General features: G+C 37.4%; 50 protein-coding genes, 2 tRNA genes and 1 pseudogene. 29 read left to right on the plus strand and 24 right to left on the minus strand.

Annotated features, from left to right (window positions below; translation table 11 throughout):
* Positions 1–170 precede the first annotated feature (170 nt).
* The 7 genes from Q0X66_RS08575 to Q0X66_RS08605 form a co-directional block, all read right to left on the minus strand.
* Positions 171–3,209, minus strand: a complete 3,039-nt coding sequence (locus Q0X66_RS08575; RefSeq protein ID WP_297705351.1) for a TonB-dependent receptor — start codon at positions 3,207–3,209, stop codon at positions 171–173.
* A gap of 237 nt (positions 3,210–3,446) precedes the next feature.
* Positions 3,447–6,248, minus strand: a complete 2,802-nt coding sequence (locus Q0X66_RS08580; protein WP_297705354.1) for a triple tyrosine motif-containing protein — start codon at positions 6,246–6,248, stop codon at positions 3,447–3,449.
* A gap of 83 nt (positions 6,249–6,331) precedes the next feature.
* Positions 6,332–6,607, minus strand: coding sequence for an ATP-dependent Clp protease adaptor ClpS (locus tag Q0X66_RS08585; RefSeq protein WP_297705356.1), 276 nt, complete (start codon positions 6,605–6,607; stop codon positions 6,332–6,334).
* A 21-nt stretch (positions 6,608–6,628) separates the two neighbouring features.
* Positions 6,629–7,462 carry a 50S ribosomal protein L11 methyltransferase gene (prmA, locus tag Q0X66_RS08590; protein WP_297705358.1) on the minus strand — a complete coding sequence of 278 codons (834 nt, stop codon included), beginning with the start codon at positions 7,460–7,462 and terminating at the stop codon, positions 6,629–6,631.
* Between the two features lie 6 nt (positions 7,463–7,468).
* Positions 7,469–8,218, minus strand: a complete 750-nt coding sequence (tpiA, locus tag Q0X66_RS08595) for a triose-phosphate isomerase (RefSeq protein ID WP_297705360.1) — start codon at positions 8,216–8,218, stop codon at positions 7,469–7,471.
* An 85-nt stretch (positions 8,219–8,303) separates the two neighbouring features.
* A complete protein-coding gene (locus tag Q0X66_RS08600; protein ID WP_297705362.1) occupies positions 8,304–9,401 on the minus strand; it encodes a BT_3928 family protein in 1,098 nt (365 codons plus the stop codon).
* Between the two features lie 16 nt (positions 9,402–9,417).
* The gene (locus Q0X66_RS08605; protein WP_297705364.1) at positions 9,418–9,963 is read right to left on the minus strand and encodes a DUF1599 domain-containing protein; all 546 of its coding nucleotides are present in this window, start codon (positions 9,961–9,963) and stop codon (positions 9,418–9,420) included.
* Positions 9,964–10,059: 96 nt separating this feature from the next.
* On the opposite strand from Q0X66_RS08605, the gene folP reads away from it, so the two are divergent.
* Positions 10,060–10,842: a dihydropteroate synthase gene (gene folP, locus Q0X66_RS08610; RefSeq protein WP_297705366.1), complete on the plus strand. Its 783-nt coding sequence runs from the start codon at positions 10,060–10,062 to the stop codon at positions 10,840–10,842.
* A gap of 45 nt (positions 10,843–10,887) precedes the next feature.
* The gene (locus Q0X66_RS08615) at positions 10,888–11,673 is read left to right on the plus strand and encodes a diadenylate cyclase (RefSeq protein ID WP_297705368.1); all 786 of its coding nucleotides are present in this window, start codon (positions 10,888–10,890) and stop codon (positions 11,671–11,673) included.
* 157 nt (positions 11,674–11,830) lie between these two features.
* Here the strand turns inward: Q0X66_RS08615 and Q0X66_RS08620 are convergent, their stop codons facing one another.
* Entirely contained in the window at positions 11,831–13,597 is a 1,767-nt protein-coding gene (locus tag Q0X66_RS08620) for an ABC transporter ATP-binding protein (RefSeq protein WP_297705371.1), read from the minus strand.
* On the minus strand, positions 13,590–14,342 hold the full coding sequence (gene truA, locus Q0X66_RS08625) for a tRNA pseudouridine(38-40) synthase TruA (RefSeq protein WP_297705373.1): 753 nt from the start codon (positions 14,340–14,342) through the stop codon (positions 13,590–13,592). The genes Q0X66_RS08620 and truA overlap by 8 nt, the downstream gene beginning before the upstream one ends.
* A gap of 152 nt (positions 14,343–14,494) precedes the next feature.
* On the opposite strand from truA, the gene Q0X66_RS08630 reads away from it, so the two are divergent.
* The gene (locus Q0X66_RS08630; protein WP_297705375.1) at positions 14,495–14,995 is read left to right on the plus strand and encodes a metallophosphoesterase family protein; all 501 of its coding nucleotides are present in this window, start codon (positions 14,495–14,497) and stop codon (positions 14,993–14,995) included.
* A gap of 203 nt (positions 14,996–15,198) precedes the next feature.
* Here Q0X66_RS08630 and Q0X66_RS08635 read toward each other — a convergent pair whose 3' ends face one another.
* Positions 15,199–15,609 (minus strand): DUF4293 domain-containing protein, encoded by a 411-nt coding sequence (locus Q0X66_RS08635; RefSeq protein WP_297705377.1) that lies wholly within the window; start codon positions 15,607–15,609, stop codon positions 15,199–15,201.
* Positions 15,610–15,939: 330 nt separating this feature from the next.
* On the opposite strand from Q0X66_RS08635, the gene rho reads away from it, so the two are divergent.
* The 5 genes from rho (at position 15,940) to Q0X66_RS08660 (ending at position 20,575) form a co-directional block, all read left to right on the plus strand.
* Positions 15,940–17,529 (plus strand): transcription termination factor Rho, encoded by a 1,590-nt coding sequence (gene rho / locus Q0X66_RS08640; RefSeq protein ID WP_297705379.1) that lies wholly within the window; start codon positions 15,940–15,942, stop codon positions 17,527–17,529.
* 182 nt (positions 17,530–17,711) lie between these two features.
* Positions 17,712–18,431, plus strand: coding sequence for a hypothetical protein (locus Q0X66_RS08645; protein ID WP_297705381.1), 720 nt, complete (start codon positions 17,712–17,714; stop codon positions 18,429–18,431).
* A 35-nt stretch (positions 18,432–18,466) separates the two neighbouring features.
* A complete protein-coding gene (locus Q0X66_RS08650; protein ID WP_297705383.1) occupies positions 18,467–19,150 on the plus strand; it encodes a hypothetical protein in 684 nt (227 codons plus the stop codon).
* Positions 19,151–19,157: 7 nt separating this feature from the next.
* Positions 19,158–19,760, plus strand: coding sequence for a short chain dehydrogenase (locus Q0X66_RS08655; RefSeq protein ID WP_297705385.1), 603 nt, complete (start codon positions 19,158–19,160; stop codon positions 19,758–19,760).
* Between the two features lie 53 nt (positions 19,761–19,813).
* Entirely contained in the window at positions 19,814–20,575 is a 762-nt protein-coding gene (locus tag Q0X66_RS08660) for a HEAT repeat domain-containing protein (RefSeq protein WP_297705387.1), read from the plus strand.
* A 48-nt stretch (positions 20,576–20,623) separates the two neighbouring features.
* On the opposite strand, the gene rpsT is transcribed toward Q0X66_RS08660, so the two are convergent.
* From rpsT to proS, 4 genes are all read right to left on the minus strand, one after another.
* Positions 20,624–20,875: a 30S ribosomal protein S20 gene (gene rpsT / locus Q0X66_RS08665; RefSeq protein ID WP_297705389.1), complete on the minus strand. Its 252-nt coding sequence runs from the start codon at positions 20,873–20,875 to the stop codon at positions 20,624–20,626.
* Positions 20,876–20,916: 41 nt separating this feature from the next.
* A tRNA-Glu gene (locus Q0X66_RS08670) sits at positions 20,917–20,988 on the minus strand.
* A gap of 93 nt (positions 20,989–21,081) precedes the next feature.
* Positions 21,082–21,153: transfer RNA gene (locus tag Q0X66_RS08675), tRNA-Glu, on the minus strand.
* A gap of 80 nt (positions 21,154–21,233) precedes the next feature.
* A complete protein-coding gene (gene proS / locus Q0X66_RS08680; protein ID WP_297705391.1) occupies positions 21,234–22,709 on the minus strand; it encodes a proline--tRNA ligase in 1,476 nt (491 codons plus the stop codon).
* A gap of 96 nt (positions 22,710–22,805) precedes the next feature.
* Between proS and Q0X66_RS08685 the strand changes: the two genes are divergently transcribed.
* Positions 22,806–24,200 (plus strand): hypothetical protein, encoded by a 1,395-nt coding sequence (locus tag Q0X66_RS08685; RefSeq protein WP_297705393.1) that lies wholly within the window; start codon positions 22,806–22,808, stop codon positions 24,198–24,200.
* 33 nt (positions 24,201–24,233) lie between these two features.
* Positions 24,234–25,748, plus strand: coding sequence for an outer membrane protein transport protein (locus tag Q0X66_RS08690; protein ID WP_297705395.1), 1,515 nt, complete (start codon positions 24,234–24,236; stop codon positions 25,746–25,748).
* Positions 25,749–25,796: 48 nt separating this feature from the next.
* On the opposite strand, the gene Q0X66_RS08695 is transcribed toward Q0X66_RS08690, so the two are convergent.
* Together Q0X66_RS08695 and Q0X66_RS08700 are read right to left on the minus strand one after the other, a co-directional pair.
* Positions 25,797–27,224, minus strand: coding sequence for a T9SS type B sorting domain-containing protein (locus Q0X66_RS08695; protein ID WP_297705397.1), 1,428 nt, complete (start codon positions 27,222–27,224; stop codon positions 25,797–25,799).
* A gap of 125 nt (positions 27,225–27,349) precedes the next feature.
* Positions 27,350–29,155, minus strand: a complete 1,806-nt coding sequence (locus tag Q0X66_RS08700) for a T9SS type B sorting domain-containing protein (RefSeq protein WP_297705400.1) — start codon at positions 29,153–29,155, stop codon at positions 27,350–27,352.
* A gap of 137 nt (positions 29,156–29,292) precedes the next feature.
* Between Q0X66_RS08700 and folE the strand changes: the two genes are divergently transcribed.
* From folE to Q0X66_RS08730, 6 genes are all read left to right on the plus strand, one after another.
* Positions 29,293–29,973: a GTP cyclohydrolase I FolE gene (gene folE / locus Q0X66_RS08705; protein ID WP_297705402.1), complete on the plus strand. Its 681-nt coding sequence runs from the start codon at positions 29,293–29,295 to the stop codon at positions 29,971–29,973.
* Positions 29,974–29,988: 15 nt separating this feature from the next.
* Positions 29,989–31,473 (plus strand): cysteine--tRNA ligase, encoded by a 1,485-nt coding sequence (gene cysS / locus Q0X66_RS08710; protein WP_297705405.1) that lies wholly within the window; start codon positions 29,989–29,991, stop codon positions 31,471–31,473.
* A gap of 96 nt (positions 31,474–31,569) precedes the next feature.
* Positions 31,570–31,791 (plus strand): membrane protein insertion efficiency factor YidD, encoded by a 222-nt coding sequence (gene yidD, locus Q0X66_RS08715; RefSeq protein ID WP_297705407.1) that lies wholly within the window; start codon positions 31,570–31,572, stop codon positions 31,789–31,791.
* Between the two features lie 140 nt (positions 31,792–31,931).
* Positions 31,932–32,897 (plus strand): prolipoprotein diacylglyceryl transferase, encoded by a 966-nt coding sequence (gene lgt, locus Q0X66_RS08720; protein WP_297705409.1) that lies wholly within the window; start codon positions 31,932–31,934, stop codon positions 32,895–32,897.
* 23 nt (positions 32,898–32,920) lie between these two features.
* Positions 32,921–33,412, plus strand: a complete 492-nt coding sequence (locus Q0X66_RS08725; RefSeq protein WP_297705411.1) for a DUF192 domain-containing protein — start codon at positions 32,921–32,923, stop codon at positions 33,410–33,412.
* A gap of 10 nt (positions 33,413–33,422) precedes the next feature.
* On the plus strand, positions 33,423–33,941 hold the full coding sequence (locus Q0X66_RS08730) for a GNAT family N-acetyltransferase (RefSeq protein ID WP_297705413.1): 519 nt from the start codon (positions 33,423–33,425) through the stop codon (positions 33,939–33,941).
* A gap of 80 nt (positions 33,942–34,021) precedes the next feature.
* On the opposite strand, the gene Q0X66_RS08735 is transcribed toward Q0X66_RS08730, so the two are convergent.
* The 4 genes from Q0X66_RS08735 to Q0X66_RS08750 all read right to left on the minus strand — a co-directional run bounded on the left by Q0X66_RS08735 (position 34,022) and on the right by Q0X66_RS08750 (position 37,108).
* Positions 34,022–34,237: a DUF2892 domain-containing protein gene (locus tag Q0X66_RS08735; protein WP_297705415.1), complete on the minus strand. Its 216-nt coding sequence runs from the start codon at positions 34,235–34,237 to the stop codon at positions 34,022–34,024.
* Between the two features lie 166 nt (positions 34,238–34,403).
* Positions 34,404–35,018 carry a Crp/Fnr family transcriptional regulator gene (locus tag Q0X66_RS08740; protein ID WP_297705417.1) on the minus strand — a complete coding sequence of 205 codons (615 nt, stop codon included), beginning with the start codon at positions 35,016–35,018 and terminating at the stop codon, positions 34,404–34,406.
* Positions 35,019–35,163: 145 nt separating this feature from the next.
* The gene (locus Q0X66_RS08745) at positions 35,164–35,658 is read right to left on the minus strand and encodes a hypothetical protein (RefSeq protein ID WP_297705419.1); all 495 of its coding nucleotides are present in this window, start codon (positions 35,656–35,658) and stop codon (positions 35,164–35,166) included.
* Positions 35,659–35,674: 16 nt separating this feature from the next.
* Complete coding sequence (locus Q0X66_RS08750; RefSeq protein ID WP_297705421.1) at positions 35,675–37,108, minus strand: hypothetical protein; 1,434 nt, start codon at positions 37,106–37,108, stop codon at positions 35,675–35,677.
* Positions 37,109–37,224: 116 nt separating this feature from the next.
* Here Q0X66_RS08750 and Q0X66_RS08755 point away from each other — a divergent pair, with 116 nt between their 5' ends.
* From Q0X66_RS08755 to Q0X66_RS08765, 3 genes are read left to right on the plus strand one after another with little or no spacing between them, the layout of a single operon-like run.
* Positions 37,225–37,746: a sigma-70 family RNA polymerase sigma factor gene (locus Q0X66_RS08755; RefSeq protein WP_297705423.1), complete on the plus strand. Its 522-nt coding sequence runs from the start codon at positions 37,225–37,227 to the stop codon at positions 37,744–37,746.
* 50 nt (positions 37,747–37,796) lie between these two features.
* The gene (locus tag Q0X66_RS08760; RefSeq protein ID WP_297705425.1) at positions 37,797–38,708 is read left to right on the plus strand and encodes a FecR family protein; all 912 of its coding nucleotides are present in this window, start codon (positions 37,797–37,799) and stop codon (positions 38,706–38,708) included.
* Positions 38,668–41,199, plus strand: coding sequence for a TonB-dependent receptor plug domain-containing protein (locus Q0X66_RS08765; protein WP_297705427.1), 2,532 nt, complete (start codon positions 38,668–38,670; stop codon positions 41,197–41,199). The genes Q0X66_RS08760 and Q0X66_RS08765 overlap by 41 nt, the downstream gene beginning before the upstream one ends.
* Positions 41,200–41,230: 31 nt before the next feature.
* Here the strand turns inward: Q0X66_RS08765 and Q0X66_RS08770 are convergent, their stop codons facing one another.
* Positions 41,231–42,358, minus strand: a complete 1,128-nt coding sequence (locus Q0X66_RS08770) for a LytTR family transcriptional regulator DNA-binding domain-containing protein (protein ID WP_297705429.1) — start codon at positions 42,356–42,358, stop codon at positions 41,231–41,233.
* A gap of 126 nt (positions 42,359–42,484) precedes the next feature.
* Here Q0X66_RS08770 and Q0X66_RS08775 point away from each other — a divergent pair, with 126 nt between their 5' ends.
* The 7 genes from Q0X66_RS08775 (at position 42,485) to Q0X66_RS08805 (ending at position 47,042) form a co-directional block, all read left to right on the plus strand.
* A complete protein-coding gene (locus Q0X66_RS08775; protein ID WP_297705431.1) occupies positions 42,485–43,366 on the plus strand; it encodes a hypothetical protein in 882 nt (293 codons plus the stop codon).
* Between the two features lie 30 nt (positions 43,367–43,396).
* Positions 43,397–43,744 carry a cytochrome c gene (locus Q0X66_RS08780; protein WP_297705433.1) on the plus strand — a complete coding sequence of 116 codons (348 nt, stop codon included), beginning with the start codon at positions 43,397–43,399 and terminating at the stop codon, positions 43,742–43,744.
* Between the two features lie 12 nt (positions 43,745–43,756).
* On the plus strand, positions 43,757–44,179 hold the full coding sequence (locus Q0X66_RS08785; RefSeq protein ID WP_297705435.1) for a hypothetical protein: 423 nt from the start codon (positions 43,757–43,759) through the stop codon (positions 44,177–44,179).
* Positions 44,180–44,183: 4 nt separating this feature from the next.
* Positions 44,184–44,726 (plus strand): YceI family protein, encoded by a 543-nt coding sequence (locus Q0X66_RS08790; RefSeq protein ID WP_297705437.1) that lies wholly within the window; start codon positions 44,184–44,186, stop codon positions 44,724–44,726.
* A gap of 4 nt (positions 44,727–44,730) precedes the next feature.
* A complete protein-coding gene (locus Q0X66_RS08795; protein ID WP_297705439.1) occupies positions 44,731–45,615 on the plus strand; it encodes a DUF5777 family beta-barrel protein in 885 nt (294 codons plus the stop codon).
* 453 nt (positions 45,616–46,068) lie between these two features.
* Complete coding sequence (locus Q0X66_RS08800; RefSeq protein WP_297705441.1) at positions 46,069–46,242, plus strand: hypothetical protein; 174 nt, start codon at positions 46,069–46,071, stop codon at positions 46,240–46,242.
* Positions 46,239–47,042, plus strand: a complete 804-nt coding sequence (locus Q0X66_RS08805; protein ID WP_297705443.1) for a hypothetical protein — start codon at positions 46,239–46,241, stop codon at positions 47,040–47,042. The genes Q0X66_RS08800 and Q0X66_RS08805 overlap by 4 nt, the downstream gene beginning before the upstream one ends.
* A gap of 10 nt (positions 47,043–47,052) precedes the next feature.
* On the opposite strand, the gene ccsA is transcribed toward Q0X66_RS08805, so the two are convergent.
* Together ccsA and Q0X66_RS08815 are read right to left on the minus strand one after the other, a co-directional pair.
* The gene (gene ccsA / locus Q0X66_RS08810) at positions 47,053–50,184 is read right to left on the minus strand and encodes a cytochrome c biogenesis protein CcsA (RefSeq protein ID WP_297705445.1); all 3,132 of its coding nucleotides are present in this window, start codon (positions 50,182–50,184) and stop codon (positions 47,053–47,055) included.
* Between the two features lie 232 nt (positions 50,185–50,416).
* Positions 50,417–50,623, minus strand: coding sequence for a DUF2892 domain-containing protein (locus Q0X66_RS08815; protein WP_297705447.1), 207 nt, complete (start codon positions 50,621–50,623; stop codon positions 50,417–50,419).
* A gap of 256 nt (positions 50,624–50,879) precedes the next feature.
* Here Q0X66_RS08815 and Q0X66_RS08820 point away from each other — a divergent pair, with 256 nt between their 5' ends.
* From Q0X66_RS08820 to Q0X66_RS08830, 3 genes and pseudogenes are all read left to right on the plus strand, one after another.
* Complete coding sequence (locus Q0X66_RS08820; protein ID WP_297705449.1) at positions 50,880–52,124, plus strand: ATP-binding cassette domain-containing protein; 1,245 nt, start codon at positions 50,880–50,882, stop codon at positions 52,122–52,124.
* Positions 52,125–52,206: 82 nt separating this feature from the next.
* Positions 52,207–54,213: a serine hydrolase gene (locus Q0X66_RS08825; RefSeq protein ID WP_297705451.1), complete on the plus strand. Its 2,007-nt coding sequence runs from the start codon at positions 52,207–52,209 to the stop codon at positions 54,211–54,213.
* Positions 54,214–54,302: 89 nt separating this feature from the next.
* Positions 54,303–54,493 (plus strand): annotated as a pseudogene (locus Q0X66_RS08830) (cold-shock protein).
* Positions 54,494–54,625: 132 nt separating this feature from the next.
* On the opposite strand, the gene secDF reads toward Q0X66_RS08830, so the two are convergent.
* Positions 54,626–57,586, minus strand: coding sequence for a protein translocase subunit SecDF (gene secDF / locus Q0X66_RS08835; RefSeq protein ID WP_297705453.1), 2,961 nt, complete (start codon positions 57,584–57,586; stop codon positions 54,626–54,628).
* Positions 57,587–57,671 lie beyond the last annotated feature (85 nt).

Consider the following 57,671-nt stretch of genomic DNA (forward strand, 5'->3'; position numbering starts at 1 on the left):
AGCACCAATAAGCGCATCTTCATAATCTTGTTGCGAGTTAAAGAAATTTTCAGAGTCCTCATTAAATGAATCTACGTCAACAAAACTGTCACTACAAGAGAAAGTAATAAAAGCAGAAATAAAGGCGATCAATGAATATTTTGTTATTTTATTTTTCATCTTTATTACTTTTAAAATTTAAAATTTAGTCCTAATAAAAAGGTTCGGGGCACTGGATAAAATCCCTGGTCTATGCCGGCCCCTATTGGGTCTCCGGAAGAGGCACTTGGGTCATATCCTTTGTACTTGGTTAAGGTAAACAGGTTGTTTACCGAAATATAAAAACGAAGCTTATCTATCCCCGCTTTTTCAATTACATCGGCAGGTAGAGAATACCCTAATTGTACATTTTGCAATCTTACAAATGAGCCATCTTCCACATAGAAATCTGAAAATAATGTATTAAGTGTTGCGCCCGTTGTTACTCTTGGAAAGGAATTTGTAGATCCTTCTCCGGTCCATCTATTCAAGGTATATATCGATTTGTTTACCAATGGCTGATTTCGTTCATAATTTCTTACAATGTCATTTCCTAGAGATGCAAATGCATAAGCTGTAAAATCGAAGTTCTTGTATTTGGAAGAAAAATTTAGTCCCATGGTTGCATTGGGTATTGGATTTCCAATATCTGTTCTGTCATCTGAATCTATCTCGCCATCTCCATTTATATCCACAAATCTTAAGTCTCCGGGAGCGGCATCAACCTGAGTGGCATGAGCATCAACTTCTGCCTGATTCTGAAAAATACCATCGGTTTGTAGCCCATAGTAATATCCAATTGGTTTTCCTCCTTCCATTCTTGATGGTGGTTCCTGGCCTACACCAAAAGATCCCGCAGCAATAAAACCGACTCCATTATTCACTGAAATTACCTCGTTATTTAAAAAAGTAACATTATAATTTATTCCAAAAGTGAAGTCATTAGAAGAGTTGTTACTGTATCCGATAGCAAATTCAAATCCACTGTTTTCAACGAGACCTGCATTTACAACAGGGGGTTGTGACCCGGGAGCAGCAGCCCCCAATATTCCTGAAACCGGAGGTTGTAGTAAGAGTCCGTCTGTTCGTTTATTAAAGTAATCTGCTGTGATATCAATCCTATTGTCAATTAACCTTATATCTACACCAACATCCAATGTTTTTTGTTCTTCCCATTGAATTTCCGGATTTGAAAGTACCCCAACCGCTTTACCAAAAACAAGTTGATTGGATAAAACATAAGTAGCTTCGCCGGATAAAACCGATCTAAAGGCATTACTTGGAATTCTGTCATTCCCAACAATACCGTAACTTCCCCTTAATTTCAAGAAGTTAATTACATTACTATCTTCTAAAAAGTTTTCATCAGAAGCTATCCATCCTACAGATCCTGAAGGAAAATAACCAAACTTATTATTGGGTCCAAACTTTGAAGATCCGTCCCGTCTGATTATCCCCGAAATCAAGTATTTGCCTTTATAGTTATACTGGGCTCTAAGGAAGTAAGATAATAGCCTATCCTTAAACTTGCCACTTAATCCACTATCCTGCAATCCATTTCTTTGATCAACAGTATCTTCTATTTCGGCATTTGCAAAGTCTACATCCTCCGTTTCAAAAAATCCTTGTGTAGTTCCGGAGAATACCCCGCTGGTTTCAAATATAGACGTTCCCAGAGTACCTTTAATATTATGATCTTCACCCAGTGATTTATCATAGTTTATATAGGCGTCAAAGGTATAGTCCCTGAATATATCCTTATTTACGAAAAGCGTTGGCCTGCCCGTATTATTAAAGACTTTTCCCGATCCATAAAATACAGTTGGGTTAAAGCTTTTTCCTTTGACTTCTGCATAGTTAAACTGAAAGCTGGCTTCTGCAGTAAAATCGTTCAGGAAAAGATAGCTGACTCCTAATTTTCCGCTTATCTTATCTACATTAGTTTGATTAAAGGTATTTGCAACCTGAGCCAGAGGATTAATTACTTCATTACCCAGGCCTTCAGCAAGGGTAAATTCACCATTTCTATCTTTTACTGCAAAAGTAGGTGCATTGTTAAGTGCATTAAACAGTACTGATCCTAAAGCGTTTTCCGGAAGTGTTTTTCGATTCGTACCGGTATATAGGAGGTTGGCCACCACATTGAAATCCTTAAAGATTTCTGAATTTAAATTAACTCTGGTAGTATATCTTCTAAAATTAGCCTTAGGACCTCCTACAATCCCATCCTGAGTTAAATAAGACGATGCAGCAGAAAATGTTGTTTTTTCACCACCTCCGCTTACAGTAATATTCTGATTAATTATAGGTGCAGTTTGGAATACTTCATCTTGCCAGTCCGTGCCTCGACCTAAAGAAGAAACATCGGGATAAGGGGAGCTTCCGCCACCAGCTGCAAAAGCTTCGTTAACGATAATAGCATATTCCGTAGCATCCAAAACCGGAATTTGTCTGGAAGTTTGTTGAAATCCCCCCCAGGCATCATAATTAAATTTTAATTCCGTATTACGTTTACCTGTTTTGGTAGTTATAAGAATTACACCATTTGCAGCCCTAACCCCATAAATACCGGCTGTGGCATCCTTAAGTATATTGATACTTTCTATATCACTTGGACTAATTACGCTTAAATCCTCTATAACATTTCCGTCAACTAAAATCAGAGGTCGGTTATCCCCATTAGTGGAAATACCCCTTATACGGATATTTGATCCACTACCCGGTGATCCGGATTCCGCAGTAACCTGTACCCCGGCGACCTGGCCCTGCAGGGCTTGCTCAATTCGGGTTGGGGCCAATTCTTCAATACTTTCTGCTCCTACAACAGAAACGGCTCCGGTAATTTCTTTTTTAGTTGATGTACCATAACCAACTACAATCACCTCATCTAATGCACTGACATCTTCCTGCATTACAATTGTAAGCGGATTGGAATTTTGAATTGTTATTTCTTGGGTAATATAGCCCAGATACGAGAATTCAAGGATATCTCCTACACTTATATCATCAATAATAAAATTTCCGTCAAAATCTGTAGTCGTGCCTCTTGTTTCGTTCTTAACTATAACATTAACACCTGGTAGGGGCTGATCAAGTGCTGCATCCTTAACAATTCCGCTTATGGTCAGATCCTGACTCCATAGTCCGGACGTGCAACAGAGGAGCGTAAGAAATAAAACAAAGTACTTCATGTGTAGTAATTTTTGAAGTAGCAATATATTTGTTTATTCGGGGAAATCAGTAAAGTTTACCACTACAAAAAACATACATACTAAATAAATTGTAGGGATTTTGTCAAATAGTCAAAAAAACCTATAAAATATTATGGGTTTCACATTTTATGGATAACGAAATAAATTAACAAAGCCTTATGATTTTAAGCTTTGTATGGTTAATGTTGTGGTAAATAATATGATTGTTATAACTTGTTATAAGCCTAAAATGTAGTCCGTTAGGCCTTCTTCGTGTAATAGGTTGATTTTTTTACGCAGACGATATCTTTTCACCTCTACACTGCGGACGGATATATTTAACAGAGGAGCTATTTCCTTTGATGAAAGGTTAAGTCTTAGGTAAGCACTTAAACGCAGGTCATTCGGCGTTAATTCGGGGTGTAGTTTTTTGATTTTCTTTAAGAATCCTTTATCCGCATTATTGAAGGCTTCTTCGAAAAATTTCCAATCATCCGTATTATTAATATTCCGGTCTATAGTATTGATTACATTGCGTACCTGAAGATTAGATTCACTATCTTTTAACTGGTCCTTAATGGTATTTAGAAATTCATTTTTCCGTATTATGCTCATGGTGGAGATGGCAAGTTCCCTATTCTTACTTTCTATCTCATTTTGTAGCTGTTCATTTCTAATTTGAATAATTTCCTTTTCAGTCTTTAATTTTTTCCGCTTAAGCTTCCTTTTGTTCTCACTTAAAAGTCTTTTTTGTTGATCTCTATAATATCCCCGATATATTTTATGTGTTAGCACAGCGAGTAATATAGCGACTAAGACATATGCGATAATTGCCCAAAAAGACGCATACCAGGGGCGAAGGATAACAAACTCATTAGTTGCCGTGTTTTTTGTTAAGGTATTACCTACACGTGCTCTAACATTAAATTTATACTCTCCATAGGGCAAATTCTTAAAGGATATTTCCGGAATTGAAGACCATCTACTCCAATTGTCATGAACTCCATCCAACCTGTACTGATAATTTACCTCTGCGTATTTTTCATACTCGGCAACCCCAAATGTAAAATTCAGGCTATTGTCTTTAAAATCAAGTTCACTTACACCATTAAAAGAGATTCTGTCATCTGGTGCATCATAAAATTCCTTCGAAATTCCATTAATACTGATTATATATTCTTTGGACTTCAATTTTTCTAAATCTAATGTTATATAACCATTGGAAATTCCTATTAAGTATAGTTGTTTACTCAAGGGCGTAATGGACTCAAATCCGGGCACAGCCAGAATTCTCCTAAAATATGATGGAACCGGTATTCTAAACGCTTGTGGCTCATTACTAAATCTACCAGGAGATACATGTACAATATTAGATTCTGTGAAGCCCCAAAGCCTATTTGCATTATTATCTACATTCAATACTCCTATTATACCTTCATCTTCATTAAATAATTTACCAGTTAATAACGAATCTAAGGTAAATTTCTTCTGGTCCAGGTCATATTTAAAAACTCCTTTATTAGTAGTGTACAAGGGATTGTTATTATAGGAAATCAGGCTGGAACCAATACCTTTTGATGTTTCTTCTTCAATATTCAGTACTTGTTTAAAATCCTGATCAACAGAAATATTAAAAATTCCTTTGTTTTCATGATTCACTAAAATTTGATTCTCCTCTATTAGTTCTATAAAACGACTGGAAATGTCAAATCCTTCTATTTTGTTTCTAAATCGCCATTCATCATTTAATTTCTCAATAACACTCAAACCGGAGTAATTACCTTGCAGGATTAGATTAGGATTATCGGAAAAGGCCTTTAAATCCCAGGTCCCTGGAAATTCTGATATTTGTTTTGCCAAGTTATCCTCAACAACAAAAGTTCCTGCATTATGCCCACAGAATAATGTATTGTCAATAGATCTCAAGCACCAGACCTGGCCTTTAGTTTTTTTAACAAACTCAAAATCTCCTTCCTCATTCAGTCTTTTGTAAAATAAACCTTGATTTGTTCCCAGGTAAAGAATATTATCAAAAATAATTGAGGCATAAACGGCACCTAATCTTCCTATTTTATCAATATATTCATTAAATGGAGAATTTAAATTTATGATGCTTATCCCGTTATCCAGTCCCAGCCAAAGATTGTTTTCAACATCCTCAAATATTGAAAGCACTGTATTATTATTTAATCCTTTAATCTGGTTAATTTTTCTAATTATTCGCCCATTGGTATCCAGATGATAAATACCCTTTGAAATTGTGCCCAAAATAAAACCACCGTCCTCCAGGCGTAAACTGCTATAAACATTAACTGAGGATAATTCCTTGATTGCTTCTATATTCCATATTTCAAGACCTTCCGGAGTAAGGAAATAAAACTCACTACGTTCTGTAAGTATTAATAAGCGGTTATTTTTAGAAAATACGCCAATAACAATATTGTCCTTAATTACCTCATCATTGGAAACCAAGACCGATTTGCCATTTTCTATTTTAAAAATACCCTCATTTACTTTTTGAAAATAGATGGTATTATCAACATTAAAAATTTCTGCCCTGACACTTTTGGCTTCCAGGATATCAAAAGTTTTATCGGTTGTATCATAAATATAAATGCGATCTAATGACTGAAACAACAGCCATTTTTCAAATTCCAGGATATTCCAGAATTGTTCATCTTCAACTAAATCTTCCTCAAGCTGATTAATCAGGGAATAATAATCCAAAATTCCATATTCATTTCTCTTCCAATACCCAAACTCCATGTAGCATCCGGTGTAAATTAAATCACCAACTACATTAACAGATCTTATATAAGTACCATTTGGAGAAGGATACAATTTCCATTGAGCTCCATTAAATTCAAGCAGGCCTGCATTATTGGCTACATAAATAAACTTTTCGCCGGACTGGGAAATGGCCCAGTTTTGTGTTCCTGCCCCGTAATCAACAGGAGCATAATTTTGAATAGGAGGTACTTCCTGGGCATAAGCCAAGAAATTGCAAAATAATAAAAGAAGAATAAAGACTATTCTCAAACCAGGCGTATAAAGAGGAACTATTCTTTTAAAGGTAAGAAAAGAATAACATATCACTTATTAATCTCTCGGAACATGAACAATCAAACAATCTCGGCACTCAAGCCTGCCTGCAATAATTTACTGCAACGGGGTTCTAATTCCTTATATGCCCCGGTTTTGACCGTGCATTTGCCTTTGTAATGAACTATTAATGAACATTGTTCTGCCTGTTCTGCAGTATGTTCACAAACATTAATTAAGGTGTGAATAACATGTTCAAAGGTATTTACTTCATCATTGAACAATACTATTTCATTTTGTTTCAGCGTCTCCTCATCCAGAAGTAGTTCTTCGGAGACTTTTTCCTTAGTACTCATAGAGTTAGCTTTTTGTATTAACTAAAATACATATTTTGACGCAACCCAGTTATTTTTTTCCAGATTTTCTTGAAATGAAAGTCCGTGGGCCAAACATTCCTTTGAAATAAGGCCAATATCTTCTTTGTAAAATCCACTTAAAAGCAATACTCCTTCCTTTTTCAGGTGCTTTTTATAAACGGTAATATCTGAAAGCAAAATATTGCGATTTATATTCGCTAAGATGATATCGTAATTTTGATCTGTCAATAAATTCGCATCACCTTCAAACACCTTAATCTGTTCACATTTATTAGCAGACACATTTTCCGTTGCATTCAGAAAACTCCAGTTATCTATATCTATGGCATCTACAGACCGGGCTCCTTTCATAGCAGCCAAAATAGCCAGAACACCGGTTCCGCAGCCCATATCCAATACAGACTTATCTTTGAAATCCAGTGCCAAAATCAATTGAAGCATCATATGCGTAGTTTCATGATGTCCGGTGCCAAAACTCATTTTAGGAGTTATAACTATATCAAAGTCGACATCCGGTTTGTCATGAAAATGGGCTCTTACAACACATTGATTATCTACATTTATGGGTTCAAAATTCTTTTCCCATTGTTCATTCCAGTTTAGCTGTTCTATTTCAGATATTTCATAATCAATACTAAAATCTTCATTGGCAAGAATGTGGACGTTTCGTAAGTCCATAGGGTTCCATAACTCCTTTTTGACATAAGCCAACAAACCATCCTTTGTTTCCAAAAAACTGTCAAAACCCAGTGCGGCCAGCTCGGCTATTAAAATGTCCACAGCAGGTTGTAAGGGATTTATCGAAAATCGATATTCCAGAAAGAGTTCTTGCATAAAAGTTCAGCTGGCCCTAATAATGTCAATAAAGTCATCCGCTACTAAGGCAGCTCCACCTATTAATCCTCCATCCACATCGGGTTTTGAGAAAATCTCCCGGGCATTCGAAGGTTTTACACTACCTCCATATAAAATAGATACTTCATCAGCGATTGAAGCATCATAAGCCTCTGTTATGGTTTTCCTGATAAAGGCATGCATTTCCTGAGCCTGTTCCGGAGAGGCAGTTTCGCCCGTGCCAATGGCCCAAACTGGTTCATATGCGAGAACCAGATGTTGCCACGCCTCAGCAGGTAAATCAAAAAGACCGTTTTTTAGCTGGGATTCCACCACCTTGAAATGATTGCCAGCCTTTCGCTCTTCCAATTCTTCTCCAAAGCAAAATATCACCCGCATGTTATTTGCCAATGCAGCCTTCACTTTCTTAGACAGAAATTCATCTGTTTCTCCAAAGTAAGCCCTGCGTTCTGAATGACCAATAATTACAAGTTCCACATTGATATTTAGTAGCATATCTGCCGATATTTCTCCGGTATATGCGCCACTCTCTGCAAAATGCATATTCTGGGCAGCGACTTTTATTTTGGAAGATTTAAGCATACGTGCGGTATCTGCGAGATTAACAAAAGTGGGCGCCACTATAACTTCTGCTTCCGTACTAGGTAGTTTTTCAGATAATTCTTCCAATAAAACCTGGGTTTCACTTAAGTTCTTGTTCATCTTCCAGTTTCCGGCAACTATTTTACTTCTCATGTTTTAGATTTTTTATGTTTGCAATTAATGTTGTTCGTCAGTTATTTGGTTGAACAGAAAGCATTAAATTAAGTCTGCCACAGATTTATTCAATCTCCAAATCTTCAATATCGTTATAGTGTACCTTTTGAGTAATTGTCCCGCTTTCTAGGGTTAATACCCCTGGATTAGACCTAACAATTGTCTTTAAGGTAGTTTCATCGGTAAAATAAAATTCAAAGGGCAATTGGTATTCTTCAATAACCTTGTTGGTCCATTCTTCATTGGAGGCCGACATTCCTATAACTTTATAACCTTTCTCGAGCGCTTTATCTGCAACCTTCCTGATTCCTTCATAGGCATCATACTCACTTTTGGCCATGTCATAAGCAACCACAATAAGTAGTTTAGCTTCCTGCATTAACACGTCAGTAAAATCCTCCCCTGCTTGCTCAATAGTAAAATCATGGATAGGAGGTTCATATCCCTTCTGTATTTCTTTAGTCTCCACACCAATAAATTCACCATCTACATCAGGGTATTCCCCATTGGTTACGATTATTTTTTCTTCTCCCTTACTATTAAATTTCCAAGAATATTCATAAATGGGTTTCGGCGCATCTTCGGGATATTCCATCCCGTCTTTTATATTGGCCCCAATCTTGTAAGGCCTGAAGTCAATAACAGGTAAATGATTAAGTACATAGTTTCCATATATAATACAAATAACTACAGATCCCAAAGCAATAATTTGCCTAACCCTCTGGTTAAAAAGTGGTTTAATATATCGCCTGCCAAAGTATAAAATTAAGATTAGTACCAGAAGGATTACATCTTTTGTAAAGGATTCCCAAGGCGTTAATTTAATGGCGTCTCCAAAACATCCGCAATCTGTTACTTTATTAAAATAAGCTGAATAGAAGGTAAGAAAAGTAAAAAACAGGATCATAAGTAACAGGCTCCATATGGTAAAATTCTTACGATAGCCTATCAAGAGGAATACCCCCAAAACCACTTCAAAAATGACTACAAAGATTGATATCGCAAGAGCATACGGCATTAAAAATGGCAAATCGAGAACTCCCTGACTAAAGTATTCTTCCAATTTGAACGAAAAGCCTACAGGATCATTAAGCTTTATAAAACCACTGATAATAAATAGTATTCCAACAAATACCCTAGAAAAGCCAACTAAATGTTTCATACTGTTTATTGAATATTTATTGGGTGGATTCATTCATATGAATCAGGGCAAAAACCGAATAATTTATGATATCCTGATAATTTGCATCAATGCCCTCGCTTACCAAAGTTTCTCCTTTGTTATCCTCTATTTGCTTAACCCTCAATAATTTTTGAATTATCAGATCTGTTAATGAACTTACCCGCATATCTCTCCAGGCTTCCCCATAGTCATGATTCTTATTTTCCATTAACGATTTTGTAATACTAACATGCTTGTCGTATAAGCTAATGGCTTCTGCCGGGGGCAGATCGGGTTCCTGGGCAATACCTTTTTCCAGCTGTATGAGCGCCATAATAGCATAATTGATAATCCCAATAAATTCAGATTTTTCACCTTCGTCTACTTTACGGACCTCGTTTTCCTGTAAACTTCTGATGCGCTGGGCCTTAATATAAATTTGATCTGTTAAGGAAGGGAGTCTTAAAATTCGCCAGGCACTTCCGTAATCTTTCATTTTTTTTGAAAATAAGTCCCTACAAATAGTTATGATGCCATCGTATTGTTCCGAGGTTTGCTGCATGTAAATTGTTCTAATTTGCGTAAATTTCGCTCAAAATAATGGAAACATCAAAGTTCGGACAAAGGCACATTGATTGATTTAAAAAAGCCTAAAGCTATGGGGGTTTTAAATATTACTCCTGACTCTTTTTATGATGGAGGAAAATATAAGGATGAAGCCTCTATTTTGAAACAAGCAGAAAAATTACTAGACGAAGGAGCTACTTTTGTGGACCTGGGTGCCTATAGTTCAAGGCCGGGTGCGACTGATGTTTCGGAAAAAGAAGAATTGAAAAGGATTTTGCCCGTTGTAGATCTGTTAATTAGTAATTTTCCCGATATCTATTTGTCTATAGATACCTTCAGAAGTGGGGTTGCCCGGCGCTGTCTTGAAAATGGTGCAGCAATGATCAATGATATATCTGCCGGAAATATGGATCCTAACATGATGCAAACCATATCGGACTTTAAAGTGCCATATATAATGATGCACATGAAAGGAAATCCGCAGAACATGTCAAAACAAACTAATTACAGTAAGCTGTTAGAAGATGTCCTCTATTATTTTTCGGAAAAAGTTGCTCTTGCCAAATCATTTGGTATTAATGACATAATCCTTGATCCTGGTTTTGGGTTTGCCAAGACTCCTTCACAAAGTTTTTCTTTGTTACATCATCTGAATCTCTTTAAAACTTTTGGACTACCAATTCTTGTTGGTCTAAGCAGAAAGTCCATGATCTATAAGACCTTAGGTATTAATCCAAGTCAGGCGCTGAATGGAACCACTGCCCTAAACTCCTTTGCATTATCCAAAGGCGCCAATATTTTAAGGGTGCACGACGTTAAAGAAGCAGTGGAATGCATTGAATTAATACAAGCGGTAAACCAAATTGAAGATTAATTTTTTGTTCATCTATTTTTTCTAATTTTACAAAAACGACAAGGATTGGACTTTTTTAACTTTCTGGATTTTAAAATCACGGACATCATAGACATCCTCCTTGTCGCCATACTGCTTTATTACATCTACAAACTGGTACGAGGTACTGTAGCTATTAATATTTTTATTGGAATTGTTATTGTATGGGGGTTTTGGAAATTAACCCAATTACTGGATATGAAAATGATCAGTAGTATGGTTGGTGGTTTTATGTCGGTTGGTTTAATTGCTTTAATTGTTGTTTTTCAACAGGAAATACGAAAATTCCTTCTTATGATTGGTTCCACCAACTTGTCCAACAAACGGAATTTTGTAAAACGATTTAAATTTTTAAGACAGGAAGGTATTGCTTCTAATCTGGATGTTGATGCAATTCTCAGAGCTTGCGACAAAATGAGTAAAAGCAGGACGGGTGCCATTTTGGTTATAAAGCGAAGTAATTCTCTTGATTTTGTAAAATCTTCCGGAGATCCTATGAATGTGGAAGTTAATCAACCTATCCTGGAAAGTATCTTTTATAAGAATAGTCCATTACATGATGGGGCAGCCATTATAGAGAATAATAATATTACGGCTACCAGAGTCATATTACCTTTATCCAATGAGCGTAATATTCCTTTGCGTTTTGGTTTGAGACACCGGGCGGCTGTTGGAATTACGGAGCGTACAGACGCGCTTGCCCTTGTTCTTAGTGAAGAAACCGGATTGATCTCTTATATAAACAATGGCGAATTTGTAGCGTATAAGGACTTATCTGAATTGGCTAACAGGATTAAATTAGATTTACTCTAAACATGGAGTGCAAAAATTGCCTTCCATTCTAAAAAAAGATTTTAGCCTTAATTGGGTATTTTGGCTTAATTATGGCTTTCTATGTTATACTTTTTGTAACAGGAACAATCACTTTGGAAGATCTTAAACCAGTCAGGAATTAAGAGGATTTAATTACCTAAGCTGCTTCCTCAGCCATAAACTGGGCCTCATAGAGCTTATTGTAATAGCCTCCTTTTTTGAGTAACTCCTTGTGTGTGCCACTCTCAAGAATTTTACCGGCATCCATGACTAGAATTTTATCGGCCTTTTTTACGGTGGCAAGGCGATGAGCAATAATTATAGAAGTCCTGCCTGTAGTGATTTTTTCGGTAGCTTTTTGGATCAGTTGCTCAGAATAGGTGTCCACGGAGGAAGTAGCTTCATCCAGAACCAATATGCTGGGATTACTCACATAGGCCCGTAAAAACGCAATTAGCTGCCGTTGACCGCTGGAAAGCATGGCTCCTCTTTCTTTTACATTGTATTGGTATCCACCGGGTAAACTCGTGATAAACTCATGAACACCTATTTGTTTTGCAGCTTTCTCAATACTCTCCAAAGAAATCGTTTTATCCCTGAGGGAAATATTGTTGGCTATGGTATCTGCAAAAAGAAAGACATCCTGCAATACAACTGCTATGTTCCTGCGCAGGGAAGCCAATTTGTAGTTGGTAATATTGATCCCATCTACCAGGATTTCACCTGAATTAATCTCATAAAAACGATTTAAAAGATTTATAATAGTTGATTTCCCAGCGCCCGTTGCTCCCACTATTGCCACGGTCTGGCCAACTTTTACATCAAAGGAGATCCCATGCAATATTTCCTCATCTTTAAGGTAGCCGAAACGAACACCTGAAAATTTTATATTTCCGAGTACGTGATCTTTTTCCACAGTCCCAATATCCTCAATATGACTATCTGTATCCAAAATTTTAAAAACCCTGTTTGCTGCCACCATCCCCATTTGAAGCGTATTAAATTTATCAGCTATCTGTCTGAGTGGCTGAAACAACATGCCTGACAACAGAATAAAGGCAAAAATTGTCCCGTATTCGTCCACTTCAATATTAGTTACATTCTGCAGACCTCCGTACCAAACTATTAATCCAATAGTGATAGATGAAACGATATCGGCTATAGGGAAGAAGAAAGAATTGTACCAAACCGTTTTAAGCCAGGCATTCATATGCTTTTTATTTATTTCCCGAAACTTTTCACTTTCTATTTTTTCTCTTGTAAACAGCTGCACGATCTTCATTCCTGTTATACGTTCCTGAACAAAGGAATTCAGGTTGGAAACTTCAGCCCTTACATCTATAAAAGCTTTCTTCATTGCCCGTTGGAATATTCGGGTAGCATATAAAATTACAGGTAGAACCGCCATCACGATAAGTGCCAATTTCCAATTAATTATCAACATGACTACGCCCACAACGATCATTTTAAGAAGATCGGATACGATAACAAAAAATCCCTGACTAAAAATCTCGCCTATACGCTGCAAATCAGATACAGTGCGGGTAACGAGCAAACCGATTGAAGAATCATCGAAATACTTCATTTTAAACCCTATCATTTTTTTGAAAAGGTTGATCCGGATATCTCTGATTACCGATTCTCCCAACCAATTGGCATAATAACTAAAACACAACTGGCTGATCACCTGCCCCAAAAGTACTCCTGCCATTGCGAGGATAAGAAATAAAAGTCTTTGAGAATCACCTTGTCTTACGGCACCATCAATTATTTCGCCGACTATAAGTGGAGTTAAAACTGCAAAACCCGAAATAAAAATGGCAGCCAGGGCCACTCCATAAAATGTAAGTTTATAGGGTTTAGTATAAGCTAAAACTCGTTTGAAGAGTCTAAAATCAAATGCTTTTCCGGTGTCTTTATCCATTAAATTCCAGAATGGTTGAAGGGTATAAAACTTTGGTCAAATATAAGCCTTTTGCCGGGACGGAAGCACCGGCAGCACTTCTATCCTTACTTTTTATAATAGTCTTAACATCTTCAGAAGAACTTTTTCCAAGACCGACATCCAGTAAGGTTCCCACTATAGCGCGCACCATATTCCTCAGAAAACGGTCTGCTGTAATTGTAAAAACAAGCTTGTCTCCAATTAAACTCCAGGTCGCAGATTTAATTTTGCACAGATTAGTTTTAACATCCGTATTTGATTTAGAAAAGCATTCAAAGTCATGATGTTCCAACAAAATGCCGGCTGCTTTATTCATTGCAGGAATATCCAATCTGTGTTTTATAAAATGTGCAGTATCCTTATAAAATGGGTTCTTTTCAAGCGCTATCCAATATTCATAGGTGCGTTCCACGGCATCAAAACGAGCATGTGCATCCTCCGGGACCACATTAATCTTTTGGATAGCAATATCCTCCGGCAAAAAGCCATTTAACCTATAAGTAAGGTCTGTTAAACTATTGATTTCATGAAAATCAAAATGCGCATACATCTTTTTTGCATGGACTCCGGCATCTGTTCTGCCAGCACCAACAAGGCTTATAGGCGATTTTAGTAGTGTACTTAATGATTCTTCCATTAACTGTTGGACAGTAGAAGCGTTTGGCTGTCGCTGCCATCCGTGGTAGGCCTGTCCGAAGTATGAAAAAGCGACAAAATATCTCAAGCTATTATTCTATTTTTGTGAAAGGCAAAGATAACGAAGTTAGCCGTTAGAAATAAAGACCTTCTGGTTTGTATAAATCTGAATACTATTTTTGTACAGCTGCAACGGACCTATTAGACATTTGTGTGCTATAATAAATTCTCACTGATATAATGACCCACATCTTACTTCTATCCGATACCCATGGTTATATAGATGATACTATCCTCAAGTATGCCAAACAGGCCGATGAAATATGGCATGCGGGAGATATTGGTTCTTTTGATGTTACCGATGCTCTGGCTGCATTAAAACCGATTCGCGCTGTATATGGCAATATTGATAACCATAAATTACAAAAGGAATTTCCGTTAGACAACCGTTTTAAATGTGAGAATGTAGCCATTTGGATGACCCACATTGGAGGCTATCCCAATAGATATGATAAGAGAATCAGGGAAGAAATCAAAATGAATCCGCCTAAACTATTTATTTCAGGGCATTCCCATATTCTTAAGGTAATGTGGGACAAAAAACTAAACTTGTTGCATATGAATCCCGGTAGTTGTGGAAAGAACGGTTTTCATCAAATCAGGACAATGCTCCGGTTTGATATAGACGGGGAAGAAATAAAAAACCTGGAGGTTATAGAATTGGGAAAGCGCCAGGGATAGCAGCGGCATCCTTTTTTGCTATTATCCTGAGCACAGTTGAAAGAAAAGCAAAAAAGATATAGCGAATAGCCCGGTCCTCCGGAGCCCGAATTTAATGAGGGCGCAGGAGGAAGCGCCAAAAAACGTTTATTTATAACGTAAAACCCTGAAGTAGAGATAAACTTACTTCAGGGTTACGCACTAATACTACTAAGATGTTAGGTTTAACGCAAGCGATCAACAGATTTTACAAGATCTTCATCCTTTTTTATGGCCCTGTTGGCCAGAACTAAAAAAACGATAGAAAATACAGGAATGAGCATCCCAATACCCTTCTCTGAGACCGAGGTCTCTCCGGATAAGTTTAGCGATCGGTAAACGAAAAATCCCAGTAAAAAAAGATTTAATATTATATTCAACCTGTTAAAAACAAATTGATTTTTTCGATTCTTAAATATAAAAATAGTGATAAGCGCCAGGACGGAAGAAGCTGCAAAAATAACCGCAACCCAAGTAATATCCATCGCAAAAACGGTATCTCCTTCAATTCCAGTCCAAAGGCTTAAATAAAAAGGTAATACTCCGGTAAAGAGAGCCACCAAAACTAAATAAACGGTTTGTATGCGTTGAATCATAGTTTATCTGAAAACAGAAGTGCAAAAGTACATGTCTTTTAAAACAATCCCATAAAATTTAATATAAAAAATAGCACTTCCGTAATGTAAGTTCGTGGTATCAGCAATGACTAAGCGGGTTAGAACCAATCTATTTGCGCAAATCATATGTCGATACGAAAAGGGTAAGAAATAAATTAATAAGTAATAAGAGATGATTTGTTTAAAATAATTTGTAATATTGTGTCGTTATACATAATAACACTTACCTATTGGGGTCTCAATCCCATGTAATACCCAAAAAAAGTAATATACTCCAATTTTTATATACTATAATTTATTTTATACTCAATGTTTGAGATTTCAGATTTAAAAGCAAAAAAGCTGCCTGAGCTTCAGGATATAGCCAAAAATTTAAGCGTCCCCAAATACAAGACCTTAAAAAAACTGGATTTGGTTTACCAAATTCTTGATCTACAGGCCAGTAATCCCAAAGCCGTGCAAGCAACAACAGTGGCAACGGTGGTAAAGGAAAAAGCACCGGAAAAACCACGCAGACCACTTGTTCCTAAGGAAAGTTTTAAGACTGCTCCTCAGAAAAACCGCACTTCTATAGAGAAGGTGGCTAAACAAGAACCAAAAAAAGAAGGTTCACAACAAAAAAGCCCTTCATATCAGGGCAATAAAGAACAACCTAAAAATAACCCTCAACACAATAAGGGCCAGCATAGCAAAAAGATTCAGCATCATAAGAACGGGCAGGATAGCAAGACTAGTAATTTTGATAAGGACCTGAAAAATAAATACAAGCAACCTGAATACGAATTTGACAGTATTATTGAAAGCGAAGGCGTTCTTGATATTATGCAGGATGGTTATGGATTTCTAAGATCTTCAGATTACAATTACCTTTCTTCTCCTGATGATATTTATGTATCCCAATCGCAAATAAGGCTATTTGGTCTCAAAACCGGCGATACTGTTCTGGGTAATGTACGTCCACCTAAAGAAGGAGAAAAATATTTCCCCTTAATTAAGGTGAATAAAATAAATGGAATGGACCCTCAGGTAGTAAGAGACAGAGTTTCTTTTGAACACCTGACTCCTTTGTTCCCACAAGAAAAATTTAATTTGGCAGAACGCCAAAGTAACCTGTCTACTAGAATAATTGACTTGTTTTCCCCTATTGGCAAAGGACAACGTGGAATGATCGTTTCCCAGCCAAAAACAGGGAAAACTATGCTTTTGAAAGATATCGCAAATGCCATTGCAGCCAATCATCCTGAAGTATATCAGATTGTTCTTCTGATAGATGAACGTCCGGAAGAAGTAACGGATATGCAGCGTAATGTAAGTGGTGAAGTGGTTGCCTCCACTTTTGACAAGGAAGCTACTGAACATGTTCGTGTGGCTAACATAGTACTGGAAAAGGCAAAAAGACTGGTAGAATGCGGGCATGATGTGGTTATACTATTAGATTCCATTACACGTCTTGCAAGAGCTTACAATACAGTTCAACCTCCTTCCGGTAAAGTGCTTAGTGGTGGTGTGGATGCGAATGCTCTGCATAAACCCAAACGCTTTTTTGGAGCAGCACGTAATATTGAAAACGGTGGTTCTTTATCTATAATTGCTACGGCACTTACGGAAACCGGATCTAAGATGGATGAGGTTATTTTTGAAGAATTCAAAGGTACCGGTAATATGGAATTACAATTAGACAGACGAATAAGTAACCGTAGAATATTCCCTGCCATAGACCTTATATCTTCTTCAACAAGAAGAGATGATCTTCTATTGGATGAAAATACAATTAAACGTATGTGGATAATGCGCAAGTATCTTGCAGATATGAATCCGGTTGAGGCCATGGAATTTATGGAACAGCGAATAAAACAGACAAAAAATAATGAGGAGTTTTTATTGACCATGAGTCAGTAAAAATTATCCCTCACTTAAGAAAATCCCAATGATAAGTAATCATTGGGATTTTTTTATTTATGATAAGTAGTACATCGATTTCATAAGGTTAATTTGATGTTTTATTAGAATATGTACTACATTTAGAGGTAGAAAAGTAGTTCCCTAAAAGTCTAATTTACATATCCATAAAACTTAGAAGCATGAAAATTATTCGTAAAAATGCACCGTTTACGCTATTCCTATCATTTACAGCATTACTTACTCTGGTTAGTTGTGGTGAGCAGAAAGCAAAAGATGAAGTACCTGAAGTCAAACAGGAAGAAATTAAAGCTCCGGAACAAATTGTCTCTGTAGATCAGGCCAGGAGCATGTACAAGAGCTATTCGGAAAGAAGGGCACCCCTTATTCAGAATTACGAAGATGCTTATGATAAACGGGATTCTAAAATGAAAGATTCTTTTGATGTTGCCCGTTATGTTTATTACGATTATAAAACCATCAAAGATTATCTGACTTATATAGAAAAGGTAGCTGCAAAAGCGAATGTTGAGATCTCAACATTGCGCTTTTATTTTTCGAATTATCCAAATCAGGCTAAATTTGAAGACGGGAGTCCTGTGATTCATCCAAGGCAAAATTCAGTATTTATCCTGCCAGCTTCAATTGTGGATAATGCGCAATATGGTTTCTATCTTGAAGAGCAGGAAGACGGTACCCTGGTTCCCGCTTATCTATCCTGGGATTTAGCACCATATATTCCTGAAGGGATGGGAATGATTCAAGAGGATGGAAATTCATATGCTGGAATGGGGCCAAATTTGGACAATTCCAATTCTTCATCATTGAGTCCTATGCCTTTTATAGCCAATGTAAGCACTATTTTAAATGAAGGTGGCTCAGCACCGCCTCCAAAAAAGTAATTTTAACTAATCTAACGCTCTAAAAACCAATGGATTTGAGTTTTCTCAATTCACTTTTGGATAATACGTTTATACCTCTATATGCGATAGTAGTACTATTATCTTTATGGCGATATCCCAGGTATTATGATACCCCTTTGCGGTTTTTACCCATTTTAATAATGTATACTTTCCTGAATGAACTTTTTGCGGTTCTTATTCGCGATAATGATGAGATTAGTCTGATCCTAAAAGAAATTTATTACAACAACAATTGGGTTATTTTCAACATATATAATATTGTGTTTTTTGTGTATTTCTATTTTGTTTACTACTTCTATATCTCTGGTAAAAGGCAAAGGGATTTTATAAAAGTTGGAGCACTTGCCTTTTTATTTATCTCAGTAGCCAACATGTTTTTCCAATCTTTCGCTACTCAGCCTCAGCTTACCGCCTATATTACAGGGGCAATTGTTTTATTATACTGCATCTTTTTTTATTGGAAACATTTAAAAGAGCAGTATGGGGATTGGTTTTTAACAAGAGATTTGTTGTCGTGGTTAAGTTTAGGGATGGTAATTTTCTTTCTTGGTTATGTACCTATTAAAATTGCAAGATATTATATGGAAACAGAGATTCCCTGGGTAAGAAGTGTTCATCTTATATTAATAATCCTAATGTATGGCTGTTTTGCTTTCGGATTTATTCGAATGCGAAGGCGAAAACTACAAGTAGAATAAATCAGTTATGAAAATTCTAATTATCGGAGGAAATGGAACAATTGGGAGAACAGTCAGCAGGTATTTCTCAAAAAAACACGAAGTTGTAATTGCCGGAAGAAACACTGGTGAAGAGGTTGTAGATATTTCAAGTAGTGAAACAATTGAAGCTCTTTTTAAAAAAATTGGCATTCAGGATGCTATAATTTGTACTGCCGGTGAAGCCAAATGGGCTCCTTTCAATGATCTTTCTGAAGATGATTTTTATATTGGGATCCGCAGTAAGTTAATGGGACAGGTAAATCTGGTGCGAATTGGTAAAAAATATCTAAATCCAAACGGTTCTATAACCTTAACCACAGGTATTCTTGCAGACGATCCTGTATTAATGACTACAAGTGCCGCAATGGTTAACGGAGCGATCCATAGTTTTGTCAAGGCAGTTGTCCTTGAACTTGATAATGGAATTCGAGTGAATGCGGTTTCCTCCGGCGTCGTTGAAGACGCCTTAGATAAATACGAGGATTATTTCCCTGGCCATAACCCAATACCTATGGATAAAATGTTAAGGGGATATATTCGAAGTGTGGAAGGGAAAGCTAATGGTGAGATAATTCGCATTTATGATTAAGCCGGTAATTTTCGGTGAAGCATGTAGTTAGAAGCTTTTTATAATTTTACCAGATGGGATTCTACGATTTATCCAAGATTGAAAGGGAAAGACTGGTAGCCGACATCCGGAACGCCATAATTGATGATCTACACCATAGCAGCGTTGTTGCGATAAAAAGATACTTCTCTGATGAGGATACTTACGTTCGCAAGGCAGCCTATACGGTAACAGGAAAGTTGTTCAATACCGAAAGTTCCTTAAAATTGAAAATATTGGAAACTATCAAAGCTATGCTAAGTTCTGCAAATGAAAAAGAGCGACAAACTGCAATGAATGCGGCAGGTGAAATTGGTAAAACAGATTTTGAGAGCGTTTGTGAATTTTTTGATTTTGCTCTGTTTGATAAGCACCATATCGTACGGAATGCCGTGATTGGTTCCCTTAAAAAAGTGGGGGCTAAAAATCCGGAACCCGCTTTGGAATGGGCCAAAAAATATCTTCATCATCCCAATAAGGAAGTGCGGCGTGAAATTTGTCACGGGATAGAATTAAGGGGAAGAACTCATCCTCAGGATATACTCCCACTTCTAAAGGAACTACAATTTGATAAAACTTCAAGAGTGCGCAATACCCTGATTCATGTCCTTGGCCAAATTGCTTATAAAAAAGGTTGTTTAGCTACCGTGGTCTCAGCGTTGAGTAATTGGGAAAATCGTGAACTTGTTGAAAAAGCAATGGATGAAATAGTAGATGTACACTCGAGATATAAAAGCTTTGCAGCTATGACTCAATCGGAGGCCATCCAGTATATTGATCGACACTATATGCCATAAAAAAAGCCCTAACCGTTAGGCAAGGGCTTTAATAGATTTTTCCAATACTTATATTGCAGCAATATGCTTTGTAAGTTTACTTTTTAAATTAGCCGCCTTATTTGCATGTATAATATTGCGTTTAGCAAGCTTATCTATCATACTCACCACAGTTGGCAAAAGGGATTCCGCCGCTTTTTTGTCGGTTTCACTCCTCAATTTTTTAATTGCGTTTCTTGTGGTTTTGTGCTGATATCTGTTGCGTAATCGCACAACTTCGTTTCTTCTGATTCTCTTTAATGCCGACTTGTGATTTGCCATCTTTTTTTAAATTTTGTTTATTCGGGCTTTATATTTTTTTGTAGCCCGTAGGGGAATCGAACCCCTGTTACCAGGATGAAAACCTGGCGTCCTAACCCCTAGACGAACGGGCCATTAACTTTTTTTTTAATGCTCATGTAATAAATGAGACCTATGATTATTAAACAGTCCTCATTAACCACATTTCAATATTTCAGTATTCTTTGTAGCCCGTAGGGGAATCGAACCCCTGTTACCAGGATGAAAACCTGGCGTCCTAACCCCTAGACGAACGGGCCATTAGCGCGCATAAATGCGGATGCAAAAATACAATTATTTTTTACTATACCAACTCCATTATATATTTTTTTGACTACACTTAATATGCCTTGGCAAAGAGCACCCTTTTTGAAGAAGGTTTTCCGGTAACAATGCAGCTACCAGCCTCCTCAGGGGCGTCTAATGGAATACATCTAATTGTTGCTTTTGTTTCTTCTTTTATCCTATCTTCTGTAGCCGAAGTACCATCCCAATGTGCTGAAATAAAGCCACCTTTCTGATCTAAAACCCTTTTAAATTCTTCATAGTCATCAACTTCGGTAATGTGTTCTTCTCTGTAATTTCGAGCTTTTTCAAATATATTTCGCTGTATATCCTCGAGTAAAAACTCAATTTTTGCAACCACCTCATCAGCCTCCACAATTTGTTTTTCCAGGGTATCCCGGCGCGCCAATTCATAGGTCCCATTCTCCATATCACGCTGGCCAATAGCTATTCTTACGGGAACTCCCTTTAATTCATATTCATTAAATTTAAAACCGGGTTTATGGGTATCGCGCTTGTCATACTTTACTGATATCCCTTTATTTTGCAATTCTTTTACCAAAGGGTTTATCCTTTCAGAGATTGCATCTAATTGTTCCAGACCTTTGTATATAGGGACTATAACCACCTGTATAGGGGCCAGTTTAGGCGGTAAAACAAGACCATTATCATCACTATGTGTCATAATAAGAGCACCCATCAGGCGTGTAGAAACGCCCCAGGAGGTGGCCCATACGTATTCCTGTTTACCTTCCCTTGTTGCAAACTTCACATCAAAAGCTTTGGCAAAATTCTGACCTAAAAAATGTGATGTTCCGGCTTGTAATGCCTTTCCATCCTGCATCAGGGCTTCTATGCAATAGGTTTCTATGGCTCCGGCAAAGCGTTCACTTTCCGTTTTTGTTCCCTTTATTACCGGGACGGCCATATGATTTTCAGCAAAATCTGCATATATATTCAGAATCAATTCAGATTCCTCTATCGCCTCCTGTTTAGTCTCATGAGCCGTATGACCTTCCTGCCAGAGGAATTCAGTCGTGCGCAGGAACAAACGTGTTCTCATTTCCCATCGTACCACGTTGGCCCATTGGTTAATTAAGAGCGGAAGATCTCTGTAAGACTGAATCCACTTTCTATAAGTGTCCCAGATAATAGTCTCAGAAGTTGGCCTTACAATAAGTTCTTCTTCCAGTTTAGCGTCTTCGTCTACTACAAGACCACTGCCGTCCTCGGCATTTTTCAGCCTGTAATGGGTGACTACGGCGCATTCCTTTGCAAAGCCTTCAACGTGACTGGCTTCTTTATTCAGATATGATTTTGGAATAAACAACGGGAAATAGGCATTCTGATGCCCGGTATCCTTGAACATCTTGTCCAGGCCCGCCTGTATTTTTTCCCAAATAGCAAAACCGTAAGGTTTTATCACCATACAACCCCTAACACCTGAATTTTCGGCCATATCAGCCTTGATCACGAGTTCATTATACCATTTGGAATAATCCTCGCTTCTTTTAGTTAAATTTTTTCCCATCAAATATACTTTGGCACAAATCTTGTGATCTTATTACCGAAATTGTTTGGTAAAACTAACTATTTTTAGAATGTTCAACAATATAAATTTAAAGCGATGATACAATCTCTACCCCTCTCTAAATTAATAAGGACTGCAACGCTTCTTGTTGCAGGCATATTAGTGGTTTCCTGTGGTTCCTATCAGGAGGCTTCCTATTATGATAATGATGGTATCTATACTGAAGGGACCGAAATGGTCTATACAAAGAAAAAGAAACAGCCTAAACAACAGCAGGGTGATGGTATTTATGGTGATTACTTTGGTCAGAAAGCCGATCAAATTGATGAATTCATGGAAGACGAAGTCTTTACTGATGTTGATGACTATTACGGAGGAGATGTACAAAATGATAGTCTTCAAGTTGTACCGGAAGGAAATTATTATGAGGGCTATAATGATTATGTAGGTTACTCCGGATGGGGTGATAATCAATCTAATGTTATCATAAACAATTACGACAGCGGCTGGGGTTGGGGTGGTGTTGGATTTGGTATTGGTATAGGCTTTGGCTGGGGCTGGGGCGGCGGCTGGGGCTGGGGCTATCCCGGTTATGGTTATGGTTGGGGCTATCCTGGTTATGGTTATGGTTGGGGCTATGGAGGTTATTGGGGCTATCCCGGTTATGGCTGGGGCTATGGAGGTTATTGGGGCTATCCCGGTTATGGCTGGGGCTATCCCGGTTATGGCTACGGATACGGATACGGATACGGATACGGAAGATATTCTTACAACAGTAGCAGGAGGGGTTATTATGGCAATAATTATAATAATGCTTTAACTTCAAATTCATTAAGAGGTAGATCTAATCTCACATCAGGCAGAGGAAGATCGAGTGCAACATCAGGAAATGGAAGAACGGCTTCCAGTTCCAGGTCTAATGTTGGAAGATCCGGCACAGCCAGAACTTCTTCCACAGCACGAAGTTCCGGTGCATATAGATCAGGTACAACTGCAAGAAGAACAGTTAGTGCTGCTGCCATAAATAGAAACAGGGCGTACAGATCAAGCAGAAGTACACGATCTGTTCCCGGATATTCAAGTAATTCACGAAGCGGAAATACATACAGAAGATATTCACAGGGAACCAACAGATATAGTAGAGGGACTGACAGCAGGTCGAGCACGGCAAGAAGGTCTTATGGTAGTTCTACTCAAAGAAGTTCTGGTTATTCCAGGTCGTCATCTTCAATGCCAAGAACCTCAGGTTATAGTTCCGGAAGAAGTTCAGGTTCTAGAAGTTCAGGTAACTATAGAAGTTCTGGGTCCAGGAGTTCCAGAAGCTCAGGGAGCTATAGAAGCTCCGGGGGATCTTCAAGGTCTTCTGGCAGCATGAGAAGTTCCGGGGGGTCTTCAAGATCTTCTGGTAGCATGCGAAGTTCCGGTGGTGGCTCAAGAAGTTCCGGCGGTGGTTCGAGAAGTTCAGGTGGAAGCAGGGGCGGCAGACAATAATTCCAAAAATCAGTAGTATTAAATTCTTATAAAATGAAAAGAAATATAATTTTCATCCTGGTATTGATATGTGGGACTGTAAACGCTCAAAATATTGAGGATGTACTCAGATACAGCATTGAAAACACCAATGGTACAGCTCGCTTTCAGGGCTTAAGTGGAGCTTTTGGAGCTCTGGGTGGTGATCTATCCGCATTAAATATCAATCCGGCAGGCTCGGCAGTATTCAATAATAGTCAGTTTACTATGACCGGAACTAACTACAATCGCAACAACGATGCAACGTATTTCGGGAGAACCAACAATACCCGACTTAATTCATTTAAAATTAATCAAGCAGGAGGTGTTATCGTATTTAAAAATTACGATAAAAATGCTGATTGGAGGAAATACTCTTTAGCTTTTAACTATGATCTGGTAAATAATTTTAGCAATCAATTTTTTACCTCCGGGAATAGTAATGAAGGTATTGACAACTACTTTCTTGCTTATGCTCAGGGCCAGCCGTTAGGTCCCTTGTTTGTTCAGGATGGCGAGTTGATTGAAGAGGCCTATCTGGATATAGGGAGTAGTCTTGGTTTTGGACCACAGCAGGCATTTTTAGGTTTTCAAGCCGGGGTAATTGATCCGGTAGATATTGATGATGACAACAACACACAATATATTTCTAACGCTGAATACAACAGCGTAAATCAGGAATTTTTGCAATCTACCAGAGGCTATAACAGCAAGTTTACCATGAATTTTGGCACGCAATTCAAGGATTTTCTATCTATGGGTGCTTCATTAAATTTTCATAGTATATATTATGAGAAATACACTCAATTGAGCGAGAGTGGTTTTGATACCGGATCAGAAGTTCAATTTATTAATTTTGATAACCTGCTGGCTACAAGAGGAAATGCGTTCTCCTTCAGCTTAGGAGTCATCGCTAAATTGAATAAATTAATAAGAATGGGGGCGAGTTATCAATCTCCCACATGGTATGATTTAAGGGATGATTTTTCACAAAGAATTAATTCGGATTCCCCGGTTAGAAATTCGGATATAACATTTATAGATTTCAACATTGTCAATCTTTTCCCAAACTATAAGGTAAAGACTCCAGGCAAGTTTAATGGAAGTATGGCTCTTGTTTTTGGTCCCAATGGGCTTTTAAGTTTTGATTACAGTTATCAGGATATGTCCAATGCAGAATTACGGCCTACTTCGGATTCAAGTTTTGCCACAGTTAATTCGGTAATTTCCAGTGAACTAAGATCGGTATCTACATTTAGAGTTGGCGGGGAATACCGTATAAAACAATTAAGTCTGCGTGGTGGTTATCGCTATGAGCAAAGTCCTTATGCAAACAGAATTACTGTAGGCGATTTAAATGGGTTTTCTGCTGGTATAGGTTATAACTTCGGAGGCAGCAGACTAGACTTTACTTACAGCAGGTCTGAAAGAGATGGTAATGTTCAGCTTGCTGATGTGGGTTTAACAACTCCGGCAAGCTTAAATGCCGCTATGAACAATTATAGCTTCGGATACACAATTAATTTCTAAACTCAAATAATAAAGAAAAAAACCCCTGAAAGTATTCAGGGGTTTTTTTTATCTCACAAGTGAAAAATGAGTTCGTATGGAATTGGCCACCTGGACGCCGTCTTCATCTCGGGCATAATCCAGACGGAACCAATAATCAGATGAGGGCATGGGCCTTCCGTTAAAAGTCCCGTCCCATCCTATTGTAGTTTCATCCAGTTGTTTTAACAATTTGCCGTAACGGTCAAAAATAAAAACCACCGGATCTGAAAGTGTCTCAATTCCCAGAATGTTCCAGGCATCGTGAATACCATCACCATTGGGTGTAAAAAACTTAGGGTATCCCACTACTAAAAATTCAATGGGCTCCGAGGTTCCACAACCATTTTTATCATTTATTATAACGGAATTCAATCCGGGAGGAATATCCAGAAATACAGATTCATCCTGAAATTCACCTCCATTTATAGCGTATTCATATTCGCCATCACCATCTACAAAAAACTCTACATTATTACTATCGGATAAGTCGTCCAAAATAACTATCCCATCCGGGTCCGGTAACAAAACCGGAATTCCATAATATGTAATTAAAATATCATCTGTAATAGTAGTGGCAAGTGTAGTTAAAATTGAAACATAGTATCTCCCTGAGGTCGGGCTGCTTACTACCAATTCCGCACCAAGTGGTCCTGATCCTGCAAGGGTTGCATCTATAGTTCCATCATCATCGTAATCCACTGTCCAGGTTACCGTTGCAATATCGGGTCCTGCTGGTGAATTTAAAGCCGTTAAAGTAATATCCGGATCACCTTCGCAGGCAATAATATCTAATCCTAAAAATTCATCCCTAAGTGTACAGTCGAGCGCTGTATCCTGATCTGCATCCACAGAACTACCGGTAAAGGTCAACGAAAAAGGTTCAGGATTTCCATCAAAGTTAGTATTGAAGTTGTTGATCAGAAGGTAATAGATTTCCCCGGCTGTGACATCTATCCATTCATCATAAGTATTTTGGTTTGCGGTTAAAGGTGGTGCTCCTTCCTGACCATTTTCCGGATTAACCCCTACTCCTGTAAAGTTTGTGCTATTTACTTCGTAATTGCATCTAATAGGTTGTGCTGTTCCATTACTTATATCGCCACAATCCGTGTCTGGTCCGTATAATGCAAAATCATATTCTGAGGTTATCGTGGTGCCTAAGGCTGGTAATGCCTCTATATCAAAACCAATTTGACCATCTGTCCCTGCCCTAAAGACATACCAGGATGTATTGTTTTCAATGTTTGCAGAACCAACACTCCCTTTTTCCAAACAACCAGTTTGCCTGATTACATCAGGATCAAAATCATCAACATCACCAAGGCCATCAGTGAATGATAGAATTGGCGCATCGGCACAAACGGGGATGGCACTTCGGCAATCTGCAGAGTTCTGCGCCATAACTCCAATACAGAAAAGGAGTGTGCAGCACAGGGAGCTAACGAGTGTTCGCATAGATCAAGGGGCTAACATTATAATAATAATCTATACTATAACTCCAAGGGCTAAAATTTAGTATATCTCGCCGAGGGTTTTCTGCACTTTATCGATAAACGACAAGCCGTTAAAAATGCAAAATTTTATCTTTTTAATGCAAAATGATTATTTATGTACCTGGCCTCAACAAGCTGGCCCTGTAAATCTGTATATATGAGCTTAAACCAATAATCTGTAGATGGCAATTCTCTGCCATTAAAAGTACCGTCCCAGCCGAGGCTACTGTCATCCATCTGTTTTAAGAGTTTGCCGTATCTGTCATATACATAAACCATAGGGTTTTCCAGATTGGAGACTCCCAAAATATGCCAATAATCATTAGTTCCATCACCATTAGGTGTAAAAAAACTAGGGAATCCTACAACAGTGATGGTCTCAGTTACAGAACCACAACCGTTAAGATCATTAATTGTAACCGTATGCACTCCAGGCGGGACATTGGTAAAGATATTACTCGACTGAAATGCTTCGCTGTCTATTTGGTATTCAAAGCTACCTATCACATCCGTAATAACCTCTACCGTATTATTGTTTTGAAGGTCATCAATAATTACATCCGTAATTTCCGGAGTTTCCGAAACAACTACTGTGATTAAGCCGGAGGTTGAACAGGATTGTCCCCATTGACTATTGGTAACTGTTAAGGTATAACTCCCTGCCTGTGTAACAGTAATACCGGGAGTAGTTTCACCAGAATCCCAGGAATAGGTATATTGGGCGTTAGGTGTTGTTTCACCAATGATTACACCTGCTGTATCTTCACATATAAAAATCTCGGTAGAAAAGTTTAAAACCGGTGTTTCCACAACACTTAACTGAAACTGTTCAGAAGCGTCATAACATCTGGGATTTTCTAATGAGCTGTTTCGAACAAAAATGGATTCAGTTCCAATGCTTAGAGGATATGGCGATATTAATGAATTTATGCCAAGAATAGCATCATTTAGTGTGCTATGATAAGTAACCATAAAAGCGGCAGGATCCTGGGTACCTAATGCCTGACTATCCTTTTGAGTTAAATCATATTCCATAGAATCTGAACAAACTATTTCATCTGAGACAGAATATGTTATTGGTGATGTATTAAAGGCCACCTGAACATCGCTTATTATATTGGTCATGGTGGTGGTAATCACTTCCACCCTGTACATGGCAGATACAGTTACATGCAGGGTTGGGCCGGTTTCGCCAGCTATTGGTTGAAAACCCGATCCTGTGTCACTATACCAGGTATAGCTTAAAGCATTGGAGGTGGTTCCATCCAAAATAATATTCTCATTATCACATGCGGCCAGGGGTGGACCAAGGAGATTATTTATAATGGAACAATCCAGGGCGTCAAATGGATTGGTTATAAAAATATCTCCGGAAAACTGAATCGAAAAACCGGAATTATTGTTACTAAAGTTATTTATCATCAGATAGTAATCCTCACCCGGCATTACGTCTAACCAATCTTCATAAAGTACAGTACTTGTGTTTCCGGTGGGGTCTTCCCCTACTCCCATAAATGTTTCCTCATCACTGTTATCAAAGAAGTTACAACGTACAGGGTCTCCCAAACTGCTACAGTCCGATGCCCGGTATAAGGCAAAATCCCAGTCCTCAGAGGCATCAAAACCTATATTGAATCCTAACTGTCCCGATGCTCCGGTTCGAAAACGATACCATGCAGAATTAGATTCTATAGATCCGGTTATTGTTTGTTCCAGGCAACCATTTGTTGTGGCTCCATTGAAATCATCTATGCCATAACCCTGTGTACCCCCGTTAACCGGAGTATTGTTGCATATGGGTACAGCATTGCCACAATCAGCTGCTACCTGGGCCATAAGTGAAGTGGTCCCAAGTAATGTTAAAAACCAGAATATTAAGCTTTTACCCCTCATAAACAGGTATTCGATTTGGAATTTATAAAAATACCCTGTAGTTCTGCTTAACACTAATTTATGTTGTGTATCGCCCTAAACAGAGTATAAAGTGCCATTTTATGTATATCTTTGCCTTTCGAAAAATAGGTATCCGGATGAAATTAGACAGAACATTGGAAGAACATTTTGAAGACCTGGGAAATGATCATGTTTCCTCCTCTGAACAAACCCCAATGAGAAAAGATGCATTTGTTTTAAGCGACGAAGAAAAAATTGAGCGTATACGCGAAAATGTCAGGGAAATTATGCTAACGCTGGGCCTCGACCTGGAGGACGATAGTTTAAGTGGAACACCAGACAGGGTGGCAAAAATGTATGTAAAGGAACTCTTTGGCGGGTTAGAGCCAAAGAAAAAACCGAAATCTTCTACGTTTGAGAATAAGTACAAATACGGTGAAATGTTGGTGGAAAAAAATATAACCGTGTATTCTACCTGTGAGCACCATCTTCTTCCCATTGTGGGAAGGGCACATATAGCTTACATTTCAAACGGTACGGTAGTTGGACTTTCCAAGATGAACAGAATAGTTGATTATTATGCCAAAAGGCCACAGGTACAGGAACGGCTGAATATTCAAATCGTAAAAGAACTTCAGGAAGTATTAGGCACCAAAGATGTTGCCTGCGTTATTGATGCTAAGCATTTGTGCGTAAATTCGCGAGGAATACGGGATGTGGATAGTAGTACCGTTACAGCAGAATACGGTGGCAAATTTAAAGAAGAGGCCATCAGACGCGAGTTTTTGGACTATATAAACCTGGAGACCAATTTCTAATTGTATATAGCAACAATGCAATTGTATAAAACCCAACACCTTAAAGTCTATAATTCCCTTTCCAGTACCAAAGAACTATTTGAACCAATTAACGAAGGGCATGTAGGTATGTACGTATGCGGTCCCACGGTATACAGCAATGTACATCTGGGAAACTGCCGGACTTTTATGTCCTTTGATATGATCTTCCGTTACCTGAGGCATTTGGGGTACAAGGTGCGGTATGTAAGGAATATTACCGATGCAGGTCATTTGGAAGACGATGCTGATGAAGGGGAAGACAAAATTGCCAAAAAGGCACGGTTGGAGGAAATAGAGCCCATGGAGGTGGTACAGCGCTATACCGTAGATTTTCACAATATTCTTCAGAAATTTAACTTTTTACCTCCTAGTATTGAACCAACAGCAACAGGTCATATTATAGAGCAAATAGAGATCATTAAGGATATCCTTGAAAAAGGTTATGCTTATGAAATTAATGATTCTGTCTACTTCGACGTTAAGAAGTTTAATGAAGATTATGAATATGGTAAGCTGAGTGGCAGAAAGCTGGAAGACATGATCTCAAACACAAGGGAACTTACTGCTCAGGACGATAAGAAAAGCCCTCAGGATTTTGCTTTGTGGAAAAAGGCTGAACCACAACATATCATGCGATGGCCTTCCCCATGGGGAGATGGTTTTCCGGGTTGGCATCTTGAATGTACGGCAATGAGCACAAAATATCTTGGTGAGAATTTTGACATACACGGAGGTGGAATGGATCTGAAATTTCCTCATCACGAATGTGAAATTGCCCAGGCAGAAGCGGGCAATGGTCAATCGCCTGTTAAATATTGGCTGCATGCCAATATGCTTACCCTAAATGGTAAGAAAATGGCAAAATCTACCGGGAATAATATTCTTCCGAATGAGATCTTTTCTGGTAATAATAGCATACTTAGCAAAGCATTTTCTCCTTCCGCGGTACGCTTTTTTATGATGCAGGCACATTATACCAGTATTCTTGATTTAAGTAACGAAGCCCTGCTTGCCTCTGAAAAAGGCTATCAAAGGCTTATGGAGGCAATTACCGGTCTGGACGGATTAAATACCGGTGTTACTTCAGATTTTGATGTAAAGGAATGGAAGCAAAAGTGTTATGATGCAATGAATGACGATTTTAACACCCCAATTCTAATTGCAAACCTTTTTGAAGGAGTTAAACATATCAACCTCATAAAAGAAGGAAAAGAACAGCTTTCCGCAGATGATAAAAAAATTCTTATTGAGACCATGAATAGTTTTGTATTTGATGTTCTTGGCCTGGAAAATATAAATGATAGCGGAAGGGATTTAGAAAAGTTATCGGGTGTCGTGGAATTACTCATACAATTGCGTAATGAAGCTCGCGCCAACAAAGATTTTGGTACATCTGATAAAATCAGGGACCAATTGGCAGCCCTTGGTATTCAGTTAAAAGATAGCAAAGAAGGAACAACATTCAACGTCTCCCGATAAATTGCGGTTTCCATCGGGTTGATTCTTGCCGATTTTCTTTTATGAATTTCTATTACTAATGGCACTGAAAATTAGTCTTTAAAAATATTCTTTAAGGTGAAAAAAATTCTAATTGCACCCTTTGTACTTCTTGTTAGGTTTTACCAGTTGGTTATTTCACCTTTGACCCCTTCCACTTGCCGATATTCCCCAACATGCTCTCAATATACCCTTGAGGCTTTAAAAAAACATGGTCTTTTTAAAGGGGGTTGGTACTCCATAAAACGAATTTTCAGTTGTAATCCATGGGGTGGAAAAGGATATGATCCGGTCCCTTGACATCTTAAACGTTAGGCGATCCGCTCTAAAAGTCACTAATCTAACCCAGATTAAAGACCAGATAGAATAGGTAACATCAGTAATATTTTGCCTTTGGCCTCTGTTCAATTTTCTTATCTTAGCCGCTTAAAATCTTCACTATGTATTTTTTAGGTTTTACCTGGAATCCCGATGACACCCTTTTTACGCTTGGGGTTTTACAAATCAAGTACTATAATCTATCCTGGATAGTGGCCTTTGCCCTTGGCTGGTATATTATGAAAAAGATTTTTTTAAACGAAAAAAAATCTCTGGAGCAGCTAGATTCTCTTTTTATTTATACCGTACTCGCTACCATGTTGGGTGCACGCCTTGGACATGTCATTTTTTATGACTGGCCCTATTACAAAAACCATCTTGTAGAGATTTTACTTCCGATAAAAGAGCGTGCGGGAAGTACATTATTCGGCATTATTAATGGTTATGAATTTACCGGTTTTACCGGCTTGGCAAGCCATGGCGCAGCTATTGGTATTATTATCGGCATGTATCTTTTGAGCAGAAAATACAAAGACCTTAAAATGTTATGGGTTTTAGACCGGGTGGTTATTACTGTTGCTATAGGGGCATTTTTCGTAAGATTAGGCAATTTCTTTAACTCGGAGATAAATGGTAAAATAACAGATGAAAATTTTGCTTTTGCGACTAAATTTGTGCGCGATTCAGATGATATGCCGGCTGCATCCGCCTTACAGATTACCAAAGAACAGACTGTTAATGCGGCCTATGCTGCACTGGAAAATAATCCTAAATTTGCTGACTATTTCAGTGCTATTCCTTTTAGACATCCTGCTCAATTGTATGAAGGTGTCGCCTATATATTTGTTTTTCTGATTCTGTATTACCTCTATTGGAAGACCGATAAAAAGAATCAGCCTGGTTTTTTATTTGGTTTATTCCTGGTACTCCTTTGGACCATTCGGTTTTTTGTAGAATTTGTAAAGAAAAGTCAGGGTGGATTTGAAGAATCATTAGGATTATTATCAACCGGCCAATGGTTAAGTATTCCTTTTATTCTTGTTGGGTTTTATTTTATGTTTAGAAGAAAAAGTGTTACTGCCCGGTGAATATCGACTTAACATATGGTAAGATGAAAACACAAATATTTTTTGGTATTTGCCTGATTTTAGCCCTCGTAACGCTTAGTGGCTGCAAGAATGATCAGAAAACGGCGGTCAAAACAGAGCCCATAACATTTACAAAAGAGGGAGAACTCACCATCTATAAGGCACAGTCAGACTCTGTTATTGTAAAATACAATATCGAAATCGCGGAATCTGATTATGAGACCCAGACGGGCCTTATGTACCGCGAATCCATGGAATTGGATCAGGGGATGTTTTTTATCTTTCCGGACGTGCTTTTTCATTCTTTTTATATGAAAAATACTAAAATACCTCTGGACCTTATTTTTATAGATGAGGAACTTAGGATCGCAAGTTATAAGGAAAATGCGCAACCATTGGATGAGACCGGCCTGTCGTCTGAAGTCCCGGTTCAATATGTACTGGAACTTAATGCCGGACAATGCAAACAATATTCTTTGGCGGTTGGTGATCGCATCGCATTTATAAGAATGTAAAAAGTAGAAAATGAACTTACTTCTTGAAGGGGAGGAAAGTAATCGGCTTATTTTCCGTAAAGTATCGAAGACAGATTTTAATGCCTGGTTACCATTTCACCAAGAACCCTTAAGTTCACAATATTTTGCCGGAGAAATCTTTGAACCAAAAGCAGCATGCCAGAATTGGTTCACTAAAGTCTTTACCCGTTATGAAAATAATTTAGGTGGTCTTAACGCCTTGATAAATAAGGAAAGTGGTCTACTAATAGGTATGTGTGGCTTATTAATTCAAACAGTAGACGAGATCCAGGAACTGGAAATTGGCTATTCTATTTTACCGGAATACTGGAAAAAAGGCTATGCTTCAGAGGCGGCAAAAAAATGTAAGGCTTATGCCTTGGAACACCAACTGGCAGATTCCATAATTTCAATCATACATATAGACAATATAGGATCTCAAAAAGTTGCCCTGAACAACGGGATGCACCCTGATAAAACCACTACCTATAAAGGCATCCCGGTTCATATTTTCAGGTCCCTACTATGAGACTTGGGATGTACAGCTCAATTTCCCATTACACCAACAGCTTTAAAATTTATAAGCTTAGGTTATTTTCTATTGCACGATTAGGATTCCTTTTTCTTCACCGTACAAGTGCTAATACCAAATGGTGCATATATGGGACAGAAACTAATAAAACTAGTTAATAGAAAGATTACCGCTACTATTAATAAAACGATACCTAACGTACCTCCTACAGTACCTGTGAAGTAAAGTGCGGCGAAAATTGCAGCGATTATAAATCGGATAATACGATCAGTTGAACCCATATTATTTTTCATGATTTTTGTATTTTAATTAGACAATTGTTCCATAAGCAATAATATACCTGTAACCATAATTGTGCAGATTAGGCATCCCAGCAAAAATTTTACAAGTTTCCTGCTCATCAATCTTTTACACAAAATTATATTGGAAAAATCTGTTGTACAGTGACTTTAGTCACTGTTAGAAAATTTTAATTCCTTTGCTGTCTTGTTTCACTAGGCCGTCATTTTCCAGTTTCTTCATTACACGACTAACAACTTCCCTGACTGTGCCTAATTCATCCGCAACTTGTTGATGTGATATTTTTAATGGGTTTTGATGGCTCACTTGAGCTTTGGTTTTCAAATGCTTGTACAACCTTTCATCCATTCTATTAAATAAAACATGGTGAATGGTATCCAGCAAATCACTATAACGTTGTTTGTATTGTTGAAAAAACAGCGTGTTGATATCAGGATATTGAATCATCCACTTAGCTACCTTATTAACCGGCAACAATAATGCGGTTGTGTCCTCCTCTGTAATAGCAAAAATAGTACTGGGTTCATTTTTTATACTTGCAGAAAATGACATAATACAACTTTCATCCGGCTGGATATAATAGAGTAATAGTTCCCGGTCTTCGTAGCGGGTATAGACCTTGATCAAGCCTTCAAGCACTATAGGGATTACTTTTATAAACTGACCTTCCCGTAAGATTTCTGTATGTCGGGGTAGCTTTTTTAAGATAGCTTCATCCTGTATTTTTTTAACTAATTCCGCGTTTAAATACGAAAGTGAATTGCCTATGTCCATGCCCGTTAACTTCTAAATGTAAATATTTCATCTTCTTAAATCAAAGATAAATATAAAACTGCCCCAATAAATATTGGGGCAGTTTACAAAACCAATTAAGGGAAGGGGGGCTTACTCCTTTTAGTGGTTTTATCAACAAGCAGGTCTAATTCTGCTCAAAAGTCAATGTATCCGTACCTCCATTGCCACCACTTATGTGGATAAGTTCAATCCTGGAATTTGTTCGGGAAACAATGTCCCAATCTTCAGATAACTCATTGAAATTTGAGGGTGAGGCAAAAAAGATGTTAAAATCAATATCATCACTGCTATCATCATTACTACTATCATCGTTACTGTCGTCATTACTACTGTCATCAGTAACCGACCATGTACCATCTATTGTAATCGAACCATTATCTGCTACCAGATTACCATCCGAATTAAAGGAAAATCCATAACCGGTAAAATTTGTGGTTTCATCACTCCCCGAGTCTATAAAATTGGTAATGGTCCATGTTCCTGTTGACACCAAATCCGAAATTTCCTGAATATCAGCCATAATATTGGCAGCGTTAACATCATCAGAATTATCAGATGAACAGGAAATAAATAGGAGCGCAAATACCATCAAAGTATAAAATAAATTGTTGCTTTTCATAGTTGTATTTTTAAGGTTATAATTTTTCCAGAATCAAAGTATCCGTTCCGCCACCGCCACCGCTAGTGTCTCGCAATTCCACACTTGTATCAGAGGTAGCAATTACATCCCAGTTATCATTGAACTCATCGAACGGAATGGAAGTCCCAAAATTTAATAGGAGTTCACTTTCAGAATTTTGCACAACCCAGGTACCATTTATCAGACTCCCATTATCTGCCACTACAGTACCATCATTATTGAAGTTCAGTTCGTATCCGCTGTAATCATTGGTCTCATCAATACCATCATCTAAATAAGATGCCACTGTCCAAAGTCCATCCTGTAAAATGGTTCCAAGCATGCCCATATTGTCACCGCCATTCCCGTCACCACTATTGGTGCAATCACTTTCAAATCGCAAACGATCATCACCTAAACGCATATCCACTTGGTTTTCATCATCATGCTGTTCAATTTCATGTAAATTCCATGTATCGTTGAAATCCGGTAAATTGGGAATATTTATTTCAACTGAAATACTTTCACCGCTTCCCGCGCTTTCCCATGTTCCGGGGAATGTATCGCTATTTGAGGTTGCTGAAAGGGTTCCATCAGCCATGAAATTAAACTGATATCCAACATAAAGGTCTTCCAGGTCATTATCATTACGTTCCAGTTTATCTACCATCCAATTGTCGCATCCTGTTAAAACATCAGCTAGCTGATCTGTACTACAATTTTCGCAATCATCATCATCAAAATCATTGTCGTCATCTTCATCACAATCATCTTTGGCATCATCCAAGATATCTTCTAGTTGATTCAGATTAAATGCTTCAACTTCAGTTCCATCTGAAAGTATTACCACAATGGGGAACCCTACATTAACGATATCGGTATCTTCAAGGTCATCGATAAAATTATAAAGCTCTTGATCATTATTAATATCCAATGTGCCAATCAATTCGTTATTAATATCAAAAATGGAGGTCGAAATAGGATATTTGATATCTGCACATTCTATGTCATCATCTTCTATATTTTCACCATCGCAGTCGTCTGAAAAGTTTTCAAATTCATCAAAACTGTTGATTGTAACCTCTGTAAAATCGGCTAAAACAATAGTGATTGGGAAGTATATTTCCAGGTCATCATCATCATCATCAAATTCGTCAAAAATATCCTCAATAGTATCAAAATCTTCTTCAGAATCTACAATAATCTCCAAACCACTCACATTAACAGTTACCGGTAAATCAATGGAGAAACAACTGGCGTTATCAATAATATTATCATCAGATCCATCGTTCATGGATGTACGCAGTAACAAATTGGCAACATTAGAATTAGCTTTGAGAGTTTCTTCTGGGTTGGCCTCAATAAATTCATTTTCCTCCTGCCTGCAGGATACAATTAGAATTGATAGGAGGATTAGTAATACAGATAGTAATTTAGGGGTCTTTTTCATAGTAAATTAAGTTTAAAGGTTAATAGCGTTTAATAGTAAAACAACCAACTTCTGAAAACTCCTGAAATTTTTTGTAAAAAATTATTTTTACATTCGAAGAAAAAAATTGGACCAGCTTGGCTAAAGAACTACATAAAGATATTTGTGAACAGGAAATCTTCTCGGGTATCTATAATAAATATTCGAAGGATCTTCATAATTTCTTATACTACAAATACGGAGAAGAATTGAATCCAAATGATAAAGCGCAGGATGCCTTTGTTAAGTTATGGGAAAATTGCAAGAAGGTTAAATTGAGTAAGGCAAAGGCCTTTTTGTACAAAGTAGCCAACAATATGATGTTGAATGAAATAAAACATCAGAAAGTCGTGTTACGCCACCAAAAGTTAAAGCCCAGGGACTATACCCATGAAACTCCAGAATTTCTTATGGAAAAAGAGCAGTATTTCAAAAAATATCAGCATGCACTTTCCAGGCTCTCGGGAGAACAGAGAGTTGCTTTTATGCTAAACAAAGTTGAAGGTAAAAAGCATGAAGAAATTGCTGAAATGCTGGGTATTACACGTAAAGTTGTGGAATACAGGATTTATACGGCATTTAGTATTTTAAAAAATGAATTGGAGGGATTTAAGATTTAAAATCAGGAAAAAAGGAAACTAAGTTGTTATATATGTAAGAAGCGTGTTTTATGGATAAAGAATATTTGATAGAAAAATGGCTGGCCAACCAGCTTACTGAGAAGGAACTAAAGGCTTTTGAAGCACTGGAAGATTATCCACAACTCATTGCTATTCTTGATAATGCCCAACAGTTTAAGGCTTCTGAATTTTCCTCTGTGTCTAATTTCGATACGTTTCAAAAACGACTTAAAACAGATCAAAAACCAGTACGAAAATTACCGTGGATAAAACCGCTATTGCGAATTGCAAGCGTTATGGTTCTTGGAATTGCCATCTACAGTATATTTATTTTCAACAATACAATCAAAGTGCAAACTATTGCTGGTGAAAAAATTGAAATAGAATTACCGGATGCTTCTAAAGTGATGGTTAACGCCAAATCTGAGGTCAAATACAGCAAACGTAAATGGGAACAAAAAAGGGAAATTAATCTGGCAGGAGAGGCATTTTTTACCGTTGCCAAAGGCTCCACCTTTGATGTGATCACCACCGAAGGAACGGTAACTGTTGTAGGCACCCAATTTAATGTTAAGCAAAGAGATGCTTTTTTTGAGGTAACATGTTATGAAGGCATCGTAAATGTTAGAACCAAAACTTTATCTGAAGAATTGAGGGCCGGCGACAACATTCGGTTTTCGGATGGAAAAATAATCCAGGGTCAAAATACCAGTGAATATCCTACATGGCTGAAAAACATTAGCAGTTTTCACAGGATGCCTATAAGCCATGTTATCGCCGAATTGGAAAGACAATACAGTATTAAAATTGTACTTGATCATGTATCACCTGAAATTTTATTTACGGGTGGTTTCATTCATAATAATATGGATAATGCACTGAAATCTGTTACTCAACCCCTAAATCTAAAATACAGGATGGATGGATCCAACAACGTTATCCTTTATCCTAGTGAAAAGTAAGTACCTCCTGTTTATAACTCTTTTAGTGGCCCTTTCTGCCTTCAAGATTTCGGCACAGGAAATTTCTGAAACAAAATTATTGATTAACATTTTGACTGATTTGCAAGAGCGGTATGGTTATCAATTTAATTATGCCTCCGAAACCATTGAAAATATTAGCATTCCAGAGCCTAATAAAGGACTGACGTTTGAAGAAACCATTAAATATCTGGAGCAACAAACTGGTTTACAATTTTCTACTTTACCTAACAAGTTTATCTCAATAAAAAAACCCGTAACAGAGCTTTGTGGTTATGTAAAAGACAAGGATACAGGAGAGCCTGTTGCATTTTGTACTGTACAAGCCGGAGGTGCATCAACGCTCACGGATGAATTGGGTTTTTTTAAAATTGATATTGCCAATAATAAAGAAACGCTGCATATACGCCATCTTAGTTATAAAACCCTCGACAGAAGTTATGCTTTTTTCAAAAAAGAAGATTGTGGCGTTATCTACCTGATTCCCAATCGACAACAGCTATCAGAAATTATACTCTACGATTATTTGATCAGAGGTATTGATAAGCTGGACAATGGTTCTTTTGAAATAGATTTCAATCAATTTAGCATATTGCCGGGGCTTATAGAAAGTGATGTACTTCAATCCATTCAGGCATTTCCCGGAATTATAAGTATAAATGAAACTGTTTCCAATATTAATATTCGTGGAGGAACCAACGATCAGAATCTCATATTATGGGACGATATTAAAATGTATCAATCAGGTCATTTTTTCGGATTAATCTCCATGTATAACCCACAGATAACACAAAAGGTTAAGCTACAAAAAAATGGCACCCCAAGCTCCTATACTGATGGTGTTTCTGGTACTATTGCCATGACGACTGAGCAAAGCATTAATCCAACATTCAAAGCAAATATTGGAATCAATTTTACTGATGCAAATGGGTTTGCTGATATCCCTTTGGGTAACAACTCGTCTATACAGTTAGCGGGCAGGAAATCTATCAGTGATTTTATTGAAACCCCTACCTATACTCAGTATTTCGACAGGATATCACAAGATACAGAAGTAGAAGATAATACCAACAATTCGGATATTAGCTCAGATTTTTATGACGCTTCAATGCGTTGGTTATATAAACCATCAGAAAAAGATGAAATACAATTAAACTTTATCAATGCCAACAATGAGCTTGTATTTAATGAAAATGAAATATTAAACAGTGAGGTTGAGACCAGGCAAAGTAGTTTAAATCAAAATAGTATTGCAGGGGGATTGCGTTATAAAAGGACCTGGAGTAATTCTTTTAGTACCCTGTTGAACATCTATGAATCAGATTATAAACTCAAGGCAATAAATGCAAATATTTTAAACGATCAGCGTTTTCTTCAGGAAAATAAGGTCTCAGAAACAGGAGCAAAAATTAGTGGCTCTTATCAAGTTAGCGAACGCTTGAATTGGGTAAATGGATATCACTTTGTAGAAACCAAGGTAACCAATCTGGATGATGTGGACGATCCTGTTTTTAGGAGGCTTATTGCGAATGTACTTCGTACCCATGGCATATTCACCGAACTCGATTTTATTTCGGTTAATAGAAGGACTACACTTAATTTAGGGCTCCGATTTAACTACCTGGATAAATTTAACAAGCAATTGTGGGAACCCCGCCTTAGTTTCAATCATCGCTTTTTAAACTGGTTTAACCTTGAGCTTTTGGGAGAGTTTAAGCACCAAAACACTTCTCAAATCATTAATTTTCAAAATGATTTTTTAGGAATTGAAAAGCGCCGCTGGCAGTTATCTGATAATAGTGATATCCCTGTTATAAAAAGTAAACAGGGTTCTCTTGGCTTGAGTTATAATCAAAATGGATGGTTAATTAATACTGTGGGATTCTATAAGGCAGTTGACGGTATTACATCACAAAGCCAGGGTTTTCAGAACCAGTTCGAATTTATAAAGTCCATTGGCAGCTATACCGCTTTAGGTTTGGATTTACTCGTACGTAAGCAATTTAACGATGCAAATGTTTGGTTAAGTTATTCCTATTTGGAAAATGAATATTCCTTTCCTGAATTATCCGGGACCAGTTTTCCTAGTAATTTTGATATCCCTCATGCCTTGTCATTAGGTACAACCTATATCCTCGAGCATTTTCGCTTTGCTGCAGGCTTAAATTGGCGGTCAGGCAAACCATATACACAACCCAATCCTGCTACACCAATTATTGATGATAACGTTAATTATGATCAAATAAATCAACAAAGATTGGAAGATTATATGCGCGTGGATCTCTCTGCCATTTATAATTTTAAGCTGGGGAAAAAAACCAGGGCCAATCTTGGGTTATCTGTCTGGAATTTGTTTGATAAAAAGAACGACATTAACATCTTTTATCGGATAACTACTTTAGGTGAAGTAGAAGCCATTATCCAGAATTCTTTGGGGATAACCCCTAATGCAATGTTCCGGGTCTATTTTTAATATAGTCCCTTTTTTCCTTTAATGCTTCACATTACATATTAAGCCATTTTTTAAAATCAGCTACTCGATTTTTGCTTATGATAATTGCATTATCAAAATCCTGATTCAACTTAATTTTTAACTGATTATTCCCGTACTTAAAAATTTCATCAATTCCCTTCACAGATATGATACATTGTCTGTTGGCACGAAAAAAGAGCATCGGATCAAGGCTACTGTAAAGTTCATCCAGACTGGAATTGCTGGAGTACTTTTGACCATCTAAACAACTAATTGACGTCAAAGAATGTTCGGTTGTGATAAAGGCAATTTCATCTACTCTTATTGATATTAGTTTATCTTTAGAATAAGTTAAAAGGCGGTTTTTAATTCTTACTGTATTATCTACTTCATCCTGTTTTTCACTTTCGTCTTCAATTCTTCTGCTGATCTCACTTTTATACTGATTTAAATTTGAATTTAACTTAGATAGATTAATTACCTCTTCAGCTAGTTTTTCATTTTTTAATTCCAGAGTTTTTTCATAATAACTACCTAAAAAACGAACTGTTAAAAGCGAAAGCAAGACTATTGATGCACTGGCAAGCAGATATACTAAAAGAAAATTAAATTTAAGATGATTGATTTGTTTTTCAATTTTTTCAATATTGGCATGGGCAGCAATTATCCAATCCGAATTTCTTACCGGGTACAGGTAAATAACCTCCGAACTTCTCGATTCATTTGAAAAATCCCGAATCCCACCTTGCTGCTTTTTGTTTGTTAGAAGATCATAGAAATCTTCAGAATTTATTTCACTATCAATTGGTCTGACGTAGGATTCATCCGGATTTGTCTGCTTACCTATTTTCTGCGGGTCCGGATGGCAAATTTCAACCCCGGACCAATCGAACATACACACAAACCCTGTTTCAATATTGGTGCCTTCAATACTCCTTTGGATATATTGGACAACAATTTCCCGATCTATACCGCTTTCTAATTGTGAAGCTACGAGCTCTGCAAATTCACGGGCTTCACGCTTACTGGATTCGATCTGGATCTCCAAAAACTGATTGGTACTTGCCTTCACCATATAAGCCATGCTCAAATAGCCAATTATAAAGACAATGACCGAAATTGCCAGTAATGTAAACAGATATAGATTGTCTTTTTTCAAAAGGGGGACTAATTTTTAAGGTTATATTTTCGGCTTTAAGTCTAATTTTTTCCCATTCACCAAGTTTTATTTGAAGTGAAGGTAAGACGAGACTTAAATTAACATAAATTAAATACACTGCAAATTATGAAAAAGATATTTTTATTACTATGCGCAATTGTTACTATGCTATTTGGCTGCAGTAGTGACGATGGTGGCAACGCTCCCGTTCTAATTGATGACGAACCACAACAGATGGATGACCAGGTGGATGATCCTCCACCACCAGTGGAAAATACGGTAAAACTTGCCGATAACACCACATTTGGTAGTATTATTACCGATTCAGCAGGGCTTTCACTTTACTTTTTTTCTCTGGACACTAAAGATACCTCAGAATGTTTATCCGTGTGCCTGGATACCTGGCCGGTATTCTATGAAGCAGATATAATGGTAGATACAGGATTGAATGCCTCTGATTTTGCTACAATTGACAGGAGTGATGGCACAAAACAAACGACCTATAAGGGATGGCCTCTCTATTATTTTGCCAATGACAGTGCTGCTGGAGACACTAACGGAGATGGGGTGAATAATGTCTGGTATGTATCCAAACCAGACCTATCCCTGATGTATGTAACTGCACAATTAGTTGGTCATGATGACAAAAACTACTTGAGTGATTATACCGAAGGTGAAGGAGCAACCTTTTATATTGTTGATATTGATGGGCGAACTTTATATATCTTTATAAATGACACAAACAATACAAATAATTATACACAATCAGATTTTTCAAATAATGCCGTATGGCCAATAGCTGAAATTGCCCTGGATAAATTACCCAGTATTTTAGATAACGATGATTTTGGATCTATTGATGTATTTGGCAGAACACAGCTCACCTATAAAGGTTGGCCTTTATATTATTTTGGACAAGATGTTGTTCGTGGGGACAATAAAGGTATTAGTTTTCCGGCTCCTGGTGTTTGGCCTATTGCCAATATAGATCTGGCCGTAGCACCTTAAGAGTATTTATTGGTTTGTACTAAGTAAACTATGAGAAACAAAAAATTAATTGTTACAGGGTTTATTCTCACACTCCTGGTTTGGTCCTGTGAATATAACGTCGAGGATGAAAATCTTATGACGAGCCAATGTGAGGAAGAGGTTTCTTATAGTACAACTATAAGACCACTAATTAACTCCAGATGTATGCCCTGTCATAACGGCGATGGAAGTGAACCTTTTGCACCAGATTTAACTACCTATAATGGTGTAGCTGGTATAGCGTCTTTAGTCAAAGAAGTCACCGAAACGGGTAGAATGCCAAAAAATGGTACTCTTACTGACCAGGAGATTGAAGACATTGGATGCTGGGTTGACGCAGGAGCACCGGAAAATTAGAAATTGGAATAGATGAAGAGCAATCAATTTAGATGGATTCTCAGCTTTTTATTAATTGTGGTAATTAGCCTGACTATTATGGTAACTTATTACAATAAACCGCATATTAATGTCAGGGAAACAAAGGTGGATTATACATTGAGTACGATTAATCTGATTGAAGAATATCAGCAGGATGAGGGTGCTACGGATAAAAAATATTCTGAACACGTGCTTCAGCTAGAGGGCAAAATTTTTGAGATTTCAGCACAGCAGGGTAACAGCGTTATAACACTCAAAGACAAAGGCTCTGAATCAAGTGTTATTTGCCAAATGATGGCAGAAGAGAATAAGAAAATGTTAAAACTAAAAAAGGGGGACAATATAAGTATTAAAGGGGTTTGCACAGGATATTTACTGGATGTTATTATGGTAAGATGTATCTTAGTTGAATAGGAATATGAAAGGATTTTATATCATAGTTATCAGTTTATTGCTTATAAACCAGGTAACTGCCCAGGAAAAATATCTGACTAAAGAAGGGTATATCTCTTTTTTTTCGCATTCTATTGTAGAAGATATTAAGGCAGATAATAACCAGGTTTTAAGCGTAGTGGATACCAGTAGCGGAGAAATTGCCATTCAGTTATTAATGCGCTCATTTATGTTTAAAAAAGCATTAATGCAGGAACACTTTAATGAAAATTATGTAGAGTCATATAAATACCCGAAAGCAAGTTTTACAGGACATATTTTAAACTTCGAGGATCTGGATGAACTCAATGGTATAACTGAAATTACCGGCACACTTACGGTACATGGAAGGGAAAAAGAAATTAGCACGAAAGTCCTGGTAGAAATGAAGAATAACGAATTAATACTTAGTGGAAATTTTAAGGTAGATGTTGCAGATTTTGACATAAAAATACCAGCTATAGTTGAAAACAATATTGCTAAAACGATAAAAGTAAGTTTTGAATTGCGTCATAATCCCTATAATTAGAATCATGAAAAAAGTTTTCTTTTTCCATCTAATATGCTTGATGTGTGTAAGCGGATTTTCTCAGGATCTGGAAGCCATTCTGGAAATGGAATCTTCTGATACCACACTTGTAGTACCTGGTACTTTTAATGGTACCCGACTATTGAATGGACAATCGGTAGAAACCCGTAAACAGGGTATTCTGGAATTTTTAATATCACACCGTTTTGGTCGGATAAATACCGGATTTGAAGAATTTTTTGGACTGGATAATTCTAATATTCGTTTTGGGCTGGAATATGCGTTTACAGACAGGTTTACACTCGCAGTTGGGAGAAGTTCCTTCGAAAAAACCTATGATGCATATGCCAAATACAGATTATTACAACAAAAAACAGGGGCAAAGCCATTTCCACTTGGACTCACGCTTTTCGTAAGTGCCACGGACAGAACGATTAAAGATTACGAGCCAAATGAGAAGCCATCTTTCAATGAACGCTTAGCCTTTAGTAGTCAATTATTATTATCAAGAAAATTCAGCCCAAGTTTTTCATTGCAACTTTCACCCACCTATATACATTTTAATACTGTTCCGACTTCAGCAGACCCTCATGACCAAATAGCCCTGGGTATTGGTGCACGGGTTAAGATTAGTAAGCGGGTGTCTATCAACGGTGAATATTATTACAATACAAATCCATTTCAATCTATTGATGTAAAAAATTCCATTGCATTTGGTGTGGATATCGAAACTGGAGGTCATATTTTTCAACTCATAATTACCAATGCTGTTTCCATGATAAACAAAGGATTCATTTCAGAAACAACGGGTGATTTTTTTAGCGGAGATATTCATTTTGGATTCAATATCTCCAGAGCTTTTCAAATCAAAAAAAAGAACCGCTTATAATTTTAGATAAACAAATTTGTTAGTTGTTAGCTTACCCTTCTCTTGGGTTTAAAGAGAGAAATTGCTATGAAAATCAAGGGCTCTTCTGTAACGGAAGGGCCTTTGTTATTTGAAGACGGCCGTTTACATATTAAGTAAAACCCTTTGACCATTAAAATTTAACAGGCTATAAAAACAATAATAAATCTAATTTTCAGGCATCCGATCTCGGCTGGTTTCAGCTATGCCAAACGGTTCCGAAGTGATGAACAGAATAAATCAGATAACCTTTATGGATATGTTACCTGGACACGTATCCCAGGCATTGGAGGCAGATTATCACTATCCTATAACAGAAATGAATCTAACTATCTGTTAAGCAATATTGGCTCGATAAGATATTCAAGGGATATTGTTAAATACAAGTTATATGCCGACTTTTATTATAGATTTGTAGATTATAATTATTACAGTATGATAGACACATACCTGCAACATTATATAGGCACAAATCTATCCTATAACATCAGCAGGAATTTGTTATTCAGTATTTCAGGTGAGATGGCCATTACTGAAATTGAAACTAATTATAGAATATACGCAAGAATAGTTCAACGATTTAATAGCAAACAAAAAAACAGGCGATGACACAAAAATTCAACTCTTACTTTTTCATCATACCCCTATTAGCATGTACTATGGCCTGCAATAATGGTCCCAAGGTAATCACACCAACTTCCAATAGTGGTAATACTGAAAACGAAGGTATTTTTGCACCTGACCCCGAAACGCGTGTAATTCCAAACCCAACAGCCGAGGTTAGCAATGAGTTGCATAAAGTTGTGGTAGAAGAAGTACTTCCCACTGCCAGATATGTCTATCTCAGGGTTAAAGAAGGGGAAGAAGAATTTTGGATTGCTACCAGAAAAGCGGAAATAAATAAAGGCAAGGTATATTTTTACAGAGGTGGTCTGCTTAAAACTAATTTTGAGAGTAAAGAGTACAACCGAACTTTCGACGAGATTTATCTTATTTCAAATCTTGTTTCAGAAGATCATTCCAAACATATAACTGCTTCTGCTAATTCCGGCAGTAATGCCAAAAAAGAAATAGTGGTCAAAGAGGACATCCCTACCCATACCGAAAAAACTGTTGTTCACAAGGGAACAATTAAAATTTCAGATCTGGTAAGTGATCCGAAGAAGTATGAGGGCCATACCGTTCAACTTAGTGGTAAATGTGTGAAAGTCAACCCCAATATTATGGATCGCAATTGGATTCATCTTCAGGATGGCAGTAAAGACGATTTTGATATGGTTATTACCACAAATACATTTGTACCAGAGGGTAAACAAATAACAATCCGCGCGGTAGTAAGTCTAAATCGCGATTTCGGTGCAGGTTACAAATACGACCTGATACTTGAAAATGGCACCCTTGTGCAGTAATTATGTGGTCCTAAGAAATAATAGAATACTTTCTCTTTTTAAAATAGGCCAGCATACTAATAATAATTATTGATATAACTACCATATAAACCCAACTTGGTACGGGTACAGGATCTCCGGTAGCATAGGAATGCAAACCTGAGAGGTAATAGTTTACGCCATAATAAGTCATGATTACTGACGCTAATCCAAATATGGTAGCAATATTATAAGCAAAAAGCCCGGTTAATTTGGGAATCAACCGCATATGTAGAGTAAAAGCATAGACCAGTATAGTAACCAGTGCCCAGGTTTCTTTAGCATCCCAGCCCCAGTAACGTCCCCAGGATTCATTAGCCCATATACCACCCAGGTAAGTGCCAACACTTACCATAAACAAACCTCCAATTAAGGTTAATTCACTGATATATGACATTTCCTGAACAATTCTTTTTATACGTGTTTTGTTAGATTCCGTAAGGAAAATCATTAGAATAAGATTAATAAGTCCAATAATTGCCCCTAACATTAAAAATCCATAACTGCCTGCTATCAGAGATACATGAATGGTGAGCCAGTAAGATTTTAGAACCGGAACCAATGGAGTAATCTCTGGGTCAAGGAAACTTAATGTTGAAACAAAAAGAATTGTGGCTGCCAAAACCATGGTTGCGGCGAGTCCGCCAAAAGATTTTCTTGTAAACAGTATCCCAGCCAAAGTTGAGGTCCACGCAATATAGATCATAGATTCATACCCGTTGCTCCAGGGTGCCCTGCCGGAAACATACCAACGTAATCCAAGTCCTATGGTGTGCAATACGAAACCGAAAACTATTAATGAAAATAACACCAGATATACCTTTTTCAGATTTGCGTTGGGCTTGAAAACCGAGTAAAATAAAAAGAACAATAAAGCTATACCCAGGAATATATAAAATATTGCCAACCGGGTAAAGACATTAAGCCGATTTAATAATATTTCAGCATTGATCTTTGATTCTGAAGGCATTATGGAACCTCCGTTTTCAATTTGGTATGTTTTTAGTTCTTCTACAAGCCCATCTGCGTGCAAGTAATTCCCCGTATTGATTGCCTCCTTCAGGCTGTTTGTATAGCTGTTAAAGAAATTCTCTGCTATCTCTGAGTGGTTATGACCATCATTCTCGGCATGGGCATGCCCGCTGTTTGCCACCCAGGTATTATTTGGGTCGTTAGGCGTAGGAATTATTTTGAGTAATGTACCCGAGAAGATCATGCTCAAAATATTCACTCTCTCGTCAATTTTTATCAATTCTTTTTCAAAGACACCTCTGTCTATAGGTTCAAGGCCATATAGTCTTCTTACCTCTTCCTGGAGTATATATTTGCCATCGGTTGAGAAAAAATCGGCATAGGAAGCGTAGTCTCCCGGAACACCAAGTTTTTCATGAATATCCTCATGCTTTCCTAACTTAATAACTCCGGCGGCATACCATTCCTTTTTATTAACAAACATGCTAAGTAATATCTGGTCTGCCGTTAAGCCAAATAAACTTTCCTTACGGGCCAATTTTCGCATCAATTCCCTTGAAAGGGTGTGCATTGGTTTCATTCGCCCCTTAAAATCCTGCACAACCAGCTTACTGAATTTATCCGCATGATCAACATTAACAGCGTACTCCACATAAGGACCAATTGGGGTAGACTGAGCCGTAAGAGTATAGCCTGATACCAGGAAAAAGACAATAACGGTCATCCCTTTCGAACGTAAATTTTTAATTTTTTGGGTGAGTTGGTGAAATCTTGTTTTTTTGCTAAACAAGGTAAGTAGCATACCTAAAGTGAGCAGGGCGTATCCAATATATGAAATTAAGGTGCCCCAAAAATCACTGTTAACACTTAAATAAGTACCTCTCTCATCCCTGTCAAACGAGGACTGAAAAAACCGATATCCCTTATAATTCAGGATATTATTCATATAGATGCGATAATCCAATTTTACATTTTCCTGTTCGTCTATAAGGGTAACTTCACTTGCATAAGAAGAGGCACTATTGGTGCCCGGGTATTTGTCAAGAATAAATTTGTTCAATTTTATATAAAAAGGGACTTTAATTTCTTTTGCACCATAAGAAATGGAAGCATTCAGATTATCAAAAGTCAGTAATTCGGGCCGACCTTCATTTCCCCGGCTACTAAACACATAGGTTTCCTTTGATTCTCCGTTAACTGAGACCTCCATTAAAAGTGCGGTTAGGCTTTCATTTTTAACTTTAGGGTCTGCAGACTCAATTAGTACCGACCCTTTTTTATTATAGTCGGTAAAAACCACACTATTCGCCCCATCTGTATATAAAGCCCTTAATTTTAGCGGGGAATCTGTATCCGATGGGTAAATAGTATCCTTTTCCTGGGTAGTCATTACAGTCTGCGTAAGTAATTTGCTGCTTGTAAACACCAGAGTTTCATTTCGAATTGCAATATTAAAAGCATCGGGAAATGGGGTGTCTTTAAAATTATAAATCACATTACCTATGCGTTTGGTTTCGCCCATGCTTAAATAATACTCTTCCCGCCCATTAAGACCTCCAATTACAAGTTGCAAAGTTGGAATGCCATCTATAGACTCTGATAAATTCTTTTTTGGATTAGGAATAAAATCCTTAACTCTTATATTGATCAAATCTGAGCCAATGAGGTAAGATTCTTCCCATTTATTATTGCCAAGTGAGGCAAACAAAACCGGCTCATTAAAATCATAGGTCTGATCATTAGCATTGACCTTAAACTTGAGAAAGGTATTGGAAGAGATAAAACTATTTGCACTGTCGTTTTCCCGGATGTGCATAATACCTTCAAAACCAAAATATCTTGTAATACCTGCACCTATAATAATGATTACAATAGCCGAATGAAACAAGAGCAATGGCCATTTCTTTTGTTGTATCATCCGGAATTTAATGATATTCACTATTATGGTAATGCTAAAAAGAATCAGCAAGAGCTCAAACCACCAAGCCTTATAAATCACTTTTTGTGCCGCCGAGGTGCCGAAATCATTTTCAATAAAGGTAGCTGTTCCAATTGCCCCTGCAAATAGCAGAAAATACAGTCCGGCAGCTCTTGTATTGAAGAAAGGTGATAATATTTTAAAGACTTGGGAGAAAAATAATTTCATGTTCATTCAATGAGATATTTTTCAAAGTTAGCAGTTTTCCATTAACATCAAACGAAAGGTTTTTTTATACAGTATACGAAAAGGGTTATAAATGAATTAGTCTAAAATTTTAAATTCGTAAATCACAATATTGACCTGTTAAACCCAATTTAATTATCTGATGCAATTCATCTTTATTCCATAGGGTCACAACAAAACCATCATTGAAATTCGGCTTTTTAATGGCCTATAAAGCAACCTAGTTTTTATTTGGACAAGTACTTATCCCGAAAGGGGCATACAGGGGACAAAAACTAACAAAACTAGTCAGGATAAATACACCTGCCAGCACCAATAAAACTATACCCCATATTCCTGTTACAGTACCTGTAAAGTAGAGTACAATGAAAATTGCCGCTAAAATAAACCGAGTAATGCGATCTGTTGAACCCATATTCTTTTTCATAGTATTTAATTTTAGTTAAATATAAAGTCCAGGAAGAAAACCAGCCCTGTTATTAAGCCCAAACAAATGGTACAAGCCTGTATTAGCTTTATTGCCTTTTTACTCATAGTACATAATAAACATCACAGGGGATGCTAAATATATAAAATATAAAGTAAAAATTCTTTAACCGAATTTATTTAATTAATAAATAAGAAGTCATCAAACATTAAAAGGCTATCTGCTATATTTGTTCAAAACCCGTATCCAGGATATTATGACCCAAAAACAACATTGGGCTGTTTTTATAGATAATCAATCTAATAAGCAGGGCTTAATTCAGCAGTTGATGGCTGAAGATAAACCGCCACAAGAATTAGAGTTCTTAAAAGGATTGAAAGGGGCATTATTCTCTAAACTGGCGCTCGACAATTTTATTGAAGAAGAAGTAAGACACGACCAAAAGTTCCTTACACCTTCAACTTCCCAAAGCCTTCAATCTATGAGCAGTGGGGAACGTAAAAAGGCCCTTTTAAATTATCTTTTGGAAAGAAAACCAAACTTCCTGATCCTGGACAATCCGTTTGATAATCTGGATCAGGATTCGCTAAAAAAGATTAAAGTAGTATTGGCAAACATATCAAACCATATTGTTATTATTCAACTTATCAGCAGGTCGGCTGATCTGCTGCCTTTTGTTACAAATTATTCACGTTTGGACTTAAGTGATTTCGTGCTTATCAATGACTTATCACTAATAGAGCACAAAATAAGTAAGGTTTTTTATAGAGATGTTCCTAAAGCGTTGAAACTCTTTAATTATTCTCATGAGCATTTAATTAGAATTAAAGATGTTTCTGTAAAATATGAAGAGAAACCAATTCTCAAAAATATTAACTGGAACATCCGAACCGGAGAATTTTGGGAGTTGGCTGGTAAAAATGGGAGTGGCAAAACAACTCTCCTTTCGATGATTACAGGTGATAATCCGAAAGCCTACGGGCAGGATATATTCCTCTTTGGTACAAGGAAAGGGAGCGGGGAAAGTGTTTGGGATATCAAAAAAAATATAGGCTACTTTACCCCTGCCATGGTAGACCGGTTCAGGGGCTATCACAGCCTGGAAAATATGCTTATTTCGGGTCTTTTAGACTCAATTGGACTCTATATAAAACCTAGTCAGGGACAGCTAAGGGTAGCCAGGGAATGGTTGGCTTTATTAAATATGGAAGACAAAAAAGACTGTTATTTTCACGACCTAAGTCTAGGCCAACAACGACTTATCATGTGTGTGAGGGCAATGATTAAACATCCTCTTCTTTTAATATTGGATGAACCTACTGCCGGCTTAGATGATGCAAGCGCGGCTCTTGTGGTTGCCCTTGTTAATAAAATAGCGGAAGAAAGCCAGACAACAATAGTTTTTGTATCGCATAGGAAGGAACCTCAATTAACACCTCATTACGTTTATCAATTGGAATTGACACCAGAAGGATCAGTAGGTAAAGTGTTGGATAAGTAAAAATGAAGTAACCGAGTTACAAATAAGACATTCAGTCGTTTTAAATGTGTATAAACTCAACAAGAAAAAGTAAAACTATAATATGAATTATTGTGTGGTTAAATCGAAAGTTACTGTTTTAATTATTTTTCTATCAGTATCATTAAATGCTCAATTTCTGAAAGGGGAGTTAAGCGAGGGAAGTCCAATTTCTGCCGAAATACTACCAACAGAAACTCATCAATATAAGGTGGTGATGGCTAGGGATCAGTTTGCCTTTTTTAAGTTGATGCAAAAGGGTGTTGATCTAAAAATAACTACCTATGATGTAAGAGGCAATAAAATTAAAGACTTTGATAGTCCCAATGGTAAAAACGGGTATGAATACATAACATTAACTTCCACCATTGATGGTGAATATGTTGTGGAAGTTTATCCGCTGGATGAGAATCAGCCTATTGGTAAATATGAAATATCCCTTGAAAAAATAAAACCCAGGGCGCTTACTTTAAATGGACAGGTTGATGAATTGTTTACAGTCTGGGACAACAAGGAAACACCTGGAGCAGCGGTTGCCGTAGTCAAAAACGGTGCAATTGTTTATAAAAAAGGGTACGGGATATCAAATTTGGAATATGATATACAAATAGTTCCTTCAACTATATTTCATATTGCCTCTGTTTCCAAGCAGTTTACGGTTTTCTCCATATTATTATTAGAAAGTGAAGGAAAATTGACACTCGATGACGATATAAGAAAGTATATCCCGGAAGTACCGGATTTTGGTAAGACCATTACGCTACGGCATTTAGCAAGTCACACCAGCGGTTTAAGGGATCAATGGAATTTATTAGCTATGGCGGGTTGGCGGCTTGACGATGTTATTACAAAGGAACATGTACTTAAATTAATAAGTAAACAACAGGCACTTAATTTTGATCCCGGAGAAGAATATTTGTATTGCAATACCGGTTTTACCCTATTGGCTGAAGTGGTTGCACGGGTGTCCGGAATTTCCTATGCAACATTTACAGAGGAGCGTATTTTTAAACCTTTAAATATGATTAATACATTGTTTTACGATGATCATGAAAAAATTGTAAAAAACAGGGCGTATTCCTATTATTCAGACAGCGCCGGCTATAAAAAAAGTGTGTTGAGCTATGCTATTGTGGGAGCAACTAGTCTATTCACTACTGTTGAAGATCTAAGTCTGTGGGCGCTAAATTTTTCATCGCCAAAAATAGGGAGTCCTGAATTGTTTATGGAAATGAATACTCCTGTCGTTCTTAATAATGGTAAGACAATTGGAGGAGCACTTGGACAATTTGTAGGAAAGTATAAAGGATTGAATGAGATCCAACATGGAGGGGCAGATGCAGGGTACAGGTCATACCTGACTCGTTTTCCTGATCAAAATTTCTCAGTGGTAGTATTTAGTAATAATGCTTCTTTTGAATCAGGAACAATGGCGCATGCAATAACAGACATTTATCTGAAAGACCTATTAAAAACAATGCCGAAGAATGATGTGGCAGCCCAAGATACAGGAAAGGATAAAATTACCATAGATCAAAAGACTATAAAATCCTATATGGGTGACTATGAATTGCAACCAGGATTTATTATAAGTGTCACAGAAGACAGTGGTCAATTATTAGCGCAGGCAACCGGGCAACAAAAAGTAACCTTAATCGCTTTATCCCAGACAAAGTTTAAAATTGCAGAAGCGGAAGCTGAAATTACGTTTATTCCCGCTGTGGATGAAAAAGTTGAGAGTTTTAAGTTGGAACAGGGAGGCCAGATCATGAATGCCCTAAGAATCATTGCATTTGATAAAACGTCAGTTGATTTGTCAAAATTTACCGGGAGATTTTACAGTGAGGAACTATCCACAGAATACGAATTCGTGATAGAAGGTAATAAATTAATTGCCAGACATAACAGGCATAGCGACATCGCATTGGACCCTATTAAAAAAGATATGTTTTCCGGGAGTGAATGGTTCTTTAACAGGATTGAATTTATTAGGGATGCAGATGATAAAATAAGCGGCTGTAAAGTATCATCAGGAAGGGTTAGAAATCTGCTATTTCTTAAGGAAAAGTGAAAAAACGATCCCTGGATTTAAAATTATTGACTTATATACTTAATTTAATGGATATTAACTTATCTTTGCGGCTAATTTAATATATAATCATGAGTAACGGTACAGTAAAATTTTTCAACAACGCCAAAGGATTTGGTTTTATCACTCCGGATGAAGGAGACAGGACGTATTTGTCCACGCAAGTGGATTAACCGAAGAAATTTCAGAGGGAGATAAAGTTAGCTACGATCTAGAAGAAAGCCCTAAAGGTTTAAACGCAGTAAATGTTGAGGTAGTTTAATCCTTAAGATTTAACGAATTTATTTTAAAAAAGCCTGTCGTAAACGACAGGCTTTTTTTGTTTATAGAGCACAAAAAAACCACGAAACCTAATAAAAAGTCCCGTGGCCTATTTTGTAATTTACAAGAGAATTTAATTCTTCTTCTTTCCCATTATCTCTCTTCGACTGGTATCAAACATCACTGGTGTTGCTATAAACAGTGAAGAATAGGTACCTACTATCACACCAATTATCATAGCGAACATAAACCCTCTTAAGGACTCTCCGCCAAAAACAAAAATGGACAATAGTACAACAAGTGTCGTAAGGGAGGTATTAAGTGTTCTGCTTAATGTGCTGTTTAATGCATTATTGATATTATCCCCACCTTTCCAGCCATGTTCGGTAACCATCTCCCTGATACGGTCGAAAACGACCACGGTATCATTCAGCGAATAACCAATAACCGTTAAAATAGCCGCTATAAAGGCCTGATCTATTTCCATGCTAAATGGCATTATCTTGCTGGTTAGTGAGAAGATGCCCAATACAATCAATACATCATGGAATACCGCTACAACGGCTCCCAATGAGTACTGCCATTTACGAAAACGCAGCAAAATATATAAAAAGACTACCGCTAATGATCCAAAAATAGCCCAAAGTGCATTTTTCTTAATATCATCTGCGATAGTAGGACCAACCTTTCGGTACTTAAGCACTCCAATATCTCCATTAGTTCCGCCGGGAATAAAATCTTCATATGTGGCCCCATCTGGTAAGTATTTTTGGAGAGATGTATATAATATCCCCAATATTTCATCATCTACTTCTGTACCTTGAACATCTACCTTATACTTAGTCGTAACCATAATCTGGTTGGCATCGCCGAAAGTTTTGGCGCTGGCACTTCCCAAGGTTGAAGATAGCTCATTAGTAATTTCTGATGGATTAACCGGGTTTACAAAACGAATCTGGTAATTACGTCCTCCTACAAAGTCGACACCTTCGTCCAGACCCTGAGTAAATAAGGAGAACAGTCCTACAGCAACTAATATAAATGAAAGAACATATGAAATTTTACGCTTACTTAGGAAATTGATATTTAAATTCTTAAATAGATTTTTAGTAAGAGGAGTTGAAAAATCCAGGGTTCTTCCTTTTCCTGATATATACCAATCCACTAATAACCTTGTGATAAAAATAGCGGTAAACAATGAGGTTAGAATACCAATAATTAAGGTAGTCGCAAAACCTTTAATAGGACCACTACCAAAAATCAATAATATAATTGCAGTAAGACCTGTTGTTACGTTTGCATCCAGAATGGATGATAATGCATTTGCAAAACCATCAGAGATAGCCTGCCCTTTCCCTTTCCCTTTAGCCAATTCTTCCTTAATCCGCTCAAAGATCAGAACATTGGCGTCAACAGACATACCTATGGTCAATACAATACCCGCAATTCCCGGTAATGTAAGTACTGCACCTAAACTGGCTAATACACCAAAAATTAGGACAATGTTGAAACTTAAAGCTATATCGGCAAAAATACCTGCTTTACCATAATAGAAGACCATCCATAATAAAACAAAAGCCATGGCAATCAGAAACGACATAAAGCCGCTGTCTATAGCTTCCTGCCCTAGGGAAGGACCAACCACAAAAGAATCAATAATCTCTGCAGAAGCAGGTAATTTACCAGCCCTTAGCACGTTGGCAATATCTTTGGTTTCATTTACCGTAAAAGTTCCCGTAATTTCAGAACTACCTCCGGATATTCCACCTACCTGAGAAACCCCTGGTGCGGTATATACTTTATTGTCCAGGACAATTGCTATTCCTGTATTATTAAGGTTAGCTTCGCTTGTTAGTTTTTCCCAAAGCTTAGCACCTGTTACGTTCATGTCCATGCCCACAGCCGGTCTGTTAAACTGGTCAAATTGGTCCCTGGCATCACTCACCACATCACCACTAATTCTTGGGGCATTGTCCCGGTTAGATTTTAAAGCAAATAATGACGCTACTTCGGAATCTTTTGTAGGACGCTCCCATAAAAATTTTGTGAATTGCACTTCGGCAGGTAATAAACGTCTGACTTCCGGCATACGCAGGTAAGATCCTATTTCGGCCGTATCTTTTATTGCCGCTATACCTACGGCAAAACCCGGGGCGTTTAATTGTAACTTTTCAAATAATGGATTTCTCTCAGTGGCCAGATCCAAAGAATCCTGGGTTACGTCTGAGAGTAAAGAATCTATCTCAGATTCTTCCTTGTCAACAACATCTTCTTCCGTGTCTTCCACCAGGGTTTTCAGGCGGTCATTAGCCTGAATAAAGAAGTTTATAAGGCTTTGATTACCGGGTTCATAGGTTTCCCAAAACTCCAATTGTGCGGTACTTGACAGAAGGTCCTGTGCTCTTGCGATATCTCTTGCTCCCGGTAATTCAACCAAAATCCTTCCGGATTTGCCTTCGCGCTGAATGTTGGGCTGCGTAACTCCAAAACCATCAATACGTTCTCGTAACACTTCGAAGGCCGATACTACGGATTCATCAATTTTTCGACGGATTATAGGCTTAACCTCATCATCTGTCATTTGAAAATTGATCTCATCACTCAGAGTTTTATTTGCAAAAATATCAGGAGAAGCTAATTTCGCATCTCCTTTAATATTGTCAAACGCCTCAAAAAAGAGTTCGATATAGGTTTCGTCGCTGTCTTTAGAAGCCAGGTCGGCATCCGCTAATGCTTTATTAAAGATTGGATTTTTGGTATTATCCGCCAGGCCTTTAAGAATATCTTTTACCGATATCTGCAGCGTAACATTTATACCGCCTTTAAGATCCAGGCCTTTATTTAGTTCCTTTTTCTTTGCATCGTCATAACTGGTATAGCCCAAAATAGGATTACCTCCAATGGAATCTAAATAAGAAGCTTCAACCGATTCTCTTTTTGCCACATAATCCTCCTCAGAGGGTGAAACAGCAGATGTTGCAAATAATGCTGCATCTTTTTCTACTTTAGCGGCAATGAATGTATAGGAAAGTTGATAGATACTTACCAGTCCGAACAAGAAAGCAAATAGCTTTATAAGTCCTTTATTCTGCATGGTTTATTTGATTTTTTGATGGAATTTGTAAACAGCGTGCAAATATATCATTTCCCTTAAGAACTGACAATTTATTTATGTTATT

The organism is uncultured Eudoraea sp., assembly GCF_947260015.1.
Lineage (GTDB): Bacteria > Bacteroidota > Bacteroidia > Flavobacteriales > Flavobacteriaceae > Eudoraea.

Coding starts and splice junctions, on each gene's coding strand:
- rho (WP_297705379.1), top strand. CDS start 15,940: ATGTTTGAGATTTCAGATTTAAAAGCAAAAAAGCTGCCTGAGCTTCAG.
- Q0X66_RS08780 (WP_297705433.1), top strand. CDS start 43,397: ATGAGAAACAAAAAATTAATTGTTACAGGGTTTATTCTCACACTCCTG.
- Q0X66_RS08725 (WP_297705411.1), top strand. CDS start 32,921: ATGAAAACACAAATATTTTTTGGTATTTGCCTGATTTTAGCCCTCGTA.
- prmA (WP_297705358.1), bottom strand. CDS start 7,462: ATGCAAGAACTCTTTCTGGAATATCGATTTTCGATAAATCCCTTACAA.
- Q0X66_RS08805 (WP_297705443.1), top strand. CDS start 46,239: ATGACACAAAAATTCAACTCTTACTTTTTCATCATACCCCTATTAGCA.
- Q0X66_RS08785 (WP_297705435.1), top strand. CDS start 43,757: ATGAAGAGCAATCAATTTAGATGGATTCTCAGCTTTTTATTAATTGTG.
- Q0X66_RS08620 (WP_297705371.1), bottom strand. CDS start 13,597: ATGGATAAAGACACCGGAAAAGCATTTGATTTTAGACTCTTCAAACGA.
- Q0X66_RS08690 (WP_297705395.1), top strand. CDS start 24,234: ATGAAAAGAAATATAATTTTCATCCTGGTATTGATATGTGGGACTGTA.
- Q0X66_RS08745 (WP_297705419.1), bottom strand. CDS start 35,658: ATGAAAAGCAACAATTTATTTTATACTTTGATGGTATTTGCGCTCCTA.
- Q0X66_RS08585 (WP_297705356.1), bottom strand. CDS start 6,607: ATGAGTACTAAGGAAAAAGTCTCCGAAGAACTACTTCTGGATGAGGAG.
- Q0X66_RS08630 (WP_297705375.1), top strand. CDS start 14,495: ATGACCCACATCTTACTTCTATCCGATACCCATGGTTATATAGATGAT.
- Q0X66_RS08765 (WP_297705427.1), top strand. CDS start 38,668: ATGGATCCAACAACGTTATCCTTTATCCTAGTGAAAAGTAAGTACCTC.
- Q0X66_RS08800 (WP_297705441.1), top strand. CDS start 46,069: ATGATAGACACATACCTGCAACATTATATAGGCACAAATCTATCCTAT.
- Q0X66_RS08740 (WP_297705417.1), bottom strand. CDS start 35,018: ATGGACATAGGCAATTCACTTTCGTATTTAAACGCGGAATTAGTTAAA.
- Q0X66_RS08635 (WP_297705377.1), bottom strand. CDS start 15,609: ATGATTCAACGCATACAAACCGTTTATTTAGTTTTGGTGGCTCTCTTT.
- Q0X66_RS08655 (WP_297705385.1), top strand. CDS start 19,158: ATGAAAATTCTAATTATCGGAGGAAATGGAACAATTGGGAGAACAGTC.
- ccsA (WP_297705445.1), bottom strand. CDS start 50,184: ATGAACATGAAATTATTTTTCTCCCAAGTCTTTAAAATATTATCACCT.
- Q0X66_RS08600 (WP_297705362.1), bottom strand. CDS start 9,401: ATGAAACATTTAGTTGGCTTTTCTAGGGTATTTGTTGGAATACTATTT.
- Q0X66_RS08575 (WP_297705351.1), bottom strand. CDS start 3,209: ATGAAGTACTTTGTTTTATTTCTTACGCTCCTCTGTTGCACGTCCGGA.
- Q0X66_RS08645 (WP_297705381.1), top strand. CDS start 17,712: ATGAAAATTATTCGTAAAAATGCACCGTTTACGCTATTCCTATCATTT.
- Q0X66_RS08820 (WP_297705449.1), top strand. CDS start 50,880: ATGACCCAAAAACAACATTGGGCTGTTTTTATAGATAATCAATCTAAT.
- proS (WP_297705391.1), bottom strand. CDS start 22,709: ATGGGAAAAAATTTAACTAAAAGAAGCGAGGATTATTCCAAATGGTAT.
- Q0X66_RS08825 (WP_297705451.1), top strand. CDS start 52,207: ATGAATTATTGTGTGGTTAAATCGAAAGTTACTGTTTTAATTATTTTT.
- Q0X66_RS08795 (WP_297705439.1), top strand. CDS start 44,731: ATGAAAAAAGTTTTCTTTTTCCATCTAATATGCTTGATGTGTGTAAGC.
- Q0X66_RS08790 (WP_297705437.1), top strand. CDS start 44,184: ATGAAAGGATTTTATATCATAGTTATCAGTTTATTGCTTATAAACCAG.
- Q0X66_RS08660 (WP_297705387.1), top strand. CDS start 19,814: ATGGGATTCTACGATTTATCCAAGATTGAAAGGGAAAGACTGGTAGCC.
- secDF (WP_297705453.1), bottom strand. CDS start 57,586: ATGCAGAATAAAGGACTTATAAAGCTATTTGCTTTCTTGTTCGGACTG.
- Q0X66_RS08685 (WP_297705393.1), top strand. CDS start 22,806: ATGATACAATCTCTACCCCTCTCTAAATTAATAAGGACTGCAACGCTT.
- Q0X66_RS08605 (WP_297705364.1), bottom strand. CDS start 9,963: ATGCAGCAAACCTCGGAACAATACGATGGCATCATAACTATTTGTAGG.
- Q0X66_RS08700 (WP_297705400.1), bottom strand. CDS start 29,155: ATGAGGGGTAAAAGCTTAATATTCTGGTTTTTAACATTACTTGGGACC.
- tpiA (WP_297705360.1), bottom strand. CDS start 8,218: ATGAGAAGTAAAATAGTTGCCGGAAACTGGAAGATGAACAAGAACTTA.
- folE (WP_297705402.1), top strand. CDS start 29,293: ATGAAATTAGACAGAACATTGGAAGAACATTTTGAAGACCTGGGAAAT.
- Q0X66_RS08730 (WP_297705413.1), top strand. CDS start 33,423: ATGAACTTACTTCTTGAAGGGGAGGAAAGTAATCGGCTTATTTTCCGT.
- folP (WP_297705366.1), top strand. CDS start 10,060: ATGGGGGTTTTAAATATTACTCCTGACTCTTTTTATGATGGAGGAAAA.
- Q0X66_RS08695 (WP_297705397.1), bottom strand. CDS start 27,224: ATGCGAACACTCGTTAGCTCCCTGTGCTGCACACTCCTTTTCTGTATT.
- cysS (WP_297705405.1), top strand. CDS start 29,989: ATGCAATTGTATAAAACCCAACACCTTAAAGTCTATAATTCCCTTTCC.
- rpsT (WP_297705389.1), bottom strand. CDS start 20,875: ATGGCAAATCACAAGTCGGCATTAAAGAGAATCAGAAGAAACGAAGTT.
- Q0X66_RS08750 (WP_297705421.1), bottom strand. CDS start 37,108: ATGAAAAAGACCCCTAAATTACTATCTGTATTACTAATCCTCCTATCA.
- Q0X66_RS08815 (WP_297705447.1), bottom strand. CDS start 50,623: ATGAAAAAGAATATGGGTTCAACAGATCGCATTACTCGGTTTATTTTA.
- Q0X66_RS08775 (WP_297705431.1), top strand. CDS start 42,485: ATGAAAAAGATATTTTTATTACTATGCGCAATTGTTACTATGCTATTT.
- Q0X66_RS08735 (WP_297705415.1), bottom strand. CDS start 34,237: ATGAAAAATAATATGGGTTCAACTGATCGTATTATCCGATTTATAATC.
- lgt (WP_297705409.1), top strand. CDS start 31,932: ATGTATTTTTTAGGTTTTACCTGGAATCCCGATGACACCCTTTTTACG.
- Q0X66_RS08760 (WP_297705425.1), top strand. CDS start 37,797: ATGGATAAAGAATATTTGATAGAAAAATGGCTGGCCAACCAGCTTACT.